The sequence below is a fragment of the Gordonia humi genome (assembly GCF_014197435.1).
Taxonomy (GTDB): domain Bacteria; phylum Actinomycetota; class Actinomycetes; order Mycobacteriales; family Mycobacteriaceae; genus Gordonia; species Gordonia humi.
This window is the reverse complement of record NZ_JACIFP010000002.1, coordinates 57,150-114,129: the sequence shown is the minus strand read 5'-3', so window position 1 is coordinate 114,129 and position 56,980 is coordinate 57,150. Positions and strand designations below refer to the sequence as shown.

Below are 56,980 nucleotides of genomic sequence, written 5' to 3'. Positions count from 1 at the left end.
GGAAGACCCGCCCCCGGAAGAAACCTCATGCCTGCCATCGGCAACAGCGGTCGCGAACGTCTCAACGGGTTCGGGGACCATGTCTGCGGCCGCCGACGAAGCGGTCAAGGCCGGTCAGCAGCAGGGCATCAGGGTCGCGGTCGCGATCTCCGATGCCGGGAAAACCGATGCCGCACTCACGGTCGGTGACAAGGGATTGTTGCCGTCGGCGTCGGTGATCAAGCTTGCTGTCGCGTTGGCCGCCGGTAAGAAGATCGACGCGGGCGCTCTCACGATGGACCAGGTCAGGCCGCTGTTGACGCCGATGATTCAGGTCTCGGACAACAACGCGACGAACCAGCTCGTGCAGCTGGTCGGCGGCGCGGAACAGGTCAATGCGCAGATCCGCACACTCGGTGTCACCGATGGTGAGGCCCGGTTGGGTCGGGCGTTGGGGTCGGAGTTCTCCGGCGCGGACCCGAACGTCCTCTCGATCGGCGGCGTGTCGAAAATGTTGCAGATCATCTACGACTCCGACCGCAACGTCGGTGGGGGACCGAAGATCTCGACCGCCTCGGCGGCACCGATCGTTGCGGCGATGAAAGCCCAGCAGGTCAACACCAAGTTCGGTGCGGTTCTGCCGCATGATCAGATCGCGCACAAGACCGGTGAGCTGACGGGGACCTCGCACGATGTCGGATGGTTCTTCGACGGCGACCGGTGGCTATCGGTAGCGATCCTGACCTCCAAACCCAGCGGCGGGGATCAGGCTGCGGGCAACGAGATCATCAAGAAGTTCGCCAAGAAGGTCTTCGACGCACGGAAAGAACCCGTGGTCGGCGGCACCGCTGACCGTGCACCACCGGCATCGTCGTCGGCGACGCCGTCGAGCCAGAGCGCCCCCGCCGATGGTGGAGCGGGCGACGGTACGACGATGCCGATCAAGACCGGGGACTACCAGCTGTCCTCACCGTTCGGCCCGCGTGGCGGGGAGAATCATCAGGGATCGGACTTCGCTGCGCCGTTGGGGACACCGATCTACGCCGCCCATGAGGGCAAGGTCGCCGCCTCGGGTCCGGCATCAGGGTTCGGCAACTGGATCATCGTCGATTTCAACGACGGTAAAGCCTCGAACGTGTACGGCCACATGCGCGCCGCCGACCTCAAGGTCACGACCGGCGACACTGTCAAGGCCGGTCAGCAGATCGCCGCCGTCGGTAACGAGGGCCAGTCGTCGGGGCCGCATCTGCATTTCGAGTTGTGGCAGGGCGGGACCCGCTTGCAGGGCGGGCACGCGGTCGACCCGATGCCGTGGCTGCGCGGAGCCTCGCAGCCCTCGGGGAGCGGCGCGAACGTCGAGCTGGTCGGCGCGGTCGATCGCGGGACCGGATGCGGCGACGTCGCGACCGGTTCCACCCTCAAACCCGGATCGGTCCCGGCCGAGTTCGAACCGTGGATCATCAAGGCGGGCACGGTGTGCCCGGAGATCTCCGCACCCTTGATCGCCGCCCAAACCCACCAGGAGTCCGGCGGCTTCCAAGTCCAAGCCACCAACCCCAAGTCGGGTGCGGCCGGTCCAGCCCAGTTCATGGCGGCCACGTGGGCAGCCAAGGGCGTCGACGGCGACGGCGACGGTAAGAAGGACATCTACTCGATCGCAGACTCGATGATGTCGATGGCCCACTACGACTGCGAACTGCTCGGCATCATGCGCGATGCGATGTCGGCGGGCAAAGTCCACGGTGACCTGGTCGAACTCACACTCTCGGCATACAACTGCGGTCCCGGTGCGACGTTGGCAGCAGGCAGCCCGTGCCAGAACGCCGAGACCCAGCACTACATCAAGATCATCCCGGCCCGTGCCCGCACGGTCTACGCCAACCCGGACGCTGACACCCCGGTGTCGGGGGAAGGGTTCGGTGGCCGGGTCGTCGCGGCGGCAATGAAATGGCGCGGCACGACTTATGCGTGGGGCGGCGGCACCGGCAGGGGCCCGTCGATGGGAATCCGCGATGGTGGTGTCGCCGACTCGTTCGGCGACTTCCAGAAGATCGGTTTCGACTGCTCAGGACTGGTCATCCACGGCGTGTTTCAGGCATCGGGCGGCACGATCGAGCTTCCGCACTACACGGTCTCCCAACTCAACGACAAGCGCGGCAAGCCCGTGACCGGCGGGCAAGCTAAGTGGCTGCCCGGCGACATTCTGTTCCCGGCGGGTGGCAACCCGCAGCACGTCGCGATCTATATCGGCGACGGAAAGGTCGTCGAGGCTCCCCAGTCCGGCGACGTCGTCAAAGTCTCGCCCGTGGCCTCAGCCGTCGGCGCGAACCCCGATGCAAGGAGATTCGGATGAACCACCCCACCACCGCTACCCGGGTGATCGCCACCGCCGTGGCCGCGGTCGCCACCGTGGCCCTGGCGACCGCATGCGTGAGCCCCGATGCGGACCAGAGCACGTCGTCGTCGACGCCTGCGCAAGCCCAGCAGTGGAATCCCGGTGACGAACCGTCTGAGTCGACGACGTTCTCGCCGCCGAACCTCACCACGCCGACTCCGAAGACGACGCTGCCCGGCGGGATGCGCGTGGACCGCTCGGATGCGAAAGCGGTCGCGGCCGCGGCGGTGACGATCTGGTTCACCTGGGACACCAGCACCGATCAGAGCCGTTCGGATGCCTCCGCTCGCACGGCGCCGCTGCTGAGTAGATCGCTCGCTGATGCGGTCCTGGCCGATGTGTCGTTGCGCCCGGACGGGCAGTGGCGTCAGTGGGCCGACCGTGAAGCCACGATCACGCCGAAGGTCACCAGTCAGGGCAACCAGGGTGCGCCGGACTCGCCGACACGCAAGTACTTCGTGTTCTCGGTGGTCCAGACCGCCCAGACCCCGGCAGGCCAGCAGATCGGTGACCCGACCTCGACCACGGCGTGGGTGATCACCGAGAAGACGGCGAACGGGTGGGAGGTGACCCAAATCCAGGAACAGCAATGACCACACCCCCTCATCGCACCGATCTCACCTCACTCGAAAGGACACCGATCAGATGACCGCACAGCACTCCGCCGGTGACGACGCCCTGGGCTTTCTGGCCCCGGCCGCGCCGACCGACTACAGCGCAGAACCCCCGGTGCAGCTGCGTAGCCAAGGGCTACGCCGCCGCGCCCCCGAACCGCAGGAGGAGCCCGTGACCGAACCCACCCCGACCAGCGACCCCGCCGCAGAGACGGCCGCCTCGACAGAACCGGTCGCCGAACCGCAGCCTCCAGTGGCACCGGTCGCCGATGATGTCGAGCCGTCGGCGCCGGCCGTGGCTTACAGCGATACCGCGGCCGAACCGGCCGCCGAACCCTACAACCCGAACCCGTACGGTGTTCCGACCGCTCCGCCGGACTACGAGTACACCGACAACGGCCAGTACCAGAACGCGGGTTTCATCCAGCAGCCGCAGGGTCGGGTGTTGGTGGACCCGGACCCGCAAGCACGCCGTCTCGACGGGATCGGGCAGGCCCGTCCGGGTCTGTTGGAGACTGCGGCCGGTATCGAGGACGATCCGGCCGAGTGGGGATGGCGCGGGCGGCTGAACGCTCTCGGGATGCATTTGCGGCCGCGTCCGGACTCCGAGGAGGTCCGTCACCGCCAGGACATCGAACGCATCCGCCAACCCCTCTCGGGTTTCTGGAAGGTCGCGGTGTTGAACGTCAAGGGCGGGATGGGTAAGACCCCGACGACGATCATGCTCGGGAACACCTTCGGCCAGTACCGGGGCGGCGGTGTGGTCCTGTGGGACTCCAACGAGTCCAAAGGCACCCTGTCTGAGCGTGCGGCGACCTCGGCGGCCCCCAACGGTGGACAGCCGAGTGTGTGGGACGTACTCGAGCACGCCAGCGAGCTCGCGGGCCCGAACGCCCAGTCCGGGGCGCTCTCCCATTTCCTGCGTAAGCAGCCGACGATGGACGAGATCCTGGCATCGGACCAGTCGTCCAAGCGGATGAAGGCGATCGGCGCGGCCGAGTGCGCGGCGATCGAAGCAGTCCTGCGCCGGCACCGGTCCGGGGCCATCATCGACACCGGTAACGATGACACCTCGCCGAACTGGCAGTGGGTCACCGAGAATGTCCACCAGGTCGTCATCCCCATGCCGTATCGCCGCGACGCCGCGGCGAAGGTCGTGCAGATGCTCGACGGAATGCACGCCCGCGACCTGTCCGCTCTGGTGTCCACGGCGATCGTCGCACTCGCGCCGGCACCCGGCGCGTCCGATGCCGATCGCGACGACATCATCGAGGAGCTGCGCGGGCAGGGCGTGCACCGGTTCATGGACATGCCGTACGAGCCTGCGTTCGAGGGCGCCGGGGCACGGATTGTCTACCAGCGCCTTCCGCTGACCACGCGCGTCGCCTACGCCGAGCTGGCCGCCGAGATCGCCGACTCCCTGGCCAAGTCCCGCTCGCGTGCAGTCGAGTTCGACGCCGGGATGGTCCCGCAGTCGATCGCCCGACCGGCCGAATACGACGTGCGCGGCACCCGCCGCGCCGCGCCGACACCGGGATATGCGCCGCCGATGGGCTACCCCGGTGGCCCGGTGACCGGGCAGATGCCGATGGGTGGCTACCCGCACCCGAGCGGGCAGTGGCCCGCACAGGCCCCCTACTACCAGGAAGGACACCAGTAATGACCAAGACAACCACACTCCTGCGACGGGCAGGGCTGACCCTGGCCACCCTCACGGTGGCACTACTCGCGACCGCCGTGGTGGCCGGTCACGCTTCGGCCGCTGAGGTCACCCAGCTCGCCGATACGTGGAACCCGATCGGGGACGTCACCCCGGACTTCTCTCTGTTCGGTCCGTCGGTCGGGCAGACCTGGCGTCGCTTCATCGCCGCGATCTGGGCCGCGTGCCTGGCCGCGTGCGCCATGTGGATGATCATCGCCGGCGCCAAGTGGTCGGCAGCGAACCGTCGCGGTTTCGCCGCTCAGCAGGTCGACGCCAAGTCCTCCTTCATGGACGCAGCAGTCGGTTTCGGCGTGTGCGCCGGAGCGTCCGTCGTCGTCGGCGGCGTCATCTTCGCTCTCGGCTTCTAAACCCCTGTCATCTCTGATCTGAAAGGCACCACATTATGTCTGCACACTCGCGTCCCTCCAACGTCCGCGGCCGCGGCTCCAAGAACACCTCTGTCGTGGTGGTCGACCACAAACGCCGCCGTATCCGCTGGGCGCTGGGCTTCTCGGCACTCCTGATCGTGTGCCTGATCATCATCCTCATCACCGCACTGATCTGACCAAGGGAGTACTCGTCATGGCGAAGAAGAAGAACTACAGCGGCATCGTCGCCGCACCCAACCCGGACGGTGCACCACCTGCCGCGACCGCCTCGCGTGGTGGCCGGTTCTGGCCGCGGTCACGCCCGGTCCTGATCACCGCGGCCGCGGTGATCGCCGTGGTGGTCATCCTGCTGATCGTCATCGCCTCGTGCAGCGGTTCCGACGACGGCGACGGTGTCTCCGAACCCGGTATCGGGTCCGCACACGGACCGACCTCGATCGAAGACGGTATCCCGACCGGGTTCACGCAGGACCGATCCGGCGCAGCGACCGCCGGTGTCGTGTTCACTCAAGCGGTCGATCAGGCCAGCGCCGGGCGTGTCTCGGGCGACAAGCTCGAGTCGAAGATGGTGGGTCCGGGCCCGTCAGCCGCGCTCACGGAGGTACTGAACAGTGCCTCCGATCGTGCCGAGCGCAAGAACGTCACGAATTCGGCTCCGGCGATGGTGACGGTCCCGTTGTTCACCAAGGACAAGGCCAAGGTGTCGATCTGGGCGGTGACGGTCGGGCAGAACGCATTGGGTGATTCCGGGAAGGTCGGCGTGGCCACGTTGTGGTCGACGACCACGGTCACCCTGTCATGGATCGATGACGACTGGAAAGCCATCGACTGGGAGTTCCAGTCCGGCCCCACACCCGAAGAGGCACAGTTCCCCGATGCCGGGTCCTCGCTCGCCGAGCAGGCCACCGCCGGGTACTACAGCTTCTTCATCAACTAGAAGGAACCTGGTATGAACCGGACACGTCTTGCACGCGGTGTGCTGATCTGCGTGGCGGTACTGGCCGTTCTCCTCTCCGGCCACGGCCTGGGCACCGCCCTGGCCGAACCAACCACCGACACACCGACCACGAGCACCGAAGAACCCGCCAGTGACGACAGCTCCTCCGACAGCTCCTCCGACGACTCGTCCGGCGAGTCCTCGGACGAGTCAGGGGAGTCGGGGGACAGCGGCGGGAAGAAGGAGCTTCCGAAGGGGTTCCCGAAGGATCTGCGCAAGCTGGTCGGGGGCACCGAGGAGTTCAAGACGGCGTCCTGGTTCACCGGCGCATGTTCATCCAAGGGCGGCGACGTCGCCGGTTACATCGGGCAGGCTCTCACCCACGAGCCCGAACTCATGTTCTGGCGGATGCCCGAGGAAGACCGGTGGAAGGTCCTCGAATGGCAGATCAAAAGCCAGGTGGGAGGTTTGACCGCTCCCTCACTCGACGGTGTGGGACCGGCGACGAAGGAGAACTTGAAGAAGGCAGTCGAGTCGGGCACGTTCCGCCCGACCGGTGCGATGTTGCCCGATGCCTATCCGACCGGTCGCAGCAGTGAGTGGCCGTCGACGTCACCGGTGTGTGCCGACGACATCAAGAAGTGGGCGACCCCGTCGATGACGACGTGGGGATTCAAGTGGGCCAGCCGCCCCGACGACGGGTCGGTGACGGCGATGAAAGCAGCCGCCGGGGAGCACGCCGAGGAGGTCGGCAAACGCATCGATTCCCCGTGCGAGGGCGATAAGAACTCGTTCCGGTTCTGCGAACACGCCTACTTCCTCAACTGCGACAAAGAGACGTTGCGTGATCAGAAGATGGTGTGCCAGCAGTGGAACACCAACATCGGTCGGATGTTCGCCGGGACTGTGAACTGGATCGATCAGAACAGGGACGTCGGCGACCGCTTGAACGACGCGGTCGAGGGCGTGTGGAAGATGTCTCCGGCCTACCAGTTCGGGCAGGGCGTGGCCAAGGCGTACAGCTTCTTGTGGGACAACACGATCGGGCCGCTGGTCGAGTTCGCGAAAGACGCCAAGGAACTGCCGGAGAAGTGGGCCAACTACTTTAAGTCCTCGGCGATGGACATGCTCGACAAAGTCCTTCCCGGGTTGGCCTCGGTCGGCGAGTTCGACCTCACGCAATCGTGGTTCCTCAAGTGGTACGCGATGAGCGTCGGCCTGGGGATCACGGTCATGATCGCGATGTTCCTGCTGGCCACAGCGTCGGCGGCCCGTAAGGGTGGCGCGGACACTCTGGCCCGCGACATCGTCGGCTATCTGCCATTGGGACTTGTCCTGATGATCTACACCCCGATGCTCGTCGGAATGCTCCAAGCGATGATGCACGCGTTGACCACCCAGATCATCGAACTCGGTGGCACCACGACTGACGAGCTCGTGGAGAACGTCTCGTCGACGTTAGGGGCGCTGACCGACAAGACGTTGGTCGGCGGTGTGATCGCGGGAATCATCGGGTTCGGGTTCATGGTGTTCGGCCTGTTCGCGGTGTATCTCGGGATGCTCATGCACCAGATCGGTATCCCGCTGGCGTGTGTGGGCGCGGCGATCGCCTACGGGATGCTCGTGTTTCCCAAGATGCGGCCCAAAGCGTTGAAGATCCCGCTGATGCTGATCTCACTGATGGCGTCAGTGCCGATCTTGTTCCTGATGTTGATCGTCGTGTTCGAGGTGATCAGCTCGGCACTGAACGATTCGACGACCGGCGAGGGCGATCTCGCCTCACTCGGCCAACTGATGCTCGCCGCGTTCGGGTTCTTCACGATCGGTGTGGCTCCGTTCGCGCTGCTCAAGTGGGCGCCGATGCTGCCCAGTGAGGAAGACGCCGATCGTATGGGTGACTCCGGCGGCGGGTCAGGACAAGTCGTCGGCGGCATGGGTATGGGCGGTGGCGGTGTGCAGCGCCGCATGAACTCCAACGCCACCAGCTCGCACACCTCCGGCGCGGGCAGTGCTCCGGCAGGAGGTGGCGGCAGCGACGCGGGCGGCGGCGGTGGTTCCGGCGGCGGGAAGCATGCCGCGCCCTCGGGTGGTCTGGCTAAATCCGGTGCCGGGAACCTCGGCAAGCTCGCTGCGATCGGCGGCGGCCCGGTCGGTGGTACCGCGGCGCGGTTGACCAAGGTCGCCGGGTCGGCGGCCGCACACAGTGCGGGCGGCGCGGTCAAGGCAGGAGCTGGGGCCGGGGTGCGGGCCGGTGCGATGAACGCCGCCAACCGTGCTCACGGCGTCGCCGCTGATTCGGCCCCCACCTCTCCCAACTAGATCCCAAGGAGCAGATCGTCATGAGTGAAGCACCCAGTGATGTGCGGTTCTCTGTCCTCGGCGGCGAGGTCGCCTCCCGCTATATCGGCGGTGTGTCCATGCCGGGGAAAATCCTGATCGGCGCGGCGCTGCTGCTGTGTGCAGGCGGTGTCCTGTTCGCAGGGAAGATCGGCGGCCTGCTCGGCGGCGGGCTGCTGCTGGGCGCGATCGGTGCGGTGGTGACCGGGTGGGGAGCGCGCAAGGTCCATCAGTTCCGTGAATGGCAACGCCGCCGCGGCGGTGAGCATGTGTTCATCGCCGAGGACGACGCGGACTACAACAACCCCGACCTCGACCCCGGATGGATTCGGCCGGTCCCGCTCGGGCACGTCGAACCCCTCGACCTGGACGGTACGGGCCTAGATGACATGTTCATCCTGTATCACCACAATCCGGGCGAGGCGAACTACTTCTCGATCATCCTGTCCGTGCAGGGCCTGGCCGAGGGGTTGCGCTCGGATGCCAAGTGGGCGCAGAACATGGATGCCTTCTCCGACCAGCTGCTGAATTCCTCGGCGCGCGAGTCCTCCCATATTCGCCGGATCAGCATGCTCTCGCGGGCGGTCCCCTCGGACATGACCCCGCACGAGCGGTGGGTCAGCGAGCAGGTTGCCGCGCTGCCTGCGGAGACTTTGGACATGCTCGGTGGACCGGACGGGTGGCCGATCGTCTCCTATGGCGATGTCATCGACGAGATCAGCCCCCACGCGGAAGATCACCGCTGCTACATGGTGGTGTGCATCGCCGAATCGGCCGAGCTGATGAAGCAGGCGCACCGGCTGGCGACCTCGAAGAACGCGCCCGTGGAGGGTGGTGTCGCGCAGATCATTCGCGACGAGGTCGCCCAAGTACAGCGGGCGTTGGAGAACTCCGGGTACGGGCGCGTCGACGTTCTCGGCGAACAGCGTGCGTGCGCAGCCATCCGCGGCATCATCAACCCGTCCTACCCGCTCGAACGCCACGAGGGTGTGCGGTGGGAGAACTGCTTTCCTTCCTACGTCGGCGAACCGGAATCGGTCGTGATGCGCCCGACCGGACTCGGCGCAGACACCACCGCCTGGCATACCCGCGTCGCGGTCGTCCCGCCGGGCAAAGTCGCACCGGTCGGGTTGGACCCGACCTGGCTCGCGCCCTTGCTGACCGGCGTCGACCCGGACGAGGGCGACGAAGCCGAAGGGGTGCCACGCTCACCGACCATCCGCACGATCGCCGTGAGCATGGATCTGGTGCCCGGACGTAAAGCGCGGACTGTGACCCGTAAGCACCGCACCACCGACCACGCGCGGGCGTTGGAGGAGCAGCGCCGTGGCCGGATCAGTGACGGTACCGGCGACACGATGGCCGAAGCGTCCGCGCGGCGGGCCGAAGATTTGAAAGAGGGCTCGGGCTATCACGGGGTGATCTGGTCGATGAGCGTGTCAGTCACCGGCCGCGACGGCGACGACTGCGACCGGGCGTGTGCTCGCGTGGCGACCGCCGCCGACGAATCAGCGATCACCGAACTCGAATGGCGTGACGGTGACCACGACGTCGCCTTGTTCTGGACTCTGCCCCTCGGGCGTGGTCTGGCCTCGACTCGTTTCACCCGCTGAGAAGGAGAGAACCAGCGATGACTACCACCAACGATCACGAACCCACCGCCGTCGCCCTCGACCCCGAGGAGCAGGGCCGGTCGATGAAACAGTGGATCCGCTACATCCTCGGCAAAGACGACCCCACCGCCGACGACATCAACGAACGCTACGTCACCGACACCGACACCGCCTACGAACACGATGATCACGATGAGGATCGGGAGCAGGTGGGGGAGAAGGTGTTTCGGCGCGAGCCGCCGACCCGTCAGCGGTGGTTGGACCGGTGGGGGTTCTACGAAGAGCGCCCGTCCGGGGCGTGGACGACCACGCGTCAGGCCGAAGCGCTCAACCTGGCGACGACTCGTCAGCCGGTGCAGCACTCGGGGTTGTTGGCCGGGCGGAACCTGATCGGCGGGGGCGCGGTCAGCCTGGACCCGTTCGAGTTGTACCGGCACAAGGTCATCAACGGTGTGAACGTGTGCGCCATCGGCGACATCGGTTCCTCGAAGTCCTCGGTCCTGAAAACCTGTGGAGTGACGCGGCAGTTGATCATGCGCCGCCAAGTCGCCGCGTTCGACAAGAAGCGTCAGGGCGATCGCGGCGAGTACGCGCCGATCGCCGAAGCCCTCGACTGCGAGTCGATCATCTTCCGCGCCGGGGGCGGCGGCGCATCGCTGAACCTGCTCGACCCGGAGATCTCCACCGATGGCCGCCACGGCAACGACGACGAATACGGAGTCGTCCCCGCCGGCCAGGAAATGCTGCTCGTGGCGGTGCTGCGTGATGCGATGGAACGGCCTCTGCCGCCGCAGGAGAAGGCCGCGGTGCGCCTGGCGCTCAAGATCGTCACCGAACGCGCCCGCGCCGCCGGCACCGAACCACTGCTGCGCGATGTCGCCCGCCAACTCCTCGACGGCGCGTCCGGAGCCTCCCACGAAGCACTCGACTACGTGCGCCGCGGCGCCGATCTCCCCCAGAGCATTCGGGATGATCTCGGTGACGGTGGCGGGTTCGGTGCCCGGTGGGCCTATGAGTCCCAGGCGTGGGGCCGCGACCCTGGTCTGGCGATCCTGGAACTGGTCGACGGCGCACTACGTGGCCTGGTCGACCAACCCACCTCGCCGCAGATCCGCGAAGCCCTCAAACGCCCGTTCGTGCACTTCGATCTGTCGGCCCTGCCCGAGCAGGGAGCAGGACTGCGAGTGGTGATGACCACGGCGCAGACGTGGTTGGCGAACCGGCTCGCCGCCCGTGCCCGTGATCGGCAGCAGACGATCGCGGTGTTCGAGGAAGGCTGGCACCTCGGCGAGGGATCGACCGGTTCGGTGATGCGCTCGAACATGAAACTGAGCCGTGGTCTGGGCCTGTCGACGTGGTCGGCGTTTCACCACCTGTCCGACCACTCCGCCGACTCCCCGTCACGCGCGTTGATGCAGGAATCCGATATCGCACTGCTCTATCGGCAGGGCCGCGAAGACGACGCGCAAGCGGTCGTCGACATGTATCACCTGCCACCGGAAACCAAAGACGTCCTCACCGGGTTGCACCGCGGTCAGTGCCTGGTGTGGATGAAAGGCCGCGACCCGATCCTCATGCAGCACATGCGATCACGCGCCGAAGTCCTCCTCACCGACACCGACAACGTCCTGGAAGGAACAGCATAATGAGTACTACACCCGTCGACGACACCCCCTCGGCCGATCAGCGGTCCAGACCTGCCGTGCACCGGCTGGCAGCAGCGACCGCCGTCATCGAGTATCTGCCGTGGCTGGCCCTCTACCTCGTGGTCGGCCTCGTGGTCGGCGACCTTCTCGCTCAGGCACAACTCGACGGCCTGTTTCCTGCCGACCGGGTCGCCGACTCCGACGTCGTCGCGGCCGCCGACTCGGTAGCCACAGGCAGCGCAGTCCTGGTCTCGGCCGTCATGGCCGGAGGGACCAGCGGATCGTTGTTGGCGGTGGTGTTCACAGTCATCGCGGTCCTAGCCATACTGGTCGCGGTCGTGCGACTGGCCGTTGCGCGCTGGCGCGGCACCGTTGCCACGTCCTCGATCGCGCGCAACTGTGTTCAGACCATTTCCCGCACCATCGCATCCAGAACGATCGTCTTGCTCATCGCGGCCGCTCAGCTGCACCAGCGCGGTGTCGGGCTTCCGGTACACACCGGGTGGATCATCACCGCAGTCATCGCATCGGCGGTCGCCATCATCACCGACTACCTCCGCCGCGCAGAGAACGCGCAGATCCTTCCCCGAGGCGCCAGCCTCCCCATAGGCCGCGCCATCGCCCGCCCCGCACCGGCAACCACCGAACTCGCGAAAGGAACATCGTCATGAGCACGCCCAGCAACCCCGACCGACCCCACGACACCGACGCCGACTACACGCAGGTGATGGGCCCACACACGCCGCCACCGCGGCCGCAGACCCTGGCCTACACCCACATCGACAACACCTACGACTCCACCCCGTACGAGTCTGCCGACCAGCTCTACCCGGGCCCGGTCGACCCCTCATACCCGACGTATCCACAGCAGGCCCCGCCCGCAGCACCGGCCGGCCTGGGTCCGCGACCCAGTTTCGATCCGGGCGTAGACCTACCGAAGTATGTGGGGAGCGCGGCCGTGACCGCCGCCATCGTCGGCATCCTCGCCTACGTCGGCGCGGTCATCATCGAGGCGATCGCGACCCGCTGGGTCGGCGTCGAGTACTGGACCGAGCACCAGCTCACCCAACCCGCGGCCGACGGCGTCCTGTGGGCGTGGGTCGCCGCCGGTGCGATCGTCGCCGCCGGACTGATGTGGCTGCTATTGAAGATCACGAACCTGGCCGGGAGCTTCTTCACCGCCCTGGCCGTTCTCGCGGTCCTCGCGTTCGGGCTCGTGGCACTACTGGCAGGTCCGTGGCAGTCCACGATCGGGCCCGCCGCCCTCGGTGTGATCGTCATCCTCACGATCACGACCCTGACGACCGGCTACACCCGACTGTCGGTCACCACACCCGAGCACTACTAAACCCCAGGCTGCGAGCATTCAGGAGAGACCGATGAGCTACCACGACTACCCGCCCCACCGCGGCACCGATCCCGCCACCACCCTGATCCTGACCCTCATGGGCGCAGTCCTGGGTGTTCTCCTGATCGGTGGCGGCGGACTCGCGGTCGCCGGAGCGATCTCCGGGCTCCTGTCCGGGCACGGGTGGGCCTGGCCGTCCGGCGGAGACGACCCGGCCCCGTTCGCCGCTGTCAAAGCCGCGTGGACCAGCCCCGGGACACCGGCCAACGGGTGGCCGGCGACCGCGCCGGCACCGGGCCCGGGCTGGCTGTTCTGGCTCGTGTTCATCGCGCTGCTGACCGCGATCGGGGTGTGCGCGTGGAAGATCTGGGCGTTCGTCGACGAGCGCAAAGCACGCCGCGAGATCGCAGAACGCGGGCTGGCCAGCGCGCAGGATCTACACCACGCGAATCTGACCGAGCACGCCGCCGTCGAACGGGCCCGGACCTCGCAGATGGCAGGTAGCGACGTCGTCGATCCGACGTTGGCAGCGATCTACGTCGGGGTGCACCGAGACTCGAAGCAGTCGGTGTTCGTCCAGCATCGTGACTGCACCCTCATCGAGGGGCCGACCGGCTCGGGTAAGACATGGCGGTCAGCAGTGCAACGGTGCTGGGACGCACCCGGCTTCTTGATGGTGACCACGACCAAGGCCGACCTGATCGCGGCGACCCTGGCCGAACGGCAAACCTATGGTGAGATCGCGGTGTTCGATCCCGAACGATTGACCGGCTGGCCGCATCCGTTGCGGTGGTCGGTCCTGGCTGGATGCCAGGACCCGACGATCGCGATCCGCCGCGCCGAGGCGATGGTCAAAGCGGCCCCGATGGACAACGTCAAGGATTCCTCGTTCTGGCAGACACGCGGCTCGGTGGTCCTGCGCTGCTGCCTGATGGCCGCCGCACTCGCCGATCTGCGGTTGAGAGACATTCGCGAGTGGGTCGGATCGATGGACGTCTCCCAGCCGTATCAGATCTTGTCGAAGCTCTACCCGGAGTGGGCAGGGGACATGCAGCAACTGATGACCTCGGAATCGTCGTCCGTGGGTGATGTGTTCGCGACTGCTGCCACGATGCTCGAACCCCTCGCCGATCCAGCCATCCGCGAGATGGTCGACGTCCCGGCCACCGAATCGATCGACCTGGCGGCCTTCGTCCTCCACGGAGCCAACACCCTCTACATTTCCTGCGAGGCCGATCAACCGAAGGTCGCACCGATCGTGGCCGCGATGGCCGCCGAGGTCTACCAGATCCTCAACCGACAATCCCAACTCGAACCCTCTGGCCGCCTTACGGTTCCCGCTCGCCTCGTCCTCGACGAGGTCAACAACATCGCCCCGATACCGGGTCTGCCGAACAAGATGACCGACTCCGGTGGCCGCGGAATCTGCATCTGGGCCTACGCCCACAACCGGCTACAGAGCATCAAACGATGGGGACGCGACGCCGGACAGGAATTCACGATCAACGCACCGAACCGCATCATCTTGCCCGGCCTTGGTGACATCGACGAACTCGAATCGATCTCACGACTGTTCGGCACCCGGCTAGAACAGCGGTCCGAACGCCCGGGCGATGTCCGGGAAGTACCCGTGCTCAGTGCCCAGGAGATCCGCGAACTACCCGAAGGACAGGCGTTGATGATCTACCGCAACGCTCGACCGATCATCGTCGAGCTGCCAACCGTGTGGGAACGCCCCGACCTCGACGCTGCGGTCACCGACTCGACCGCACTGTTCAACCACATCCGTCAGACGGGCAACGTCCACGCCCGCATCGAAGACCTGGGAAAGGTGGGCTAGCCCGATGGCCGCCGATGACGATGAGGGCACGCCCCGCGCCGGAGTGTTCCGGCCCTCGCGCTTTTGCTGGGACGGACTCGACAAGCACGCCGCCGAACGCCTGTGGGACGAGCTCGTGCGGTGGGTGCAGTGGTTCCGTCACCGCTACGAAGTCCTCGAAAAGGTCCCGCCCTGCTGGTACCGACACCCCCGGATGGTCGAAGAACTCACCGCGCTGATGACCGCGCACCGCGCGGCCTACACGCAACTGCACGCCGTTGGAAGAACCGGGCTACCGTACTGGTCGGACATGGCCGCCTGGCACGCCTACTACCTACGACCGTTCCTGGCCGCAACCGCCGATATGAGCACCCGATCGTGCTCGGCGCACCAATGCAAACTGATCGTCTTCGACGAACAACCCTTACCCGCCGATCTAGGGGAGTGGATAGACAACGACCTCGCAGCCCGCCGAGAACCCACACCCGAACCAGAACCCGATCCCGGCCCTGAATCAACGGGTGCAGCCGAACCAGCGATCGCACCCTCACAGATGTACGACCTCGTAGCAGCAGGCAAAGCCCGCACTGCCGACGTCGACGCCGGGGAACCCGAAGGCTGGTTCAACCTCGACGGCAGATGGTGGTCCCTCGACACCGACACCACGATGTTCGTGCCCGAAAGCTCGGCGTAACACCGAGCGCCCTAGAACTAGCGGCCTGTTCCGCCGGCCCGACTCCCGAGTCGGGTCGGGTGCCCCGGAACAAGCCGCTACCGGCGGCAGGAGAAGGCGTGCCTGGTCACTGTTGTTCCCCGCCCGGAACAGCGATCAGGCCCTTCTCCTGCCGCTCTTTGTGTCCTTGCGCGAGTGAGGCAAACGCGATTTGGGAACGTGCTACACTTGAACCGTAGCCATACCACTGCGGTGAGTATCGGAAGTGAACCCCAGGAGATCCTGCCGGACGACAGGGCCTGGGGTTTCGCGTTATCTCATGGTCTTTTTCTCACCCGTCAACGTCGATGAACGTGAGGGTAGGTCGCAGCTGGTCGAAGTGTGTCGAGTTGCCGCATCGGTACTGTGTGACGGCACCGCAGCACGCATCCGGTATCCACAAGAGTGGGTCGGCTGGACCGCCGACATGATCGATCCGAAGATCCCCGTCGATGAGGCGACGTCGCCGGATGAAGTTGAGCGCGTCGATGTCGCGCTGGTCGTCCTTACGGCCACGTGATTCGAGGATCGCACTCGTCACGCCGAGCGCGACCAGCTCGGGCAGCAGCCGGTCAAGGCAGAGCCTGCGTTGGCGTTCGGGTCGAGCGGCAGCTTCGGGAGCGCAGCGCACCGCGACAAGGTGTTCGACGTCGAGGCCCGCGATAGTAGTGACGATGAGCTCGTGGCGCCCCTCGTCGCGCCAGTGGACTTTACGCTGACCAGGCAGGAGCAGTGTGCGCATGGCTGCGCGGGCGACATCGACCGCCGAGTCCTCGATGATCGCCGCGCTGAGCATGTAGGTGCCGGGGTCCAGTCGTGCGTTGGACTGGGACTCGTCGATCCAGGCAGTAAACATCGAGGGCGGAACCTTCCATCGGCTGCGGAACGGGTACAACCCTACAAAGACCCTCCCCCGGGCTACTTCCCTGAGTCATTGCCGGTCAGGCAGCTACATGTGTCGGCCTTGCTGGTGGTGCGGTGCCGGTGGCGGCATGTGATGGACCTGCTCTTGGCGGCGTTGTTCGTCGAGCTGTTGTTGGCGGTGTTGTTCCAGTGCGGCGAGGCGGTCGAGTTGTTCTTGTCGACGTTTGCGGTCGAGTTCGGCGAGGCTGGCGCGGGCGTGTTCATGCGCGCGCATCTGTGCGGGGCGCGCGTCGCTGGGCAGGGCGGGGACTGCTTCGTCGCTGATCCCGTATTCGGCGTGGTAGGTGAGGAGTGTGTCACGGGCGGTGTCCCATGCGGCGGCGGTCTCTGGATGGCTGGGGCGGCTGCCGAGTTGGGTGATCCATGCCGGGGGAGTGCGCTCGAGTTCGCGGCGCGCAGCGGTGATGACGGTGTGGTAGCGCTCGTGCGCCTGCCGTGTCGCGTGGGCGGCGGTGGGGTCGTCGCCGGGTAGCGCGGCGGGCGGGGTGTGCGCGGTGGTGACGGCTCCAAGGTTCCGCAGGATTTCGGTGAGGTCGTCGATGTCGCGGTGGCATCCGGCGGCGGACACGAGGTGTTCGGGGGCGAGGCCGGTGTGGGCGTGGGCAACCGCCAGTGCTGCGATCAGGTCGTCGCGGTCGGCGTGTTGTGCCCACGTGCTCGTGGTGTCTGCGCCGATGGAGTCGGCCAGAGTTGCCAGTCGCTGGTCGGTCAGGTCCATGTTCGCGTGGTCGAGCGCGGTGCGGGCGGCGGTGACGGGGTTGGCGTCGAGGTCGTCGGCGGCGCGCCAGAACAGGGCTGCTGCGGGGATCTCGGTAGGCAGTGGGTGATGTGCTGCGGCGCGTTCGATGACCGGTTCGACGTCGATTCCTCGGGTGTGGGCGTCGTCGAGGGCGTGGGATAGTTCGGGCCAGAACGGGTCGGTGAGTAGGTGGGGGTCGATTGTTGTCGCGAGGTCGTTCCACCGCGAGGTATCGGGGTGGTGATCGATGCGTTCGGTTAGGCGTTCTTGTGCCTTGCGTGAGGCTGCTCCTGGTTGTGGCGGTCCCAGTGGTCGGGAGTCGTTGTCGGCGACGCGATGCTCTATGCGGAACACTGCGATGTCGGCGGCGAGCTCGTCGTCGATGTGCGGTAAACGCTGTCGCCAGGTCGCGGTGGCGTATGCGGCGGTGTCGGCGCGCACCTGGTCGGCGAGGTCGGTGACGTGCGTTCGGCGGCCGCGGAGGTAGTCACCATAGACGGGGTGATCGGCGAGTTCGGTGGGGATGCCGGTCAGCCAGGGCAGCGGACCAGGCGTGGCCGAGTGGTTGCCGCTGGCATCGAGGCGCCAGTCCAGGACGGCCGCTACGTCGATGGCGCTGTCGAGTTCGCGGCGGCCGATCGCAGCATGCAGACGGTCTGCGGCGTAGTCGGCACGGTCACTGTCGGCGGGTGCGGACAGCGCGAGGACGGCCAGGTGTGTGCGCAGTGTCGGCCACCCGTCGTAGTCGGTCAGGCCCGGGTGCAGGGTTTCGGCGTAGTTGTCGATCGCGGCCATGACGTCGGGGCCGAGGTGGTGTTCGGCGACGGCGGCCACGGCGGTGGCGTAGCTGTCGGCCGAGTGCGCCAGGTGCGTGGCGGCGGCGAGGTCGGTGCGGGCGATGGTCGACGCGGAGGTTTGGCGGCCATCGCGGCCCAGGATGGTGCGGAGCATGTCGACGGCGGTCGGTGGCTTCTGCGCACGGTCGAAAATGATCTTGTGCGGGTCGGATTCGCTGGTACCCAGGTACAGGTGGTTGGCGTCGACGCCGCGGGTCATCGCGACGTAAAGCATCTGCCGGTCGAGGGTGTCGGCGCCGACGATGTGGCAGGTTCCTTGCTGCTTCCCGCGTGATCCGACGGTCATTCCTTGCGCGGAGTGGATGGTGCCGGCGTAGCCGAGTTCGCAGTGTTCGGTGACGTAGTCGGCGGGCAGGATGATGCGTGCGTTCGAGCGTTCGTGGCGGGCGGTGATGGTGCCGTCTGTGCCGACTTTCTCGATGGTCCACCGGTAGCCGTTGCGGACGAAATCAGTCGAGGACAACCGCAGTCGTCGGTCGTTGCGGCGGGTGCGGATGGTGTCACCTGCCGATGCGGCCAGGCCGTCGGCGAGGATGACTTCGCGGGTGCGTCCGGTGAGTTTGTCGCGCAGTGTGGGCGGGGTGGCGGCGAGTCGGTCGGCGCGGGCGCGTTGGTTCAGGGCGCGGACGGTGTCGGCGGTCGGGGCGAGAAGGACCGATGCGTGTCCGGCGGCGATGTCGTGTCGCCACGCGGTGTAGGCGGTGTCGGCGGCGGCCAGGTCGGCGCTGACGTGCACGCGATGGTGATCGATGTAGTAGCCGATCGCCGAGTCATCGCCTTCGCGTAGTGCCAGGGATGCGCGACCTTCGACCGGGTCAGCGAACCGCATGACCTCGCGCAGAGTCAGGGTGTCGCCGAGTTCTGCGACATCACGCAGGACGCCTCCGGCCGCGACGGATGCGAGCTGCTGGTCATCGCCCACGGCTTTGATGTCGGCACCGGCAGCCAGGGCATGAGTGACGACCGCGTCGAGTGTGGAGGTCGAGGCCATACCGACCTCATCGATCAGAATGACTGTTCCTGGGCCGATCGAGGTGAACCATTCCGGTGCCGATTCGAGGATGCGAGCGCGGGCGTCGGGATCGTTTGCCGACGCGTGCAGTGCCTGGACGAGGTGCGCGTACTTGTCGAGGGTGTCGGTCTGTCGGCCGATGTCGGAGGCGAGGACTTGCGCGGCATCGGCGGTCGGCGCCAACCCGATAACCGTTCCACCCGCGGCGGTCCACGCGCCCGCGAACGCTGACATCGCGGAGGTTTTACCGGTACCGGCCGGAGCCAGAGCGAGGTGAAAACGTACACCGCTGGTGGCGAAGTGGCGGACGAGTTCGGCTTGTCCGGCATTGAGCGCGAACTTGTTGGCCTCCTGTTCCAGGAGCGCGATGTCCACGTGCAGCGAGTCGATCCGGTGCCCGGTGTGATCGGCGGCCGCGGCGATGATGCGTTGTTCGGCGGCGATCACCGCATGGCTGGTGTAGTCGTCCAGGCCGCGGTCGGCGAACACTGATTCGCCGCGATCATCACGCAAGAGAGCCGGTTCGCGAAGGTCGGAAAGTCGTCGGCTATCGGTCAGTTGCACGCTGTGATCATCGAGTGCCGCGGACGTGATGTGGGCGGCGACGGACTCGATGTGGTCGGGGTCGATACCGAGGATGCGGGCCTGGCGCATGGCTTCGGCGCGCACGTGGTTGGCTTTCCACACTGATCGCGTGGCGCTGATCTTCGTGATGGCGATGTGCCCGTAGTGTTCGGCCTCACCCGGGGTGAGTCCGGCCGGGTGTGGCCCGTGCTGGGCGATCTGCCCGATAGCGCGACGGCGAATCTCGGGGGTGTTGGTGCACAGTTGTGCGGCCTGTTCGGGCGGCATCGTGAGTGTGAGATGTCCACGGATGCGCCGCATTTCGGTAGCGAGTTCGACCGGTATCGGGCCCTCGGCAGAGTGTCCGATACCGGCGTGGATCATCGCGTTCAGTGCTGCGGGTGTGCCGAGTTCGGCGATGGCTTCGCTGTGCCACTGGGTGCGTTGTTCTGCCAGTGAGCGGGGTTCGTGTTTGGCTTCGCGGGTGTCGAGGTTGGCTTGCTGGCGTAGCGCGATGTGCTCGACGGCGGTCGGTTCACGACCGTGTTCGGCTTGAAACCTCGTGATGAGTTCGGCGGTGCGGTCCTCGATGGCGCGGGTACGCGCGGACCAGCGGCCCATCAGATCGGGGGAGACGCCAACGAGTTCGCGGACCGGGCGTTTGCCGCGCAGTCCGGGGTCGCGGTCGGCGAAACGCGCTTGCGGAAACGCGGCGATGATCTCCGATTCGAGGCGGCTGTTGTACTCCTCGGAGGCAGCCACGGCCAACCGGTGCAACGGCTTTCCATCCAGCGCGCCCCACCGCCAGATCCCGTCGCTGCCTTGGTAATGCACCTTGTTGGAGATGGGGACGTGGGTGTGCAGGTCGGGATCGCCCGCACGCGAATCGCGGTGGGTGAACGCTGCGGCGATCAGTCCCTGCGCGCGGACTCGGGCAGCTCCGTTAGAGCCAATACGGGTGTAGGGGATCTCGCGTTCGAGCGAGGCGAGAGTCTTGTCCACGGCCGCCTGATGCGCGGTCTCGATACGCTCCGCGACCTCGCGTGGGGCCACAGCCCACAACGTAGACACGGACTTCACGGGCGAAAAGGTGAGATCGTAGCCTGCGACTGCGTTGGTCTGTGACCGACTCTTCTGCGCGATCCACCCGGACAATTCGCGTTCGTCGAGGGCATTGCGCCCGAATTCTGCGGCGAACATGTTGTGGGCGACAGTGGTGCGGATCTGGGCGCGCGTATCGGGGTCGATAGCGTCGCGACTCTTGCGGCCATGCGCCTGATTGTGAGCCGCGAATGCTTCGGCGACAGCCTTGGTGAACTCCGGTGCGCCCTCGTAGATCTTGAACGGGGTGCCGAGTTTCGTGGCCGCGAGCGCGTATTGGGCGGAGTGTTCGTGCTCGATCAGCTGCTTCTCGATCTGGTCGGCATTGGGGTGCCGGCCTTCGCCCCACAGGGCTTTCATCTGCTCGCTGGTGACCAGGTCGCCACGGCTGATGTCGTCGAACGCGGCCAGTCCTTCACCGAGCCAGCGGCCGGGGGCTTCACCCTGGGCGGAGTAGTAGGACTCCAGTTTGTCCTGCCCAAGTTCAGTCGAGTCATTCGCCGCGACTTGGCGGGTCAGGTACTCGTAGCCGTCACCGGCGGAGAGCTTGTGCAAGCTCATCATCGCCGATCACCACCTCACCGAAATTTCGCGCTGGCCGCCCATGGCGGTGTGTCTACCGCGGGGCCGGGATACCCCGACGATAGCAGGCGTTATCGTTTCGTGACCTTAATGCAAGAGGTGTGTGGCTGTATTCGTGTTTCGATCTGTGATCAGTGCTGGTGTGTCTGTAGTCGGTTCGGTGGTGATGTTCTGGTGGTGGTGATGTGCTGGATTCTGGGTGGTTCCCCGGCTTAGGCTGAGGGTGCGTTCCACTGTTCGATATGGATCTATTGCCGTCGGCCCTGCCGGGGGATGCGAGCACAACGACATAGGTAGGTGAACTGGCATGTCCGAGACTGCCAAGAAAGTGTCCGCGCGCGAGATCGCGCGCCAGCGAGTGGCCGCCCAACGCGAGGCGCAGCGCCGCCGCGATGAAGCCAACGAAGCCGATCTGGTAGCGATCCTCAAAGCCGGAGCAGTCCGCGATACTGCGGCGACCAAACGCGACAAGATCATCGCTCGCGCCGAGCAGAGCTACCGTGATGCGGTCGCCGACGCAGAGTCGACGATCGATGCGCGGATCGCGGCGATGCGCGCACGCGACGAGACCGTCGCCGACATCGCGAATCTGACCCGACTCAGCGAAGCCGATGTGCGTAAACACATCAGCGCGCATAAGAAGGCGAGCCAGGAGACCGATCAGGGGACGGGCCCAGACGGGCACACCGGCGAGTCGGCGGAACCGGCCGCGCCGGTAGGCGAGCGCGGCGAGGGTGAGTCGGTGTCGGGGAAGCGGGAAGCGTTAGGGGAGTCGGGGGACGAACCGGTGGGGGATCGTGTACCGGTTTCTGTCGGTGGCGACTGATAGAGCTAGGCCATGTGGGCTCAGGAGTTGATCGTCGATCCGATCGCGCACGCGCATGAGATTGCGCGGTTCGCGACCTACTGTGTTCCGGGGCCGCGCGAGGGCTCGTGCACGATTTACACCGGAGCGATCGGCGACGACGGCTACGGCCGGTTCTGGGTCGGCCGCGCAGGTGGACCGTCGGTGGTGCGGGCGCAACGGTTCGCGTACGCGGCCGTCTACGGGTGGATCGACGGCGGCGTCGTGGCGATGCACGAATGCGATAACCCGATCTGTGTGCGCGCCGGCGCCGGGCACGTCGTACCGGGTACTCAAGCCGACAACCTCGCCCACATGGCACACCGCGGCCGGGGCGGCGGTAGCGGCTACGGGCGCGGGGGAACGGGTCTGGATCGACAAGCTCGACGGGCGCGGGCGCTCGCGTTGCGTGATGCGGTCGCGGCCGGGTGGGACGATCGCGCGGTGCAGGCAGCGTTAGGTGTGGCGATGCCTGGACAACTGGGCCTTTTCGACTGGGACGAAACCAGCCCAGATGCGCGCGAGGTCGCAGACGAATCGAACAGAGTGAGCCCATGAATTTCTCTCATCGGTCTGGCGATCCTCGCCGTGATTGCGCTGTGGACATTCGGGTCGGGCATCGGCCGGGTGATCGGTCTCGTGCTCATCCTCGACGGCGTCGGCGGGATGGCCATTCACAACAGCGTGACCGCGACTCCGCGGTTCCCGATCGAGGCCGCTATCGGCCTCGGGTTGTGGCTTGCCGGGCATTGGATCTTCGCGGCCAAGCACGGCCAGTACCGCTCGCGCGTAGCGCAGCGGGTGTGGCGTCTGCCGGTGTTGGGATGGGTGGCACCGATACGCCGGGCCTCCTGACACCGGCGTAGGCCAACTCGCGGCCGTCGACCTCTTTAGAGTCGGCGGCCGTGCTGGTGTTCGTGGTGCGGTGGCTGCTGGTGTTCGTGGATCTGTCGCTGCCGCTCGTGCTCGTGAGCCTCCTCGACGGTGGCCGCGTGCTCGGCGGCGTGGCGTTCGTGGTCGAGTCATTGTTGTTCGAGCTGTTGGAGGCGAGCGAGCGTTGCGGCGGTCTCGTTGATCTTCTCGGTGTGGTCGTCGCGGAAGTAGGTGTGGGGGTCGATGCCGTGTTCTTTGGCTTCGAGCATGGTGATGAAAATGGCGACGGGCCGGTTGCCGTCGACGGGGTAGGCGGGGTAGTTCAGGGCGCTGCCGTGCCCGTACGGGACCAGCCCTGGTTCCAGGGCCGCGGACAGCCATACGTGATCGCGCAGCTGCTCGTTGTGGGGGTCGTCGGTGACGGCGATGTGGCGGGCGGCGTGGATGAGTTCGGGGTCGAGCTGTGACCAGTCCAGGTCCCAGTCGCCAGAGCGCAAGTAGAGCTGGATGAACGCGCGTTGGGTCCGGGAGTTGCCGTCAGCGAAGGCGTGCAGGTAGGTCAGGTTCGCCCAGTGCTCGGCGGCCAGGTCCAGGGCGGCATGCCCGTCGTGCACGGGTGGGGGTGTGGCGGCCATGTGGTCGGTGACCGCGGCGGCGTAATCGGCGACATGTTCGGGCGGGCAGTGCTCGATGCCCATCGCCTCGGTACGCACGTCGGTGCGCAGGGTCCCCGACCACGGATAGCAATCCTGCAGGATCTGGTGATGCAGATTCTGTAGGTGGCCAAGGTCGAAGGTGTGGCCGTGCTGCCACGGGTCGCGTTCGATCTGCGCGAGGCGGATCGCGGTCATGCGTCGCTCGAACGCTTCGACCTTGGCCGGGTCGGGGTCGGGCCCGAAGTGGTGCGGTAGGTCGAGGTTGATCATCGACGGTAGTCGAGGCCGAGTTCTGCGATCAGCTGGTCGCGTTCGTCGTCGACGGTGCTTGCACCGGAGTCGACGCGGCGCACGGCGGCTTTGTCGTCGTCGGTCAGGGCCATGCCGGCCATACGGTGTCCGGCATCGATACTGGTAAGGATGACCTCGATGTCGGCGGCGGCCGCGAGCGCGGTCTGCTCGCCACGCGTGAGGGGCGTGTAGTCGGCGGGCCGGTCGGTGGTGCCCATCATGGTCTCCTCGTCGGCGTGGGTGATGGTTGCCATGCGTGAAGTCCATTCTATGGGTGTGTGCGGCCTCGACGGCGGTCGCGGCGGGGTCGGCTAGAAGAGTGTTTGTTGGTTCCTGTGGGCGCGTTCGTGGGCGCGGGTGTCGCTGGCGGCCGCGAGGAGTTTCGCGGTATCGATGGTGACGCCGAGTTCTTGGGCCACGAGGGACCAGGACCGTCCCTCGTGGCGCAGGCGCGCGGCATCGTCCTCGTCCTGACGTTGCTGGGCGGGAATGTCCATCAGACGGCCTGATCTAGCTTGTCGGAGAGTTCATCGGCCGGGTGCAGCACGAGGGTCTCGCCGCGGTAGTGGCCGACGTCGAGGTGCGTGGCCAGGTACAGACTGGCGTCGATGGCGGCGTTGTAGTACTCGGTGCCGAGTTGCTGCCACACGTCGATGCACTCTTGGCAGGATCGGTGTGCGATCCACCGATCACTAATCCAGCAGGGCGCGCCGTCGAGGAGTACTCGCAGGATCGTCCGGTCGTCGCGGTAGGGGTGGCTGGTGGTGATCAGCTGTCCGTGCCGGTCGGTGTCGAGGGTGATGGCGGGGGACCGGTCGGGTGCGGTGTGGCTGTCGGCGAACAGCAGCGGGACGCGTAGCCCGTCGCGGTGGGTGTTCAGGTGGGCCAGGTGTGGACGGCGGTACATGACGGTTCCCTTTTCTCCGTGGTCGTGGTTTACAGGGCGGCGAGATCGTCGGTGGTGGTGCGGCGTCGGTGGTCGGCGGTGTGACTGATGGCGATGAGGTGGTCGCGGTGGGCGGCGAGCTCGTGGTTGTCGCGGGCCTCGCGTGCGGCGTGGGCGAGGCGGTCGATGAAGGCGATGAATCCTGCCCGGTACCACTTGTCGACGAGGTCGATCGCCAGGTGCGGTGCTTCGGGGCTCCCGGGTAGCGGCGGCCGCCCGGACGGCGAGGTCAGCTCAAGAAGCAGATGACGAACCGCACGTGTGTGGCCATCCTGCCCGAGGTGAGCGGTGATGGTGGCTGGGGTGACGGGTCGTCCGGTGTCGACGAGTTCGACGATGGCGGCGAACACGGTCGCTGCGGCGTGGTCGCAGAACAGGGGGTGTGTGGCCGGGATGCGGTCGGGCGGGTTGCCGGCGGTCGCGACGCGGTGCGCGAGGTCGCCGAGCAGGGCGTGCACGATGGCGGCCACCATGTCTGCGGGCGCCCACGACAGGGCTACGAGGAGGTCGGTTTCGAGTTGCCGGCGTTGTTCGTAAGCGGTGTCGGTGTCGGTGTCGGGGAATCCCGCGATCGACCCCATATCGGGGTGCACTGTTTCAGCGAGGGGTTCATGCCCAGCGATGGCCGCTGGTGGGGCGGTGAGTGCGCTCATGGTGTTCTCCTCGGTGATCGGGTGCCCGGCCATGCGGTTCAGGCGATGGCGGCGGTGGCGAGTGCTCGGATCTGCTCGGGGCGGAACCCGGACCAGTGGGTGGTCTCGTCGACGACAACGACAGGGGCTTGCAGGTACCCCAGCCCCATCACGTAGTCGCGGGCATTCTCGTCGGTGGTGATGTCGATAACGGTGTAGTCGATTCCGGCTTTGTCGAGTGCTTTATAGGTGGCGTTGCACTGGACGCATGCGGGCTTGGTGTAGACGGTGATTGCGGGTGTCTGTGCGCTCATTGTTTCGTATCCTGTCAGTGAGAGTCGAGCATTTCTATCCGTGTCCTCTATTGTATTCGAATAGGGGGGTATAGGCAATAGGTAAACCGATATTCTAGGCCCGTTATGCGTGCCCTTTTCCTGATATATGCCGCCGTCACGGGTGGCGGTTACTGTCAAATGAGTGGAGAGAAAGAATTGCCGCGAAATAAGGGAGCGAAGCGACCGCGTGGTGATTGTTTCTCGGAGCAGTTTGACAGTAACCGGCAGCCGCTTGTGACAATTCGGCGGTCAGGGAATGGGCGGTGTAGTCCCGCCTATTCGTGTGAGGGTGAGTACCGGCGGTAGCCGGTTCGTGGCCTGAGCGTATGCGAGCCTCGATATTTCATGAGGTGCTGATCCCGGCCTGAAGGGTTCGGATTGGTTGGGCTGGCCCGGATTCTATGTTCGGGGTATGACGAGGTGACCGTTGTCGCTGGTGGTGGCCGGTTTTCACGGTTCCGGCGGGGTGTTCCTCAGGTCGGCTGGTCAGGACGTGGTTGCTGGGGGTCAGGCGGAGGATCGGTAGGTGTCGAGGCGGTGGAGTCCGGCGAGCAGGACGGGGGTCCACCGGCTGGCGCGGTCGTAGCGCAGGTGCTGGGTGCGGGCGTGGCGGGCTGAGCGGGCGGCGATCGCCCAGAGTCGTAGCCGCAAGCGTTTGAGTTCACAAGTGCGGGCGTCGCTGCTGGTCAGGGCGAGCATTTGGGTCCACGCGGTCAGGTCCGCGGCGAGCTGTATGAGGGCGAGCCAGATCTTGTTCTTGTCGTATTCTTTGAACGGGAAGTTCCGCAGGCCGGCGTCTTTGGCCTGCCGGATCCGGTCCTCACAGCGGGCGCGTCGGCGGTGCCGCATCTCCAACTCGGCCAGCTGCCCGACCTTGCTGTTGGTGGCGAATGCGGTGAGCCGCCATCCGTCGCGGTCGGTGATCCGGCCCTGAGCTCCGGGGTGGATGCGTTCACGGCGCACAATGACCCGCATATCTTTCGGATAGCCCGACAGCGAAAGCAGCCCGGTGAGTTCGGCGACCTGGGCGCCCTCGCGGGGCTGGCCGTCGCTGTTGTAGGCCTGGGTCCAGGTGGCCTTGCGGACTTTGTCGACCGCTGCGGTCAGGGCGTTGGTCATGGTGAACCCGACCGAGTAGGACAAGCCCCGTTTGTGCAGGTAGTTCAGGACTTCTCTGGTGCCTCCGGCAGTGTCGGCGCGGATCAGGATCTTCTTCCCGGCACGCCACGGCAGGCCGGGGATCTGGCCCAGAGCGTCCCGGATGACGGTGATGTGATCGGCCGCGGTGTTCGATCCGGCGTTTCCCGGCCGCAGCATCGCCACGGCAGCTTCGCCGGTCCCGCCGGGGCCGTGGTCGATGAACGAAGCCAAGGTGTGGAACCCGAAGGTCTTCTTGAATGTCGGGGCCGCGTTCTCCTTCTCATCGGAGTGGGAGATCGTGATCGTCGCATCCAGGTCCAGAACCAGCGGGTTGGTGGCGCTGATCTGGTGATTCGGGGCCGCCGGGCCCGCTAACGCCCACACCCGTTCCCGCGTGGCGGCACGTACCTTGTCGATCGCTGCCAGCACTTTCGGTGCGTCAGCGGCCAGCAGGGCGAACAGGCGAGACGCGGTCGGGTCCGAGGCGACCGACCCAAACACCGTATCGCTGCCGCGCACCACGGCCAGGTCGGCCGGGCAGTCGCCACCAGCGACCAGAGAGATCGCCAGGTCCGAGATGATTTTGCCCGGATCATGGGTGGCGTGGTCTTTGCGCCACGGCGCGAGCGCCTCACGCAGGAGTTCGGGAAGCCCGACGAGCTCGGCAGTCCGGGTGACCAGCATCAGGCCGGCGTGGGACACGATCCCGGCACCATCGCCGGACACCTGAGCCCGGCCGTTTCGTCTGCGGCTTCTTCTTGCAGCATGGGCCCGGGGCGGGTTAACGCGGTGGCGGGCTCGGCGGGTTGTGCGCTGCGCCTGTGAGGAGGCCGTTGAGGAACAAGTCAACGATGAGTTCCGGGCTTGTTGTGGTGGCGGGTTCGTCCGGGGTGATGATCCCGCCCAGCATCGTATTGCTGATGACTCGAATCAGTGTCTCGGCGTCGACGTCGTTTCGTATCGTGCCGTTGTCGATGTGTGTTTGCAGGGCTGCGGCGAGAGCCGCCCGGCGAGGGTTGAGGTACTTGTCGCGGTAGATGGACATGGCGTCGGCATATTCCCCTTGGGAGCCGAGTATTTTTCGCCATGCACGTCCGTGTCGGGTGTCTGTCAGTCGTGCGTGGAACTCGGTCAGTGCGGTGATGAGGATATCCCTCAGGCTTGCCTGTGGCCCGGAGGGTAGGGGGTCGGCGAGGTTCCCGAAGGCGTACGCCACGAGCTCGGATTTGGTGGACCATCGTCGGTAGATCGTGGGTTTCCCGACTTGTGCCCGGTTGGCGATCTTGTCGACCGTCAGGCCACTGGCATCGTCCTGGTCGAGCAGATCGAGGACTGCGTCGACGATCGCCTTCTCGGCCCGCTGCCCCCGTGCAGAAGCGGCGGGCCGAGAGCGTGATGCGGGCAGCGACATGGCTATCAGCCTACTGTGATCGCAACAGTCTCCTCGGCGGCTCGAGTCGGACCTTGAGATGGATCCCGTCGACCCAGCCAGTAGACGAAGTCGGTCCCGGCCAGGGACCGGGCGTTGAACGCGCGTGCTTCGTCCTGCCAGTCCTTGGTGAGCCGCGTGATCACCGAGGCCGACAACCCGTGGCTGGTGCCGAGGAACTGGGCCAGCGCGGGCCCGAAGTCCGAGGAAGATAGGCCGTGCAGATACAGCAGCGGCAGCACCTCCGCGACCCGCGGCGACTTCCGCGCCCACGCTGGCAAGATCGCCGAGGCGAACCGGCGCCGCTGCCCGGTCGCCGGGTCAACCCGCTTGTCGTTGACCCGCGGCGCGCGAACTGGAATCGCTCCGGCCGCGGTGGTCACCTCCCGCGGCTCGTGGAACCCGTTGCGGACCACCAGCCGCCGGCCCGCCTCGTCGAACTCGTCGGCGAACGCCTCGACATAGGCCGCGACCTCGGCCCGCAACGCCGCCGCGAGCATCTGCCGCGCACCGTCACGGACGATTTCATCGAGCAGCGAACCACTCGCCGACGCCGCCGCGGCCGCCGTGTTCTCGTTGGACGCCGAGGCGTCGTGGACTACCTTGAGCATTGGACGTACCTTCCCGAGCCGGCGCGCCAACGCCGACCCCGATTCGAACTTGAGCATGGGCTTCGATCTTGCTCGGGAGGTGCGCCCGCTTCACGTCACCTCGCCGAGAGCCATCCACAGGTTCTGATCATTGCTCACCGACCCAGACATCCCCAAGTCGTTCATCACCTTTGCCGGCTACTGGAAACACGGCAAAGCAGCTTCGGATAGAAAGAGGCGATCAGCACCCGCATTGCCTCCGCGAACGCACGCCAGAACCGATCTCCGATGCCATCACGAGCGGTGCGTCTCGATCGAGTTGAGGTGCGCCGGCTCGCTGCGGCCGATGAGCACCGCGACGATGACGGCGCCCACGGCGAGGGCGATCCCACCGGCCAGGAAGGCGGCTCGGAATCCCTGTACGGTGGCGGCGGAGATGTCGCCAGGATGCGTCGCGAGGTGGCCGGTGGTGATGCTCGCAGCGATAGCCCCGAGAACAGCGATACCGAGTGAGCCGCCGATCTGCTGGGCAGTGTTGACCAGCGCGCTTGCCGCCCCCGAGTCCGTCTCGGCGATGTCGGTCATCGCCGCGCTCGGAGCGGTGACGAAGACGAGGCCACAACCGACGGCAGTGACCACTTCACCAGGTAGGAGATGGACGACGTATCCGCTGGAGAGGTCCAACCCAGTCAGGAGGAACATCCCGGCAGCAGTGGTGACCAGACCGGCGACGGCCACCGCACGAGGCGTGAGACGGCCCATCAGGCGCCCAGCGATCCCCGAGCCGATGCCGACGCCGAGAGCAGAGGGCAGGAATGCGAGACCCGTGCGCACCGGGCTGTATCCGCTGACTCCCTGCATGTAGTAGGAGAGGAACAGGAAGATGCTGAACAGCGCTGCGCCGGAAAGCAAGCTGGCGAGGTAGGCACCGCTGCGAGAACGGTGGAGCAGGATCCGCAGTGGTAGCAGCGGGCGGGTGCTGCGTGCCTCGATCGCGACGAAGGCGACGAGCAGTACGGCGGCGGTGGCGAGCGCACCCAACGTCGAACTGTCCGTCCATCCCTTCTCCTGGCCCTTGGTGATGCCGAAGATCAGGCTCATCAGGCCGAACGTCGCCGTGACCGCTCCCGGTACGTCGTAGCGGGCCCTGCCGGCGGCTTTGCTCTCAGTGAGTACGACGAAACAGATCATCGCGGCGATGACACCGACCGGCACGTTGATCAGCAGGCACCAACGCCACGAGGTGTACTGGGTCAGCAGCCCGCCGACAGTGAGGCCGATCGCCACGCCAGCACCGGAGACCGCGCCGTAGACGCCGAAGGCGGTGCCGCGTTCCCTCGCCCGAGTGAAGGTGACCGAGAGGATCGCCAGGCCCGCAGGAGCCATCAGCGCGGCGAACGCCCCCTGAAGGCCACGCGCGGCGAAGAGCACCGACGCGGTCGTGGCCAGCCCGCCCAGCGCGGAGGCTGCGACGAATCCGACCAGACCGACCAGCAGGACGCGCTTGCGACCGGCGAAGTCGGCGATCCGGCCACCGAGCAGGAGCAGCCCTCCGAAGGTGAGCGCATACGCGGTCACAGCCCACTGGCGCGACGCGTCCGAGATGCTCAGCGTCTCCTGGACCTTCGGCAACGCCACGTTCACCACCGACGCGTCCAGCGCCAGCATCAACTGCACCAGAGCGATCAAGCCGAGCACCCACCAGCGCCGTCGGGCCGGCTTCGGCTCAGTGATCACGTTCGCCGGGCTCCCGGCATGCAGTTCCGCCATCGCTCGCACTCCTTCTCCTGCCATGCCAGCGGCGGCCCCGCAGACAAGACTCTAACAACGCTTGACTTGAGCGATGTTAGAGTCATGCCGTGTTAGAGTCAAACATTGTTAGAGTCTCTCGCGATGAGGAGTCGTCATGGTTCAGGTTCGGCGCGGCGATGTGGTGGCAGGTGGCTTGGAGCTGTTGGACGCCGATGGCCTGGAGGCGCTGACGACACGCAAGCTCGCCGCGCATCTCGGTCTGCAGGCCGGGAGCCTCTATTGGCACTTCCCAAGCAAGCAGGCGTTGCTGGAGGCGATGGCCGACGAGCTCATCGCAGGCGTGGGCGCGCCGTCGCCTGGGGGTACGTGGGACGAGAAGCTGGCCGAGTTCGCCCGCCGACTTCGGGGAGCTCTGTCCTCGCGTCGGGATGGCGCACGTGTCGTCGCCGGGTCCTATGTCACCGAGCAGAACACCGTGGCGGTCAGCCTCGCCTGGGTCCAGGCCGTTCGCGTTCGCGGGCTCGACTTGGAGGATGCGGCGCGAAGCGGCTTCGCGGTGTTCAGCTTCGTCCTCGGCCACGTCATCGAAGAGCAGGGGATGGCCGAGCTGACTGCCGCGCAGCGGACCGCGAAGTCACAAAGCGCGCTGTCGGAGACCGAGCGCCCCGGCCAACCCGACGAGGTCACCGCCGCGCTTGTCGATGCCGCGCTGGCCGATGCGAATGACCGCTTCGAGTTCGGCTTGGGCCTCTTCCTCGATGGTCTGCGCCGGAGACAGGCGAGCACCACGGCCCGGTCGGCCGATGATCGAAGGGCACCCTGAGATGGCGTTGCTGCCCGACGTTCGCCGCCCGCGCGAGCGGGCCATGATCAACCTGCACGTCGCTGCTGCCGAGCGCCTGAGCCCGAGCTTCGTCAAGGTGACGCTCACCGGCGAAGCCCTGACCCGATTCCGGCCGAGCGGCCCGGACCAGGCGTTCCGCATGTTCTTCCGACGTCCCGGACAGCAGCGGTTGACCATGCCCACCTTCGCCAACGAGGCATGGATGGCACAACTGATCGTGCAGCCGACCAGCCGCCGGCCATGGGTCCGCATGTACACCGTCCGCGCGATCCGCCCCCACCTCGACGAACTCGACGTCGAGATCGCCCTCCACGACGGAGCACACGGGCCGAGCCCCGCAACGGCGTGGGCTCTGAGCACCGGCCCCGGCGACCCGGTCGGCATCTTCGACGAGGGCTACACCTACCAGCCCCCTCCAGCGACACGCCGACAGCTTCTCGTCGCAGACGAGAGCGCACTACCCGCCGTACTGGCCATCCTCGAGCGTGCCTCGCCCGATCTGCATGCGGAGGTCTTTCTCGAGGTCCCCGACGAGGCGGACATCCGACCTGACGTCACGAAGCCCGCGAACACCACGGTGCATTGGCTGCCCCGCAACGATCCGACACTGAGGCCGGGGACCCTTGCTCTGGGGACGGTACGGGGCGCCAGGCTGTCGGCTCCGCCCGAGTATGCATGGGTCGCTGGAGAGTCAGCGCTCGCCACCGGCATCCGCCGCCATCTCGTCAACGACCGCCGACTCCCCAAGTCCGCGGTCACCTTCACCGGCTACTGGCGCCACGGCCACTCCGCGCCCGGCTGACCGAGCTCCAAAGAGGTTCGTCGCTCAAGTGGCGGCGCGCTCTGCTGAAGGACGACGGCGCAGTACCGGGGCCAGGAGGGGTGGGGTGCGGTAGGCCATGTCGAGGGGTGAGACGTCGGTGCCGGGTGGGACGATCTCGTCGATCCGGTCGAGGAGTCGTCCGTGAGCGAGATCTCGGCTCCGGCGAGGAGGTCGTCGAGCTGGTCCATGGTGCGCGGTCCGATGATTACCGCGGTGACGCCGGGGTGCCTGATCGCGAACGCCATCGCCAGGTGCGTGAGCTTGATGCCGGCCTCCTCGGCGAGCGGGATGAGCTGCTCGACGACGTCGAGCCGTCGTTCGTCGCTGAGGTAGGAGAAGTGCACCGCAGGTCGGTAGGACGGCCCTTGCGTACCCGTCCGGTCAGCATGCCGCCGGTGAGCGGGCTCCAGACGAGGGTGCCCATCCCGTACCTCTGGGCGACGGGTCGTCGAGCATCGGCTACATCAGCATCTGGCCAGCGAGCGCCGGCCCGCCCCTATCGCGGGCCAGCAGGACCGTGCCCTGCGGCGAGGCCGCCGCCAGCGCTGCTGCCGACGATGACCAGCCGGTCGGGGTCGATGCCGAGCTCGTCGGCGTGATCCCTGGTCCAGACGAGTCCGGCGTAGCAGTCCTCGACGGGAATCGGGTCCTGGTGTTCGGGTGCGAGGCGATAGTCGACGCTGACGGCGATGGCGTCGTATCGCAGGAGCCACTCGGCGAGGATCTCCACACCGCCGAGCCGGTCGCCGAGCATCATGCCGCCGCCGTGGAGGTAGTACAAGCCGGGTCTTGCGCCGACACCGCTGCGACGCTGAGCGTGATGACGACTCCATCGAAGGAGGGAACGGTGACGTCGTACGTCTCCAAGCCGCGCTGTGGGAGCCACTGTGCCGGCCCGGAGTCGGAGGCCATCGCCTCCCTCATGGGCTCGATCATCTCTGGCGTGATCGTCGACGGCAGCTGAGCGGTCAGCATCGCTAAGACAGCGTCGAGCTGCTGAAGTTGGCGGAACAACCGGATTCCGAAGTGGATCAGCTGGTCGGTCTCGGCACTGAACTCCAACACTATTTCGCTCTCACGGCTTCCCAGTTCGACTGGTACGGGCGTGTAATCGAACGCAACTGACTCGAGCGCGATGCCGAGGTCAAGTGAGTCGACCAGGCCCACTGACGGCGCCGGCGACAACGCCGCGATGGAATCGTTGGGTCTGCTGCAGGGGCTGGTGCACGAGTTGGTGACATCTGATCTGGCTTGCCCTGCCGGGGCGGCCTGGAAGGATGTTGTTGTGCCCAAGCCCTATCCCCAGGAGTTCCGCGACGACGTTGTTCGCGTCGCTCAGAATCGTGAAGACGGTGTGACGCTCGAGCAGATCGCCGCCGACTTCGGTATCCATCCCATGACGTTGCAGAAGTGGATTCGCAAGGCCGACGTGGAGGCCGGGATCAAGCCCGGCACGACCGCCGCGGCATCCCAGGAGCTCCGGGAGGCCAAGCGGCGTGTGCGACTGCTGGAGCAGGAGAACGAGGTCCTGCGCCGCGCTGCTGCCTACCTGTCCCAGGCGAATCTGCCGGGAAAAGGTGGTACCCGCTCGTGAGCGAGCTCGCCGCTGACGGCATCCCCGTCACGGTGGCGTGCCGGGTACTCAAGATCGCTCGTCAGCCCTACTACCGATGGCTCAAGAACCCGGTCACCGATGCCGAACTCGCCGAGGCGTACCGGGCCAACGCCCTGTTCGACGCGCACCGAGAGGATCCGGAATTCGGCTACCGCTACCTGGCCGATGAAGCTGAGACCGCGGGCGAGAAGATGTGCCGGCGCACCGCCTGGCGAATCTGCTCAACCGGTGGCTGGACCAGTGCCATCAGCAAGAAGGGCCGCGGCAAGCATCGCAAGGCCGGCCCACCCGTGCACGACGATCTCGTCGAGCGAGACTTCGCCGCCGTGGGCCCGAACGAGCTGTGGCTCACCGACATCACCGAGCACTGGACGGCGGCGGGAAAGCTGTACCTGTGCGCGATCAAGGACGTCTATTCGGGCCGCATCGTCGGGTATTCGATCGACTCCAGGATGAAGTCCTGCCTGGCCGTGGCCGCACTGAACAGCGCCGTCGCCAGGCGGGGCGACGTCACAGGCTGCGTCCTACACAGCGATAGAGGATCTCAATTTCGCTCGAAGAAGATGCAGAAGGCTATCACCCGGCACGGCATGCTCGGGTCGATGGGAAGGGTCGGCGCTGCCGGGGACAACGCGGCCATGGAGAGCTTCTTTTCACTGCTACAGAACAACGTCCTCGACCGCCGATCCTGGGCCACCAGAGACGAGCTCCGGGCCGCCATCGTGCACTGGATCGAACGCACCTACCACCGCCGCAGACGACAAGACCGCCTCGGCAGATTGACCCCCATCGAATTCGAGACAATCATCAACCACGAGGCCCCTCAGGCCGCGTGACTAACCGTGTCACCTAACCGTGCATCAGCCCCGAGCACTTCTCGGGGTCAAGTGCCAGATAGTGGTGTAGGGCTGCGTGCTCCTTGCTGGTGGGTCAGGCGGTCAGTGCGGGCAGGTCGTCAGCTCCTATCTCGGGTTCGGTGGGGGCGCGAGGCTCATGCGGGAGCGGGCCAGGACGTCGAGTCCGAGGTAGCGGCGGCCTTCGGCCCATTCGTCGGTCTGCTCGGCCAGCACGGCCCCGACCAGTCGCACGATCGACTCACGGGTCGGGAAGATGCCGACGGCGTCGGTGCGTCGCCGGATCTCCTTGTGGAGTCGCTCGGTGGGGTTGTTGGACCAGATCTGGGTCCAGAGGTCCTTGGGGGTACTTGGTGAAGGCGAGGATGTCTTCGCGAGCGGCGTCGAGGTGGGTGAAGACGGCTGGCAGCTTCTCCTCGACGTAGTCGAGTAGCCGGTCGAACTGGGCCTGCACGGCGTCGGCGTCGGGCTGGTCGTAGACCGAGTGCAGCATCGAGCTGTCGTCGCAAAATGTTGACTCTCCTCGTTGGGCGGCTCCGATATGGTCCGCTCCCGCGAGGAGGTCGCCGCATGAGGCTGATCGAGCACTTCGAGCTGGGGCTGGACGCGCCCATCTGCCTGACGTGGGAGCTGACCTATGCCTGCAACCTTGAGTGCGCGCACTGCCTGTCGTCGTCGGGCCGGCGTGACCCGCGCGAGCTGACCACCGAGCAGTGCGAGGCGGTGATCGACGAGCTGCAGCGGATGCAGGTCTTCTACGTCAACATCGGCGGCGGCGAGCCGACGATCCGCCCGGACTTCTGGCACCTGCTGGAGTACGCCGTGAACCACCAGGTCGGCGTGAAGTTCTCGACCAACGGCGTCCGGCTGACGCCCGATCGCGCGGCGTTCCTGGCCTCGCCGGCCTGCGGGGGGTACGTCGACGTGCAGATCTCGCTCGACGGGGCGACGGCCGAGGTCAACGACTACGTGCGCGGCCCGGGCTCCTTCGACACCGCGATCACCGCGCTGCAGAACCTGAGGGACGCCGGCTTCGCCGACGCCAAGATCAGCGTCGTGTGCACGCGGCAGAACATCGGCCAGCTCGAGGAGTTCCAGGCGCTCGCCGACGAGTACGGCGCGACGCTGCGGCTGACCCGGCTGCGTCCGTCGGGCCGCGGTGCCGATGTCTGGGACGAGCTGCACCCGCTGCCGGAGCAGCAGCGCGAGCTCTATGACTGGCTGATGGCGAAGGGGGAGGAGGTGCTGACGGGCGATTCCTTCTTCCACCTCGCCGCCTTCGGCCCCGCCGATGGGAGCGGGGCGCTGCCCGGCCTCAACCTCTGTGGCGCCGGGCGCGTGGTCTGCCTGATCGACCCGATCGGCGACGTCTACGCGTGTCCCTTCGCGATCCACGAGGAGTTCCACGCCGGCAACCTGCTCACCGACGGTGGCTTCGGCCAGGTCTGGCGGACCTCCCCGCTCTTCGCCGACCTGCGCTCGCCGCAGACCGGCGGTGCCTGCACGAAGTGCGCGCACTACGACTCCTGCCGGGGCGGGTGCATGGCCGCCAAGTTCTTCACCGGGCTGCCGCTCGACGGCCCCGACCCCGAGTGCGTGCAGGGGTACGGCGAGGTAGCGCTCGGCCAGCTGATCGAGCAGGGTGCGCGGACCATCCCGGCCGCGTCGCATGACCACTCCAAGGCCGCGCCGACCCGCAACCAGCCGGTGATGCTCCAGCTCATGACCCGTCCTCCGGTGAGTGACTGCGCGGAGAGCCCGCTCGCGGGGTTCGTCCCGTGAGCCGCTTCGAGAATCCCTGGAAGCAGAACCCCTGGTTCGAGTCGGTCGCCGTCGCCCAGCGGCGCGCGCAGAAGCGCCTGCCGGCTCCGGTGTACGGCGCGCTCGTGGCCGGGTCGGAGCGCGGCCAGACGGTCGCCGACAACCAGACGGCCTTCGCCGAGATCGGGCTGCTGCCCCACGTCGCGGGCCACCACGCCGACCGCGACCTGACGCGCATCGTGCTCGGGCACGAGGTGTCCCTGCCCGTGCTGATCAGCCCGACCGGCGTACAGGCGGTGCACCCCGACGGCGAGGTCGCCGTCGCCCGCGCCGCGAACAACCGCGGCACGCTGATGGGGCTGTCGAACTTCGCGTCGAAGCCGGTCGAGGAGGTCGTCGAGGCCTGCCCGCGCACGCTCTTCCAGATGTACTGGACCGGCGACCGCGACGTGATGGTGCAGCGCATGGAGCGCGCCCACAAGGCCGGCGCGATCGGCCTGATCGCCACGCTGGACTGGTCGTTCTCGATGGGGCGTGACTGGGGCTCGCCCGAGATCCCCGAGAAGGTCGACCTCAAGACGATGGTGCGGATGGCGCCCAAGGTCGCCACCAAGCCGCGCTGGCTCTACCAGTTCGGCCAAGAATTTCGCAGGACCGGGCAGATCCCCGACCTGACCGCTCCCAACCTCGCGCCGCCCGGCGCGACCACCGGCCCGACCTTCTTCGGCGCCTACTACGAGTGGATGACCACGCCGCCGCCGTCGTGGGACGACGTCGCCTGGATGCGCCAGCAGTGGGCCGACATCAGCGGCACGCCCTTCGTCCTCAAGGGCGTCTCGCGCGTCGACGACGCGAAGCGTGCCGTCGACGCCGGCGTCGCGGCCATCTCGGTCTCCAACCACGGCGGCAACAACCTCGACGGCACCCCGGCCGCGATCCGCCTCCTGCACCCGATCGCCTCGGCGGTCGGTGACCAGGTCGAGGTGCTGATGGACGGCGGCGTACGACGTGGCTCCGACGTCGTCAAGGCGCTCGCCCTGGGCGCCCGTGCGGTGCTGATCGGGCGTGCCTACCTGTGGGGCCTGGCGGCCAACGGCCAGGCGGGCGTGGAGAACGTGCTCGACGTGCTCCGCGGCGGCATCGACTCCGCCCTGCTCGGCCTGGGGCTCTCGTCGGTCGACGAGCTCACGCCCGAGACCCTGCTGGTGCCCGAGGGCTTCCACCGGTCATGAGGATCCGTGTGGCGGTGAGCAGGCAACCATCATGCGTCGCGACTCGGTTGCTGGCTCACCGCTGCCCGGGGCCGATGCCGTGTGGCGGTGAGCAGGCAACCTTCCTGCGTTGCGATTCGGTTGCTGGCTCACCGCTGCCCGGGATCGCACCATGACCCGACTGGCCGACGCCACGTCGCCGGAGACGGCCGGTGCCGGGCTGGTGCTGGTGCCGCTCGGCAGCACCGAGCAGCACGGGCCGCACCTGCCTCTCGACACCGACACGGCGATCGCGGTCGCGGTGGCCGAGGGAGTCGCTGCGGAGGTGGGCGACACCTGGGTGGCGCCGGCGATCAGCTACGGGTCGAGCGGCGAGCACCAGTCCTTCGCCGGCACGGCGTCGATCGGCACCGAGGCGTTGACCCACCAGGTGGTCGAGCTCGTCCGGTCGCTGCGCACCTGGGCCGGCCGGGTCGTCGTGGTCAATGCCCACGGCGGCAACGTCACCGCGCTCAACGCCTCCGACGAGATCGAGTGGGTCCCCTGCGCGACCGAGGAGGTGGACCTCCACGCCGGCCTCACCGAGACCAGCCTGATGCTCCACCTGCGCCCGCAGTCGGTCCGACTCGACCGGGCCGAGGCCGGCAACACCCAGCCGTTGAGCGAGATCCTGCCCGCGATGATGACCGGCGGCGTCGAGGCCGTGTCAGCCAACGGCGTGCTCGGCGATCCGACCGGGGCATCCGCCGCCGAGGGCGCACGGGTGCTGAAGGCGATGGTCGCCGACGTCCTCCGGAGGCTGGGGTGAGGACGGGGTGAGGGTCGCTCTCGTCACCGGCGCGGCCGGCGGCATCGGTACGGCGACGGTCCGGCGCCTCGCCGGTCAGGGGTACGCCGTCGTGGGCGTCGATCTCCGCGACGCAACGCCCCCGGAGGGCAGTGCCCATCTGGTCGCCGACGTGCGCGACCGGGGCGGACTCCAGGAGGCGGTCGACCTGGCGCTCGAGCGCTGGGGTCGCCTCGACGTGGCGGTCGCCGCGGCCGCGGTCATCCGTGGTGGGCAGCCGTTGTGGGAGGCGCCCGACGACGAGACCCAGGAGATGTGGGACGTCGACGTGCGCGGGGTCTGGCACACCGCGGCCGTCGCCGTGCCGGCGATGCTCGCGGGACCGGACCCGAGCGGGTGCCGCTTCGTGGCCGTCGCGTCCGCGGCCGCGTCGTACGGTCTCTTCCACCTGGCCGGCTACAACGCCGCCAAGCACGCGGTGGTCGGGGTCGTGAAGGGGCTTGCGGCCGACCTCGTCGGCACCGGCGTCACCGCCGTCGCCGTCTCGCCGGGCTCGACCAACACTCCGATGCTCGACGCGACCGCTGAGCTCTACGGCATCTCCGACCCGGTCTCCTTCGCCAGCAACCAGCTGCTGCGCCGCGTGCTCGACCCCGACGAGGTCGCCGCCACCATCGCCTTCTGCTGCTCGCCCGACGCGGCCGCGCTCAACGGCAGCGTGGTCAGCGCCGACGGCGGCTTCCGGCCATGACGGGACTGCCGGCGGGCTTCCGGGTGCGCGTCGGCGAGGGCGTCCGGGTCCACGACGGTGGCCGCACCCTGGTCGGCGGCTCGCCGCTGCGGGTGCTGCGCCTCAAGGAGCCGGCGCCCGCGCTCGCCCGCGGCGATGTCCGCGACAGCTTCGCCCGAGGCTCGGCGGCCTTGGTGGTGTCCTGTCGCCACACGTGGCCGCAGCCGCTGCACCGGTAGCGGCGCTCCGGGAGGCTCTTCGTCTTGCTCCTGCGTGGGTTCGGTGACCAGGTCCGGACCGGCGCCACCGCGTTCGCCGAGGCATTTGCCGTGCAGTGCGACGTGGCTACTGGGGCTGACCAGCAATGCAGCGACGCGTCCGCGCCGCATACGGCAGACTTCGAGCGAGCTTCGGCGACTCTTCGTCGGCGCATGGCGGCTCGCAGCGCCACGTCCGTAAACAGGACGTGGAGTTCGCCCTGAGAATCCTCTACGCCGACCGCGTTCCCGGATAGACCCGATACAGTTGGAACGCTCTACCGGCGAGTCCGATCGATGATCGGTAGTATGAGCCGACTGGGGCGACCGGGTCCGTGCAAGACCGCATTGCGAGCGACGAGCGCTTCGTTGAGTTTCTCCGCGGCGCCGACTCGACCCGTGTTGGTGTTGCGGTCGTAGCGGGGGAAGTTGCTGCTGGATACTTCCAGCCGGAGCTGGTGGCCAGGCAGGAAGACGTTCGAGGTCACGCCCAGATCAAGGGCTAACTCGTAGGTGCGCCCGGGCTCTAGATGCTGTGGCTCGGACAACGAGTCTCGGTACTTGGCCCGCAGTACGCCGTCGGTGAGGTAGAGCGCTCGACCGTCGGGATAGACATCGACCAGCTTTCCGGTGAAGTCGGTGTCGAGGGCCGAAGACGTTGCATGGAGGATCAGCCGCACGTGTCCGGTTACCTCGACTGCCTCTTCCAGCGGGCCAGTGGAGTAGCACAGGACGTCGGGACGCTCCTCGATCGGACGTTGGTCGACCGGGCCGGCTCCGTGAGCGGCGGCCGGCAGGAGGAGGCGACCTCCCATGCTCGGAACCGGGTCACGTGGGTCGTATTCGTAGTTGTCGACGCCAGCGATCGGCGATGCCGCACGGCTCAACGTGCCGCCGCCGGTCTCTGGGTGAGCGCGACCATCCCCGCCGAGGAAATAGTCGGTGTACGTCGTGTCGGGGAGGGGCCAATCTTGCTCGTCGCGCCATTGATCGATCCCCATCACGAAGATCCGCACCGGCGCGGTGCCGTCGAGCGCTCCGACATCGCCGCGAAGCCATCGGTCGAAGAATTTCAAATACGTGCTGGTCAAGTCCAAGGCCTCCGCGTTGCCGAGGAGTCCGAACTGTCGGTCGGGGTAGACGCCGCTGAAGTTGAGATGGTCCCACGGCCCCATGATCAGTCGCTGCCCGTCCCTGGCCTCGGCGCCGGCGGCCCGAGAGCGCATCTGGCTGAACGTGGCGGTGGTGTCGTGGGCAAAAATGTCAAACCATCCCCCCACGTGCAAGGCCGGCACACTGATCTCGTCGAGGTGCTCGACGACGGCCAGATGCCGCCAGTAGTCATCCCGGTCGGCGTGGCCGACCATGTCCGGCCACCAGGGCAGCTGCCGGACGAGCGCCTCCTGGTCATAGGCTGGGCTGTGCTGCAGGTGCGGCTCGGGATCGGCCAGCATCCCCAGCACAGTGCTCAGTAGTTCGGAGTTCTGGCCACCGCGTGCCATTGCGCGAGCGCCGTCGGCCAGCGCCATTGTCGTCGCCCACCACCAGACGGTCTGCCACGACAAGGCGCCCCCAGGGGAGTACCAAGGTGCGTTGTAGTAGTCGGTGCTGGTCACCATCGGCACCATGGCGTTGAGCCCGGGGGGCGTTGGGAGGCCGTCGCCCATTGCGTGAACCCCAGGTACGACGGCCCGAAAGTGCCGACCGTTCCGTTGCACCACGGCTGTTCTCGGATCCACTCGACAGCGTCTGTGCCATCGGAAGGCTCGTCGACCATGGGTGTGAAGATCCCGGAGGATCCGAAGGTCCCTCGGCAGTCTTGCCAGACTAGCGCGTATCCGGCCTCCAGCGCCGCGAAGAAGCTCGGGAGGAGGGGGTGGCCAAGGACCGGCACGGTGTGCTTGCCGTACGGGGTACGCACGAGCAGCACAGGGGCCGGGGCATCGTCGGGGATCCAGATGTCGGTGCTCAGCTTCGTGCCATCCCGCATCGCGACCTGGACGTCGAGTTCGAGGCGAACCATCACTGATTCCTCCTGCCGCTCGCAACGAGCAGCTGACGTTCCTGCGGGCGTCGTGGACACCCGGGCAGCACCGGGATGCATCTCATACGTCCAGATACATAGAGCGCCGTATGTGAGTCGTGGCCGGAGTAGGTCATCACAGGTCTCCGAAAATAGCTGAGGGACTTCCTGAACGATCTCCCTGTTGGCCTGTTCCTGGTCGCTTCACGTAAGCCGCTTTTCTCTGTGTCAGGAATATGAACCGCCACCGGAAGGGCGGCCTGTCTAGAGTGACGGAGATCAGGCTGACTCCATCTTCCACCGGGCCTGCACCCGCGTTTTCGGGAGAGAGCCTCATTGCGGGGAGAGAGATTCAGCGGCGAAGGTCGAAGTCCTCGTCCCGATATTCGCCAGCAGGTCGGCGGTCGGTGATGTGCTGCTCACGCTGGCGCAGTTCCACCCGCCGGATCTTGCCGGAGATGGTCTTGGGCAGGTCGTAGAACTCGATCCGCCGGATGCGCAGGTAGGGAGGCAGCCGCTCGCGGGCAAAGGCGAGGATCTCGCGCGCGGTCTCCGGCCCGGGCTCGTGTCCGGGCGCCAGGGAGACGTAGGCCTTCGGGATCGCGAGCCGAACCGCGTCGGGGGCGGGCACGATGGCCGCTTCGGCGACCGCCGGATGCTCGATGAGCACCGACTCCAACTCGAAGGGACTGACCTTGTAGTCGCTGGCCTTGAAGACGTCGTCGGTGCGGCCGACGTAGGTGATGTAGCCGTCTTCGTCACGAGAGGCGACGTCGCCGGTGTGGTAGTAGCCGCCCTCCATGGCAAGGGCGTTGCGGGTCTCATCGCCCTGGTAGCCGGTCATCAGGGTGAGCGGGTGATGGGCGAGGTCGAGGCAGATCTCGCCCTCGCCGACGCCCTCGACGAGAGTGCGGTCGGTGGGGTCGACCAGGACGACGGGCACGCCGGGCAGCGGGCGGCCCATCGAGCCGGCCTTGACGATCTGGCCCGGGGTGTTGGCGATCGTGGCGGTGCACTCCGTCTGGCCGAAGCCGTCGCGGATGGTAAGGCCCCAGTTCTTCTCGACCTGATGGATGACCTCCGGGTTGAGCGGCTCGCCCGCGCCGATCGCCTCGCGCAGGGCGCGGGGGCGGCCCGCGGACAGGTCGGCGTTGATCAGCATGCGCCACACCGTCGGCGGGGCGCAGAAGGTCGTGACCGCCTCGGCGTCGAGCTGGTGCAGGAGTGCTCCGGCGTCGAAGCGGGCGTAGTTGTAGACGAGGGTCGTCGCCTCGGCGAGCCAGGGAGCGAAGAAGTTCGACCAGGCGTGCTTGGCCCAGCCCGGCGAGGAGATGTTTAGGTGGACGTCGCCAGGCTCGAGCCCCAGCCAGTACATCGTGGACAGATGCCCGACCGGATAGGAGAGGTGAGTGTGCTCGACCAGCTTCGGCCGCGACGTGGTGCCTGAGGTGAAGTACAACAGCAGCCGGTCGGTGGAGGCGTTCCCCGGGTGCTCGATCGGCGTCGCGGGCCGGTCGTGGGCCGCGGCGTACCGCTCCCAGCCCTTGGCCTCGCCGACCGCGATCCTCAGGTAGTCCCCGGGCAACTCGGCGAACTTGTTGGTGTCGGCGGCGTTGCAGATCACCGCCTTGGCTGCGCCGCGCTCGAGCCGGTCGACGAGGTCGGCGGGACCGACGGCGGTGGTCGTGGGCATGACCACCGCGCCCAGCCGGATCACCGCCAGCATCGACTCCCACAGCTCGACCTGGTTGCCCAGCATCACCACCACGCTGTCGCCCCGGCCGACGCCGAGCCCGCGCAGGTGGGCGGCCACCTGGGTGGACCGCGTGGCCATTTCGTCGAAGGTGTACGACGCCCGCGAGCCGTCCTCCTCGACGATCACGAGAGCCGGGCCGGTGTTCCCGATGGCGTAGGCGTCGAACCAATCGTGGGCGAAGTTGAACCTCTCGCCCACGGCCGGCCAGGAGAACTGGCTCACAGCGTCGTCGTAGGACGAGCGCAAGGTGACCAGCAGGTCGCGCGCAGCGTGCAGTGCGGTCGTGGCCGCGTTGCCGGACTCGGTGTTGAACATGCATCGCCTCTCGTCGTTCGAGCGCCCGCGGGCGCCCCACAAAGACAGTGTGACGGCCGGCACAGAGACACGGCACCCTCCAAGGAGGGGGTGGGCGGCGAGCGACCCGGCTCACACGAAACTTCGAGGGTCTGTAGTTGTAGGATCGACGCCAGGTCCAGGGGAGGATGCGAGGTAGCGGTGAAGGGAGGATGTCGTGGGCGCCGGTGAGTCGTCGCAGCTTCTGGGCGGCGCCCTTGCGCGGCTTCGGCGGCGGTCGGGCGTCTCGGTGGCTTTCGGAGGTCCGGTCGGGCCTGGAGGGGATCTGATCCTGGAGCGCTTCGACGGCCCGACCGTCGGCGCACTCGCCGGCCTGGCGGTGAGCCTTGGCGAAGGCCTGGGCGGGAAGGTGGTAGCCCTGCGCCGTACGGCGGCGGTCAAGAACTACTTCGATACCGACGCGATCACCCACCGCTACGACCGACTGATTCGTGCCGAGGGGTTCCGATCGGTGGTGGCGAGCCCGGTGATCGTTCATCGGCGAACGATCGCGGTGATCTACGGCGCCTACCGTAGTGACGAGGTCGCCGGAGGTCGGGTCCAGGACGCGATCACTCAGGAGACTCGTGCGCTGGAGCAGCAGCTCGTCGTGCACGAGGCGCTGGCCGGAGCGACGCGAGGCCGCTCGACGGCCGAGGCGGAGAGCGCGGGCCTGCGCGAGCAGCTCCGTGCGGCCGATGCCGGGCTTCGCCGACTGGCGGCGTCGGCCGACGATCCGGCTCTGCGGGGCGAGATCGACCGCATCATCCGAGGCCTCGCCGCAGCCCCTGCAGGTGACGCCGTCGCAGCGCGAGTGACCACGCGTGAGGCCGACGTGCTAAGCCTCGCGGGCCAGGGCCTGACGAACGCCCGGATCGCCGAGGCGCTCGGGCTCACTGTGTACACCGTCAAGAGTTACATGAAGTCGGCGATGTCGAAGCTCGGCGCCGTCTCGCGCCTGGAGGCGATCGTGATCGCGCGTCGCGCCGGTGTCATCGCCTGACCCGGCCTGCGGCTCTGGTGCCGGGCACTCGGATGATCAAGGCGTCGCCCTGCCCGCCGCCTCCACAAAGCGCGGCCCCACCGATACCGCCGCCCCGGCGGCGGAGCTCGTGGGCGAGAGTCAGCACGATTCGAGCGCCGGACATGCCCACGGGGTGCCCCAGCGCGATGGCCCCGCCGTTGACGTTGACCTTCTCGGGGTCGATGCCCAGCTCCTTCGTGGATTGGACGCCGACGGCGGCGAACGCCTCGTTGAGCTCGACGAGGTCGAGGTCGGCCACCTCGAGCCCCTCGAGGGTAAGGGCGCGCCGCAGCGCGTTGGCGGGCTGGGGCTGCAGCGAGGAGTCGGGCCCGGCGACCTGGCCGGAAGCGCCGATCTCGGCGATCCAGGTCAGGCCCAGCCCCTCGGCATTGGCCCTGCTCATCACCACCACGGCGGCGGCGCCGTCGGAGATCTGCGAGGAGGAGCCCGCGGTCACGGTGCCGCGCGGGTCGAAGGCCGGCCGCAGCGCAGCGAGGGTCTCGACAGTCGTCTCAGGACGGACGCCTTCGTCGGCGGTGATCTCGACGCTACCCGCGCGCCCCGGCACGCTGACAGGGATGATCTCCTCCTCGAAGAGCCCGTTCGTGATCGCCCGCGCCGCGCGCTGGTGGCTGCGCGCAGCGAACGCGTCCTGCTCCTCGCGGGTCAGGCCGTCGGAGAGGCGGTTGCGCTCCTCGGTGAGCAGTCCCATGGACTGGCTGGTGAACTGGTCGAAGAGTGCGTCGTGCGGCATCGAGTCGACCAGCTTGGCATCGCCGTACTTCACTCCGGTGCGTCCGGTGGGGAGTAGGTGGGGGGAGCGGCTCATCGACTCCATTCCACCGGCTACGACAATCTCGTGGACGCCGAGGCGGATCAGCTGGTCGGCCAAGGCGATGGCGTTCAATCCGGAGAGGCATACCTTGTTGATGGTGAGCGCGGGGACGCTCATGGGTACGCCGCCCTTGACGGCGGCTAGTCGGGCGGTGATCTGTCCGGTCCCTGCCTGGATGACGTGTCCCATGATGACGTAGTCGACCTGTTTCGCCGGAGATTCCCGCTTTGGCCAGGGCGCCGCGGATGGCGACCCCGCCCAGGTCGACAGCGGGGACGTCCCTGAGTGCGCCGAGGAGTCGTCTGATGGGGGTGCGGGCTCCGGCGACAATGACCGAGCCGCGGGCGGCGCCGGTGCTGGGGGTGGTGGTGGAGGTGCTTTCGGTCATGGCTGTCTCTCTTCCGGTGACGGCTCAGCGACGGGTGCTCCGGCGACGCCGGAGACGATGAGGTGGGCCAGTGCGCGATAGGCCGCGGCGTCGTCGAGGCCGGTGAGCCCGCGCATGCGGCCCTGCTGGATGGAGGACATGACGTGTGCCGCGACAGCGCCGACGAAGGCGGCGTCGACGGGGCGTCCCGGCCGCTCGGCGTCGCGGACCAGCTCCTGGACCCGGCGGGCGGCGATCTCGACGTTGCGTGAATAGATCTCACGGGTGGGTGCGAAGGCGTCGACATCGGCGTAGAACAGCGCGGAGGCTGGGGCCAGCTCTGCCGCGATGGCGTCGAGGTAGGCCGATATCCGGTCGGTGGGCTCGTCGGCGGCTGCCAGGCTGGTCTCGACACGCTCGGTCGAGCGGCGGAAGAAGGCGCGCGTCACTACGGTGATGAGCTGTTCCTTGCTCGGCGCGATCGCGTACAGCGTCGACTTCGAGCATTGCAGTCTGCCCGCGAGGTCCTCGAGGCTGGAGCTGCTGAAGCCCTCGGCGAGGAAGATCTCGATCAGGCCGTACAGCAGCTCGTCGCGACGAGTGGAGCGGCGGGGGCCAAGGGTGGTCTCCATGCCTGGCCGACAGTACTGTAATCCGTACTGTAGTGTGAGCTATAGTACTGATGTCGACTATGGAGAAGGAGAAGTTCTGCCCGTTACCCGCCTGATGCCGACGCCGGAGTCGGCGGAGCTGATGGAACTGACCCGGAGCATCGTCGACAAGGAACTCCAGCCGCTCGTGAACGAGGCCGAGCGGAGCCACACCTTTCCCCGAGAGGTCTTCCGGACCCTGGGCCGAGCGGGCCTGCTGGGGCTGCCCTATCCGGATGAGTATGGCGGGGGCGAGCAGCCTTACGAGCTCTATCTTCAAGTGGTCGAGGAGATTGCCTCGGCGTGGGCGGCGATCGGCGTCGGCACCAGCGTGCACGCGCTGAGTTGCTTCGGGCTCTTCCACGCCGGGACCGAGGAGCAGAGGCGGCGGTGGCTGCCCGACATGCTCGGTGGGGAGCTGCTCGGCGCCTACTGCTTTCCGAGGCCCATGCCGGCTCGGACCCGGCGGCGATAAGGACGCGCGCGGTCCGCGACGGCGACGAATACGTCATCACCGGGGCGAAGGCATGGACAACCCACGGCGGCGAAGCCCGTGCGACCCCCAATCTCCCACACGCACGATCATCCACGGAAATCTGGCGGTCATCGGTGGGGATCTCCTACATTCCACCCGGCACACCGTGGAACAACGGGTTCATCGAGTCGTTCAACAACCGGCTGCGCGACGAGTGCCTGAACCGCAACTGCTGGCCCACTCTGCTCGAGGCCCGCGTGGTCATCGACGACTTCAAGGACGACCACAACCACCGACACCGACACTCAGCGCTGGGCTACCAAACCCCCGCCGGGTACGCTGCCGGATGCACCCACAGACACCTGCCAGTCTACTTCCCGGTACGCAAGATCTTTGAACGCTACTTGGCTCGACTGCCTATGATTATCGCCCAGATCATCCAGGGCAAGGATAAGCCAAATCGAAGGTGGATCTGCGAGCTACGACTGTCGCATGGTTTGGCAGACCTAGCCCTGGATGATCTGGGCGGTGAGAAGATTTCCAGTTAGGCGAGACTAGTGGAGGCCTTTCCGCCACTTCCCTGGTGATGAAGGAAGTTAATCCATTCATACGCTGATGAAGAGTCGAGTGTCAAATTAATCTGTTCCGCAACTCTGCGTTTGACGACACGTTTTGTCATCGCGAGCGCATACGCGGATTTAGACAGCAGTTGCTGCACCATCTCGTCAACAATATCGTCGAGTTGGTCCTGAGGAACGGCATAGTTGATGCATCCCATTCTTTCCAGCTCTTTAGCGGTGTAGGGTTTGGCGAGTAGTAAGTATTCCATCGCTTTGGCGGGGAACATGTGCATGGGGACTAGGCTAGCTCCGCCGTCTCCGGGGACCGTATCGAATCCAAGAGAATCTTTGAGATCCATGTGAACATCAATTACGACTGCGTCCTCCCGCGCGACAATCAAGTCGCAGCCAAACATTATGGTTTGCGGGAGGCCGCTAACATCGCCATTCACTTTTGCGATTACAGGCTTCTCGATCTCGGCGAGTGCATTGTGAAGAATGCGGACACCGTGAAATGGCTTCCAGAGATAGTCTGGAAGAGTGACGCCCTCACTGTCGTCTGCGACGGCATCTTCTTTCCGGAAGTCTTCAATGACGGATTCGCTAAATGGCGGCGCGGGTAGATGCCAAGGCTTTCCATCCTCTATTCCTGTTATTACGACCACCCGAACTGAGTGGTCTTCGCGAAGTCGCGAGAGTGCCCGTCCAAGATCGAAGTGGATTTCTGCGGGAGACCCCGAATCGTTTAGTTGGATAATGCGGTCAAGCCCGATAAGGCGGATTGTTGCAACGGAGTTTTCAATCTGGACATTGACTGCCTCGAAATCCGCATATTGAGGATGTGTCTTCTGCATGGTTACCCTTCCCGTAAACTTCATTGATTGGCAGGCTCTGGGTCGTAAGCCCTCGACAAACTGTGTTGTCCGTTACATGGTGTTACAACCTTGGTGCGATCGGTACCCTCTAAAGAGGGGGGTGTAGCCGGGCCATCAGCAGCCCGTCGTCGAGATCGACTGATCGACTGCAAGAAGGAACTGGCTCCAGAACGGCCTGGCCCGGCTATCGGGGACCTGCCAGGGGTCGTGCCGACGTATGCGTCTCGGAACCGAGGTCCGCCTACCTTGGCAATCACGGGATTCGCCACGGACGCGACCGGCCAGCCACTGTCCGGCACAGACGCTGACAGAAGCAGCCGCTGGCGAGCCCGCACCTACCCCTGACGCCACCCGCATCTACCTGACTCGTCCTCGACCGCACCAACCCGCTCGATGCGAGCTCAGGAGAATGTCCGCGCGACCAACGTTTGTTCACCCGCCCGACAGAGAAAGAGACCGCGACATATGCCCGCAGTGGAAAAAGCCTGTGTGCGGCTTCTGCCTCCATCACTGTCTCGTCGAGCGAATACTCGTTACGTCACATGTGACGTAACGAGTGGACTGTCGGCGGCGAGGTTCGACACCCGTCGAGCCGGGCTATGGGCGGCCGCCCAGGCAGGGTCCAACGGACGGTCAGCCGTGACGGCGACGGTCACTCTCATGTCTTCTCGGAATCGATGCCGAGTTCGGACAACTCTCAGTTTGTCCTGGATTACTCTCAACTAGTCCTGAATCGGACAGGACAGCAGCGTTACGTCACTGGTGACGAAATAAGTTGCAGGCCAACCGGGCTCCGGAGTGTTCGACGATGAAGCTGATCTCATCAGGTCGGAGCCGGAAGTTGATCGGCACCAGCACCCGATCCCACCCGCTGACGCCGTAGAACGATGTGAGCAGTCGGGTCGAGTTGTGGCTGACGATCGCGACACGCTCACCGGCTGCGATGTCTAGTTCGTCTAGTATGGCCGCCTGGCGCCGCGCGAGGTCGGCGATGTCGGCGTAGGTCAACTCGCCCTGACTGCCGGCGGGCTGGACAGGCTCATCGACCGCGCCTACCCGGCGCGGGTACACGGCTGCGGCCCGCTCTAGGAAGTCGGTCACGCTGAACGGCACAACATACCTCGGGTTATCGAAGCGTTCTTCTCGCCCGCTAAGTATCCTGGTCACCAAAAGTCTTCTGTCGGGGTTGTCAAGGAAGGACCGAGAGTCATGCAGCGCAAGGTGAGTGACGAAATTATCGAGAGTCTTCGACGGGACATCAGCACCGGAAAACTCGCCGCGGGGACGCGTTTGCCCACCGAGAAAGAGCTCGCCCGCCAGTTCGACGTCAGCCAACCGACGATGCGCGAGGTGGTCCGGGTCCTAGACGCGATGGGGCTGATTGAGGTCCGCCACGGCAGCGGTGCCTGGGTTCGCGGAGACGGTGGTCGCTTCTTGCGTGCGAGCCTGGAGACAATGCTTCAACTCGAAAACGTTAGTATTCTGCAGGTTTTGGACGTGCGAGGCGTTCTCGGGAGCGATTCAGCAGAGCGCGCAGCGACCACCGCGACGCAGACCGATCTCGATGCCATTGCAGCCGCGTATGAGCGGCTGGACGCGATCGGCACACTCGACTCCATCGACGCGTTAATTGACGCGATCGGTGGGTTCCAGGTGGCGGTGGCCCAAGCCGCACACAATCCCTTGCAATCCCAACTTGAACACTTCTTGATCGACATCCTTCTGCATCTGCAGCTCAAAGTGATGCGGGAGCGAGGTGTAAGTTCATGGCAGAAGCGAGCGCGTAAGTTTCAATCCGATCGCAAGGCGATCGCCAAGGCTATAGCTGCGCACGATCCCGTTGCGGCGCGCACCGCCATGGCTGCCTACCTCACTCATCAGCGGACGACCTTCCTCGACGACCAGGAACTGGCCCAGCTGCGTCTGGCCGACCCGCTTGCCGTGGCTATCGCCAGCGAGCTTCGCTACTCCAACCACACCCGCACCAATGGTCGGTCGAACGCACCGGTAGATCGGGCGTCGGCGATGTAATGAGTGCATCGCCCGGCGGGTATCTAGTGAGCTGACTGCTACCGAGCGGACGTGCCGATCGAGCGTTTACTACGTTGCGGGTGCCACCTCGGTGAGTTCAGACGACCATGCGCGGGTGGCTGCGAAACCAGTCAGGCGATAGGTCACCCACCCGTCAATAACCAGCGGATCGCCGTCAATGATCGCCCTGGCAGCTTCTGGCGTTGGGGCGCGCACGACGAGGATGCCGCCGGTGCGATCGTGTTGAGGACCTGAGCACACCAGTTGGCCTTGCTCGTAGCACGAGTCGAGGTAGGGGCTGGTGCACGAGTTGGTGACATCTGATCTGGCTTGCCCTGCCGGGGCGGCCTGGAAGGATGTTGTTGTGCCCAAGCCCTATCCCCAGGAGTTCCGCGACGACGTTGTTCGCGTCGCTCAGAATCGTGAAGACGGTGTGACGCTCGAGCAGATCGCCGCCGACTTCGGTATCCATCCCATGACGTTGCAGAAGTGGATTCGCAAGGCCGACGTGGAGGCCGGGATCAAGCCCGGCACGACCGCCGCGGCATCCCAGGAGCTCCGGGAGGCCAAGCGGCGTGTGCGACTGCTGGAGCAGGAGAACGAGGTCCTGCGCCGCGCTGCTGCCTACCTGTCCCAGGCGAATCTGCCGGGAAAAGGTGGTACCCGCTCGTGAGCGAGCTCGCCGCTGACGGCATCCCCGTCACGGTGGCGTGCCGGGTACTCAAGATCGCTCGTCAGCCCTACTACCGATGGCTCAAGAACCCGGTCACCGATGCCGAACTCGCCGAGGCGTACCGGGCCAACGCCCTGTTCGACGCGCACCGAGAGGATCCGGAATTCGGCTACCGCTACCTGGCCGATGAAGCTGAGACCGCGGGCGAGAAGATGTGCCGGCGCACCGCCTGGCGAATCTGCTCAACCGGTGGCTGGACCAGTGCCATCAGCAAGAAGGGCCGCGGCAAGCATCGCAAGGCCGGCCCACCCGTGCACGACGATCTCGTCGAGCGAGACTTCGCCGCCGTGGGCCCGAACGAGCTGTGGCTCACCGACATCACCGAGCACTGGACGGCGGCGGGAAAGCTGTACCTGTGCGCGATCAAGGACGTCTATTCGGGCCGCATCGTCGGGTATTCGATCGACTCCAGGATGAAGTCCTGCCTGGCCGTGGCCGCACTGAACAGCGCCGTCGCCAGGCGGGGCGACGTCACAGGCTGCGTCCTACACAGCGATAGAGGATCTCAATTTCGCTCGAAGAAGATGCAGAAGGCTATCACCCGGCACGGCATGCTCGGGTCGATGGGAAGGGTCGGCGCTGCCGGGGACAACGCGGCCATGGAGAGCTTCTTTTCACTGCTACAGAACAACGTCCTCGACCGCCGATCCTGGGCCACCAGAGACGAGCTCCGGGCCGCCATCGTGCACTGGATCGAACGCACCTACCACCGCCGCAGACGACAAGACCGCCTCGGCAGATTGACCCCCATCGAATTCGAGACAATCATCAACCACGAGGCCCCTCAGGCCGCGTGACTAACCGTGTCACCTAACCGTGCATCAGCCCCCTGCAACGATCGAACCGGGTCAACGATCCGAATATTGGTGTGGTGCAGCCGAGTCATTTCGAGTCACCCTTAAGGTTTTCGATGTCGTAGTTCTCCTCTGCCATGCCCCAGTAGCCGTGGGTGCCCCAGCATTCATTGGCCATTCCCGACGGCAGTTCGCGGACCAGAAGTTCGCGCCAGGGCTGCACGAAGAGGGCGCGCGCCATGACCCGAGTTGACCGCGCGCGCGGCTTAAAGATGGTGCGAGCGATCTCCCACGCTCGATCGAGCAGCTCGCTGTCGGGGACCACCTCACCGATCAGGCCCAGATCGAGCAGTTCCTTGGCGGACATCTCCTGGCCAGTCAGCAAGAAGTGCTTGGCCCGGTTGATACCCATGAGCTCACGGAAGACGGTCTGAACACCGTCGCCGGGCACGATGCCCATCCCCGTGTAGTGGCCGTCGGCCATCGTCGTGCTCTCCGAGGCGATGACGATGTCGTTGAGTAGAGCCAATTCCTGGTGGATGAAGAACGGCCCGTTGATCGCCGCAATGACCGGAATCTCCAGGTTCAGGAACGCGAACGGCTCGTGTACCTGGTCCTTGTACCAGAAGTCATAACCTTTGTCGAAGGTCATCGGCTCGCGAAAGCCGTAACGCTCCCAGCCCTCGGGATCCATCGAGTCCAGGAACTTCGCCCCTGTGCCCGAGAAGATGAGGATCTCGTTGTCGGGGTCGTGGCCCACGTCAGCCAGAGCTGGGATGAACGCCCGGTGCAGCTCCAGGCTCCACTTCGCCGAATCATGCTCAGTGTGCATCCGCATCTCGAGGATGCCGTCCTCGCGCTTGAAGGTGAAGTACTCCGACCACTTTTCCTGATATTCCTCAAGGAATGTGCGGTACATCGTCTTTCGTGACCAGGGCTTGGGCGCAGGCATCAGATGCCCTCCGTTTCAAGAGAAGGTTCGCGGGGATGGCAGGACTGCCGGGTCGGGTTGTCCGGGGCTGACCCGGCACTGCGACCACTTGACTTCCAAGTGACTTGGTGACTTGGATAATTTTACGGTAGGTCCGTACTCGCCGACCTGTCAACCACTCCAACAATGAAGGGTCCGCAAATGTCGTCACTCGCGCCGCTGTCCGAGCTATTCGCTCAGTTGCCTTCGGGGGTGGTCATCGACAATCCCGACCGCACCGTGCGCTACATGTCCGATTGGGCTCGGGACCCTAGTGCGCGGCCGCCGTTGGCGGTGGTGCGGGTTGAGTCCACCGAGCACGTCAGCACCACGTTGGCGTGGGCGCACCGCCATCGGGTGGGTGTGGTTCCGCGTGGGGCGGGTACAGGCCTGTCTGGAGGCGCCACGGCAGACGCAGGCGTGGTGGTGGTCAGCCTCGAACGCATGGCGGCGGTCGACATCGATACCCAGGCCCATGTCGCAAAGGCCCAAGCCGGTGCACTCAACATCGAGGTCAAGCGTGCAGCTGAGGAAGTCGGGCTGTGGTACCCGCCGGACCCTTCGTCGTATGAGATCTGCACTATCGGCGGGAACGTAGCAACCAATGCCGGCGGCCTGTGCTGCGTGAAGTACGGGGTGACGCGAGATTTTGTGCTCGGAATGCAGGTGGTTCTCAGCGATGGGACTGCTGTCGACCTCGGTGGCACACGGCTGAAGGACGCCGCCGGATACTCGTTGATCAACCTGTTCGTTGGTTCAGAGGGAACACTGGGAATCGTCACCGAGGTCACATTACGACTGCTTCCACAGCCCGCTCCGAGTTCAACGCTGGTGGCGAGCTTTCCGACCACCGTCGCAGCGACCCAAGCGGTTCTGGACATCACCGGTGTCTGCCGGCCGTCGGTACTGGAGTTGATGGACCACACGACCATTGACGCCGTGGAGTCGATGACCTCTATGGGCCTAGACCGCTCGGCCGGAGCACTTCTACTCGCGCGCTCAGATGGGCCCGACCCAGCCTCGGCCGCCGAGATCGCAGCCGTCGAGGAAATCTGCCGGCGGTGGGGAGCGACCGAGATCTACTCGACTGACGATCTCGAGGAAGGCGAAGCTTTTACCCAAGTCCGCCGACTTGCGCTGCCTGCGATCGAACGACTGGGGTCGATCCTCCTCGAAGATGTGGGCGTCCCAGTGCCTGCACTGCCAGACCTGGTCGAGGGTATCGAGGAGATCGCCCGCGCGAACAACGTGACTATTGCTGTCATCGCTCACGCCGGCGACGGCAATACCCATCCGGTTGTCGTGTACGACCCCCAACAACCAGCACAGCTCGCCGCCGCCGAAACCGCATTCGCAGCGGTGATGGACCTGGCGCTACAGCTCAAGGGCACGATCACCGGCGAGCACGGGGTCGGACGACTCAAACGCGACTGGCTGCCCCAACAACTCGGAGCCGCTGGCTTGGCCTTACAGCACACCATCAAGCGCGCATTCGACCCACACAATCTCCTGAACCCGGGGGCGGTCCTGCTCCCTGAAAACGTCTAGGCCGACACCGCGTGCGGGATTCTTGATCACCACCGCGCACGCTGTGCAAAGTCCTTGACACAAGCCAGACACGACACATAGATTAAATTGACCTGGTGACTTGATGTGTTGGCTTAGGCGTTGCACACTGCGAGTCATCCTGACTGACAAAGGAGAACCGCCTGTGACCCGCATCGCCGACAGTCTGAACAGTTCAACTGACACTCTGGGAGTGCCAGTCCACTCACCCGACAAGGTCGGCCTCGACACCGATACTCTTCAACGACTTGCTCACGCTGTCAGCGACGACATTGATTCCGGACTGCATCACGGTGCGGTGCTCTTGGTGGCGCGAGGTGGCGAGGTTGGTTACACCGCTGCGATCGGTCACTCTGAGTTGTCGACCGAACGCCTCGCTGCGTACGACGACATCTTTCTGCTGATGTCCACAGCGAAGTCGTATACCGCGGCGCTCGTTCTCAACCTGATCGATAGAGGCCAGTTGGCGTTCGACACGAAAGTCGTCGACATCGTCCCGGAGTTCGGTGTGCGTGGTAAACAGCGCGCCACCGTCGCCCATCTATTGACTCACACCGCCGGAACCTGGGCTGGATTCGTTCCGCCGCCGCCTGGGCAGTGGGGTGCGCAGTGGGGCGATATGGACGCGATGACCGCTCTCGTGTGCGCCCAGCAGCTCGCCTACGTCCCCGGGGAGCGAGTGGTCTACAACCCGTTCGCGAGCTTTGGGCTCCTCGGAGAGATCGTGCGGCGGCTCGACCCCGCCGGTCGTAGCTTCCGTCAGATCGCTCGCGAGGACCTGTTCGAGCCCCTGGCGATGACCGACAGTTCTTTCGGGCTGAGGGTCGACGATCCGCGCCGGGTACCGGTTCGGATGGCTGAGACAACTCCTGGTGCCGCGGAAGTTTCGGTCATGGAGTCGCTCAATGAGCTCGTTGATGAGAACTTTGAGCTACCCGCTGGAATGGCCTTCGGAACCGTGCGCGACGTGTTTACATTCGCCGACACCCTGCGTAATCGTGGTCGCGCTCCGCAGCCAGCGAACACCCGCTACCTCTCACCTGCCATGATCGACTATGCGTTCCAGAACCACACTGGCGACAAGACCAATGAGTTTTGGGATTTCAACAAGCAGGCCCGGGACCTCGCCGAGTTCCCCGCTAATTTCACCTACGGCGGCGGTTACGTCCGCGGTACGGGCGACTACCTCACACCTTTCGGTGCCACGGCATCGCCGCGCACCTTCGGCGCGGTCGGCAGTGGCTCGACGATGTGGATGGTCGATCCGGTACGCGACTTGACCTTCGTCTTCCTTTCCAGCGGCCTTCTCGAAGGACTCAACCACTTCTTGAGACTGCATCGTTTGGCCGATCTCGCACTCGCCGCGGTGGACTGAAGTGGCGCAACAGGCGCGACCCCGCGCCGACCACAGCAACCGCTGAACGATCACCTAACGGCCTTCGCCCCGTTTCCCCTACCCAAGCAGGGAAACGGGGCGAACGGCTTGTTCCACAACGGTATCGCGGATTGACGGTGTCGTGGAGTGGGGTCAAGCAGCGTCAGCACCGAGTTGCGGTGCTGACGCCCACAAGCACCGACTGCGGACTGCGTCCACGGCGCGGGTACCGCAGTCGGTGCAGATTGGATACCTTCCTCAGGAGACGGTAGGTCGACGTGCTGCGCTGACGGCCGCAGTACAGATCGTGACGACATAGCCCACCACCATCAAGATCGCACCCATTCGGATATTGCCCGCCTGGTCGGCGTAGGCAGCCCAACTCAACGGGCCTTTCGTTCCGAAGATGAGAAAGACGAGGCCGACAGCACTCAATACCGCCGTCGCGATTGCAATCGCTCTGCCCGACAGCATGATTGCCGCTGTCGCCATGATCACCGTCACGATCGCAGTGGTCCACGCAAGCCAGCTGAAGTAAGCTTGCTGAAACGCTGTCGTGGGGGCGGCGCCGGACTGGACCATCTCTCCGAGATCGGTGTAGCTGAGAGTCATTTCGGGCGAGGGGCCGGCGGCGTTGGCAGGCATGAACAGCCACCCAAGTCCCGTTAAAGAAATGACGAAGAGCGCCGCGGCAACAGCGACAGCGCCGCCAAGAGTAGCCCTGGAAGTCAGGGCTGACGCTCTTATAGAAGAGGATGCGAAGGTCACGGCGATACCCTTTCATAGTGTCGTCCGGTGTCGGAGTCAGGGACGAACGAAGCAAACATCGAACACAGGTGATTTGCTGACCTGTTTGGCGCCGATACGGATGGCGAACGTCAGTAGATAGAACATGTCATCGCAGCAGCGTCTTGCGAGTCCCCCTGGCTGGCGTTGTTAACACCACTGTCCCGCGGAGATCCTTCGGTGATGA

The 56,980-nt window shown here is 66.0% G+C and carries 49 protein-coding genes and 7 pseudogenes (1 of these 56 running past the window's edge); 31 read left to right on the top strand and 25 right to left on the bottom strand.

What is annotated here, in order from left to right:
- The 13 genes in view from BKA16_RS24125 to BKA16_RS23020 are tightly spaced (at most 52 nt apart) and all read left to right on the top strand, a layout consistent with a single transcriptional unit that may run on beyond the window.
- A protein-coding gene (locus tag BKA16_RS24125; protein WP_183373334.1) for a peptidoglycan DD-metalloendopeptidase family protein crosses the window boundary here: on the top strand, positions 1-2,332 show its 3' portion. Its footprint begins 104 nt before the window's first position; only the last 2,332 of its 2,436 coding nucleotides appear in the window; the start codon falls outside the window, past its left edge; the stop codon is at positions 2,330-2,332.
- Complete coding sequence (locus tag BKA16_RS23075; RefSeq protein ID WP_183373333.1) at positions 2,329-2,967, top strand: hypothetical protein; 639 nt, start codon at positions 2,329-2,331, stop codon at positions 2,965-2,967. The genes BKA16_RS24125 and BKA16_RS23075 overlap by 4 nt, the downstream gene beginning before the upstream one ends.
- Positions 2,968-3,019: 52 nt before the next feature.
- Positions 3,020-4,648 (top strand): MinD/ParA family ATP-binding protein, encoded by a 1,629-nt coding sequence (locus tag BKA16_RS23070; RefSeq protein WP_183373332.1) that lies wholly within the window; start codon positions 3,020-3,022, stop codon positions 4,646-4,648.
- Positions 4,648-5,058 carry a hypothetical protein gene (locus tag BKA16_RS23065; protein ID WP_183373331.1) on the top strand — a complete coding sequence of 137 codons (411 nt, stop codon included), beginning with the start codon at positions 4,648-4,650 and terminating at the stop codon, positions 5,056-5,058. Before BKA16_RS23070 ends, BKA16_RS23065 begins: the two co-directional genes overlap by 1 nt.
- A gap of 35 nt (positions 5,059-5,093) precedes the next feature.
- Positions 5,094-5,255: a hypothetical protein gene (locus BKA16_RS23060; RefSeq protein ID WP_183373330.1), complete on the top strand. Its 162-nt coding sequence runs from the start codon at positions 5,094-5,096 to the stop codon at positions 5,253-5,255.
- A gap of 17 nt (positions 5,256-5,272) precedes the next feature.
- Positions 5,273-6,016, top strand: coding sequence for a DUF8175 domain-containg protein (locus BKA16_RS23055; RefSeq protein ID WP_183373329.1), 744 nt, complete (start codon positions 5,273-5,275; stop codon positions 6,014-6,016).
- 12 nt (positions 6,017-6,028) lie between these two features.
- Positions 6,029-8,335 carry an AI-2E family transporter gene (locus tag BKA16_RS23050; protein WP_183373328.1) on the top strand — a complete coding sequence of 769 codons (2,307 nt, stop codon included), beginning with the start codon at positions 6,029-6,031 and terminating at the stop codon, positions 8,333-8,335.
- 20 nt (positions 8,336-8,355) lie between these two features.
- Positions 8,356-9,966: a hypothetical protein gene (locus tag BKA16_RS23045; RefSeq protein ID WP_183373327.1), complete on the top strand. Its 1,611-nt coding sequence runs from the start codon at positions 8,356-8,358 to the stop codon at positions 9,964-9,966.
- A gap of 17 nt (positions 9,967-9,983) precedes the next feature.
- Complete coding sequence (locus BKA16_RS23040) at positions 9,984-11,612, top strand: ATP/GTP-binding protein (protein WP_183373326.1); 1,629 nt, start codon at positions 9,984-9,986, stop codon at positions 11,610-11,612.
- Positions 11,612-12,283: a hypothetical protein gene (locus BKA16_RS23035; protein WP_183373325.1), complete on the top strand. Its 672-nt coding sequence runs from the start codon at positions 11,612-11,614 to the stop codon at positions 12,281-12,283. The genes BKA16_RS23040 and BKA16_RS23035 overlap by 1 nt, the downstream gene beginning before the upstream one ends.
- Positions 12,280-12,960, top strand: coding sequence for a hypothetical protein (locus tag BKA16_RS23030; RefSeq protein ID WP_183373324.1), 681 nt, complete (start codon positions 12,280-12,282; stop codon positions 12,958-12,960). The genes BKA16_RS23035 and BKA16_RS23030 overlap by 4 nt, the downstream gene beginning before the upstream one ends.
- A gap of 31 nt (positions 12,961-12,991) precedes the next feature.
- Positions 12,992-14,800, top strand: coding sequence for a type IV secretory system conjugative DNA transfer family protein (locus BKA16_RS23025; RefSeq protein WP_183373323.1), 1,809 nt, complete (start codon positions 12,992-12,994; stop codon positions 14,798-14,800).
- A gap of 4 nt (positions 14,801-14,804) precedes the next feature.
- A complete protein-coding gene (locus BKA16_RS23020; protein WP_183373322.1) occupies positions 14,805-15,473 on the top strand; it encodes a hypothetical protein in 669 nt (222 codons plus the stop codon).
- Between the two features lie 310 nt (positions 15,474-15,783).
- Here the strand turns inward: BKA16_RS23020 and BKA16_RS23015 are convergent, their stop codons facing one another.
- Together BKA16_RS23015 and mobF are read right to left on the bottom strand one after the other, a co-directional pair.
- Entirely contained in the window at positions 15,784-16,347 is a 564-nt protein-coding gene (locus tag BKA16_RS23015) for a hypothetical protein (protein WP_183373321.1), read from the bottom strand.
- Between the two features lie 93 nt (positions 16,348-16,440).
- The gene (gene mobF / locus BKA16_RS23010) at positions 16,441-21,252 is read right to left on the bottom strand and encodes a MobF family relaxase (RefSeq protein ID WP_183373320.1); all 4,812 of its coding nucleotides are present in this window, start codon (positions 21,250-21,252) and stop codon (positions 16,441-16,443) included.
- A gap of 325 nt (positions 21,253-21,577) precedes the next feature.
- Here mobF and BKA16_RS23005 point away from each other — a divergent pair, with 325 nt between their 5' ends.
- The 3 genes from BKA16_RS23005 to BKA16_RS22995 are packed head-to-tail and all read left to right on the top strand — an operon-like array spanning position 21,578 to position 22,969.
- Positions 21,578-22,096 (top strand): hypothetical protein, encoded by a 519-nt coding sequence (locus BKA16_RS23005; protein WP_183373319.1) that lies wholly within the window; start codon positions 21,578-21,580, stop codon positions 22,094-22,096.
- 12 nt (positions 22,097-22,108) lie between these two features.
- Positions 22,109-22,672, top strand: coding sequence for a hypothetical protein (locus tag BKA16_RS23000; protein WP_246372611.1), 564 nt, complete (start codon positions 22,109-22,111; stop codon positions 22,670-22,672).
- A 30-nt stretch (positions 22,673-22,702) separates the two neighbouring features.
- Positions 22,703-22,969, top strand: coding sequence for a hypothetical protein (locus tag BKA16_RS22995; RefSeq protein WP_183373318.1), 267 nt, complete (start codon positions 22,703-22,705; stop codon positions 22,967-22,969).
- 167 nt (positions 22,970-23,136) lie between these two features.
- On the opposite strand, the gene BKA16_RS22990 is transcribed toward BKA16_RS22995, so the two are convergent.
- The 10 genes and pseudogenes from BKA16_RS22990 to BKA16_RS22945 all read right to left on the bottom strand — a co-directional run bounded on the left by BKA16_RS22990 (position 23,137) and on the right by BKA16_RS22945 (position 30,776).
- Positions 23,137-23,913, bottom strand: coding sequence for a Fic/DOC family protein (locus BKA16_RS22990; protein WP_183373317.1), 777 nt, complete (start codon positions 23,911-23,913; stop codon positions 23,137-23,139).
- A complete protein-coding gene (locus BKA16_RS22985; protein WP_183373345.1) occupies positions 23,910-24,188 on the bottom strand; it encodes a hypothetical protein in 279 nt (92 codons plus the stop codon). Before BKA16_RS22985 ends, BKA16_RS22990 begins: the two co-directional genes overlap by 4 nt.
- Before the next feature lie 57 nt (positions 24,189-24,245).
- A complete protein-coding gene (locus BKA16_RS22980) occupies positions 24,246-24,431 on the bottom strand; it encodes a hypothetical protein (RefSeq protein ID WP_183373316.1) in 186 nt (61 codons plus the stop codon).
- Positions 24,431-24,841: a hypothetical protein gene (locus BKA16_RS22975; protein ID WP_183373315.1), complete on the bottom strand. Its 411-nt coding sequence runs from the start codon at positions 24,839-24,841 to the stop codon at positions 24,431-24,433. Before BKA16_RS22975 ends, BKA16_RS22980 begins: the two co-directional genes overlap by 1 nt.
- A 29-nt stretch (positions 24,842-24,870) precedes the next feature.
- Entirely contained in the window at positions 24,871-25,533 is a 663-nt protein-coding gene (locus BKA16_RS22970) for a hypothetical protein (RefSeq protein WP_183373314.1), read from the bottom strand.
- Positions 25,534-25,571: 38 nt separating this feature from the next.
- Positions 25,572-25,826, bottom strand: a complete 255-nt coding sequence (gene nrdH / locus BKA16_RS22965) for a glutaredoxin-like protein NrdH (protein ID WP_183373313.1) — start codon at positions 25,824-25,826, stop codon at positions 25,572-25,574.
- Positions 25,827-26,354: 528 nt separating this feature from the next.
- Positions 26,355-27,713, bottom strand: a complete 1,359-nt coding sequence (locus BKA16_RS22960) for an IS1380 family transposase (protein WP_183373312.1) — start codon at positions 27,711-27,713, stop codon at positions 26,355-26,357.
- A gap of 55 nt (positions 27,714-27,768) precedes the next feature.
- A complete protein-coding gene (locus BKA16_RS22955; RefSeq protein ID WP_183373264.1) occupies positions 27,769-28,398 on the bottom strand; it encodes a TetR/AcrR family transcriptional regulator in 630 nt (209 codons plus the stop codon).
- A 22-nt stretch (positions 28,399-28,420) separates the two neighbouring features.
- A pseudogene (locus BKA16_RS22950) lies at positions 28,421-29,027 on the bottom strand (transposase); the annotation flags it as partial.
- 273 nt (positions 29,028-29,300) lie between these two features.
- Positions 29,301-30,776, bottom strand: a complete 1,476-nt coding sequence (locus BKA16_RS22945; RefSeq protein WP_183373311.1) for an MFS transporter — start codon at positions 30,774-30,776, stop codon at positions 29,301-29,303.
- Positions 30,777-30,912: 136 nt separating this feature from the next.
- On the opposite strand from BKA16_RS22945, the gene BKA16_RS22940 reads away from it, so the two are divergent.
- Positions 30,913-31,581 carry a TetR/AcrR family transcriptional regulator C-terminal domain-containing protein gene (locus BKA16_RS22940; RefSeq protein WP_183373310.1) on the top strand — a complete coding sequence of 223 codons (669 nt, stop codon included), beginning with the start codon at positions 30,913-30,915 and terminating at the stop codon, positions 31,579-31,581.
- Positions 31,562-32,404, top strand: a complete 843-nt coding sequence (locus BKA16_RS22935) for a siderophore-interacting protein (protein WP_246372609.1) — start codon at positions 31,562-31,564, stop codon at positions 32,402-32,404. The genes BKA16_RS22940 and BKA16_RS22935 overlap by 20 nt, the downstream gene beginning before the upstream one ends.
- On the opposite strand, the gene BKA16_RS22930 is transcribed toward BKA16_RS22935, so the two are convergent.
- The 3 genes from BKA16_RS22930 to BKA16_RS23710 form a co-directional block, all read right to left on the bottom strand.
- On the bottom strand, positions 32,371-32,769 hold the full coding sequence (locus BKA16_RS22930) for an aldo/keto reductase (RefSeq protein ID WP_343067635.1): 399 nt from the start codon (positions 32,767-32,769) through the stop codon (positions 32,371-32,373). The genes BKA16_RS22935 and BKA16_RS22930 overlap by 34 nt on opposite strands.
- Positions 32,770-32,921: 152 nt before the next feature.
- Positions 32,922-33,206: an alpha/beta hydrolase gene (locus BKA16_RS23715; protein WP_221247661.1), complete on the bottom strand. Its 285-nt coding sequence runs from the start codon at positions 33,204-33,206 to the stop codon at positions 32,922-32,924.
- On the bottom strand, positions 33,179-33,592 hold the full coding sequence (locus tag BKA16_RS23710) for a hypothetical protein (RefSeq protein ID WP_221247660.1): 414 nt from the start codon (positions 33,590-33,592) through the stop codon (positions 33,179-33,181). The genes BKA16_RS23715 and BKA16_RS23710 overlap by 28 nt, the downstream gene beginning before the upstream one ends.
- A gap of 118 nt (positions 33,593-33,710) precedes the next feature.
- On the opposite strand from BKA16_RS23710, the gene BKA16_RS22920 reads away from it, so the two are divergent.
- A protein-coding gene (locus BKA16_RS22920) for an IS3 family transposase (RefSeq protein ID WP_183369779.1) occupies positions 33,711-34,876 on the top strand; the annotation gives its coding sequence in 2 pieces (ribosomal slippage) (positions 33,711-33,995 and positions 33,998-34,876; 1,164 coding nt in all).
- A 94-nt stretch (positions 34,877-34,970) separates the two neighbouring features.
- On the opposite strand, the pseudogene BKA16_RS22915 reads toward BKA16_RS22920, so the two are convergent.
- Positions 34,971-35,390 (bottom strand): annotated as a pseudogene (locus tag BKA16_RS22915) (transposase); the annotation flags it as partial.
- A 74-nt stretch (positions 35,391-35,464) separates the two neighbouring features.
- On the opposite strand from BKA16_RS22915, the gene mftC reads away from it, so the two are divergent.
- From mftC to BKA16_RS22890, 5 genes are all read left to right on the top strand, one after another.
- Positions 35,465-36,676, top strand: a complete 1,212-nt coding sequence (gene mftC, locus BKA16_RS22910) for a mycofactocin radical SAM maturase (RefSeq protein ID WP_221247659.1) — start codon at positions 35,465-35,467, stop codon at positions 36,674-36,676.
- Positions 36,673-37,887, top strand: a complete 1,215-nt coding sequence (gene mftD, locus BKA16_RS22905; protein WP_183373308.1) for a pre-mycofactocin synthase MftD — start codon at positions 36,673-36,675, stop codon at positions 37,885-37,887. The genes mftC and mftD overlap by 4 nt, the downstream gene beginning before the upstream one ends.
- A gap of 151 nt (positions 37,888-38,038) precedes the next feature.
- Positions 38,039-38,674 (top strand): mycofactocin biosynthesis peptidyl-dipeptidase MftE, encoded by a 636-nt coding sequence (gene mftE / locus BKA16_RS22900; RefSeq protein ID WP_183373307.1) that lies wholly within the window; start codon positions 38,039-38,041, stop codon positions 38,672-38,674.
- A gap of 7 nt (positions 38,675-38,681) precedes the next feature.
- Entirely contained in the window at positions 38,682-39,404 is a 723-nt protein-coding gene (locus BKA16_RS22895; protein WP_183373306.1) for a mycofactocin-coupled SDR family oxidoreductase, read from the top strand.
- Positions 39,401-39,622, top strand: coding sequence for a hypothetical protein (locus BKA16_RS22890; protein ID WP_183373344.1), 222 nt, complete (start codon positions 39,401-39,403; stop codon positions 39,620-39,622). Before BKA16_RS22895 ends, BKA16_RS22890 begins: the two co-directional genes overlap by 4 nt.
- Before the next feature lie 296 nt (positions 39,623-39,918).
- Here the strand turns inward: BKA16_RS22890 and BKA16_RS22885 are convergent.
- Both BKA16_RS22885 and BKA16_RS22880 read right to left on the bottom strand, forming a co-directional pair.
- Positions 39,919-41,630: pseudogene (locus BKA16_RS22885) on the bottom strand (CocE/NonD family hydrolase).
- A gap of 385 nt (positions 41,631-42,015) precedes the next feature.
- On the bottom strand, positions 42,016-43,734 hold the full coding sequence (locus tag BKA16_RS22880) for an AMP-binding protein (RefSeq protein ID WP_183373305.1): 1,719 nt from the start codon (positions 43,732-43,734) through the stop codon (positions 42,016-42,018).
- A gap of 196 nt (positions 43,735-43,930) precedes the next feature.
- On the opposite strand from BKA16_RS22880, the gene BKA16_RS22875 reads away from it, so the two are divergent.
- Positions 43,931-44,755 (top strand): LuxR C-terminal-related transcriptional regulator, encoded by an 825-nt coding sequence (locus BKA16_RS22875; RefSeq protein WP_183373304.1) that lies wholly within the window; start codon positions 43,931-43,933, stop codon positions 44,753-44,755.
- Here the strand turns inward: BKA16_RS22875 and BKA16_RS22870 are convergent.
- Both BKA16_RS22870 and BKA16_RS22865 read right to left on the bottom strand, forming a co-directional pair.
- Positions 44,745-45,999, bottom strand: a pseudogene (locus BKA16_RS22870) (acetyl-CoA C-acetyltransferase). The gene BKA16_RS22875 and the pseudogene BKA16_RS22870 overlap by 11 nt on opposite strands.
- Positions 45,996-46,610, bottom strand: coding sequence for a TetR/AcrR family transcriptional regulator (locus BKA16_RS22865; protein WP_183373303.1), 615 nt, complete (start codon positions 46,608-46,610; stop codon positions 45,996-45,998). The pseudogene BKA16_RS22870 and the gene BKA16_RS22865 overlap by 4 nt, the downstream one beginning before the upstream one ends.
- 76 nt (positions 46,611-46,686) lie before the next feature.
- On the opposite strand from BKA16_RS22865, the pseudogene BKA16_RS23700 reads away from it, so the two are divergent.
- Positions 46,687-47,180, top strand: a pseudogene (locus tag BKA16_RS23700) (acyl-CoA dehydrogenase family protein); the annotation flags it as partial.
- 60 nt (positions 47,181-47,240) lie between these two features.
- Positions 47,241-47,462, top strand: a pseudogene (locus BKA16_RS24005) (integrase core domain-containing protein); the annotation flags it as partial.
- Between the two features lie 185 nt (positions 47,463-47,647).
- Here the strand turns inward: BKA16_RS24005 and BKA16_RS22855 are convergent.
- Both BKA16_RS22855 and BKA16_RS22850 read right to left on the bottom strand, forming a co-directional pair.
- Positions 47,648-48,517: an enoyl-CoA hydratase/isomerase family protein gene (locus BKA16_RS22855; RefSeq protein ID WP_183373302.1), complete on the bottom strand. Its 870-nt coding sequence runs from the start codon at positions 48,515-48,517 to the stop codon at positions 47,648-47,650.
- A gap of 810 nt (positions 48,518-49,327) precedes the next feature.
- Positions 49,328-49,651, bottom strand: a pseudogene (locus tag BKA16_RS22850) (AMP-binding protein); the annotation flags it as partial.
- 96 nt (positions 49,652-49,747) lie between these two features.
- On the opposite strand from BKA16_RS22850, the gene BKA16_RS22845 reads away from it, so the two are divergent.
- The gene (locus tag BKA16_RS22845; protein WP_183373301.1) at positions 49,748-50,569 is read left to right on the top strand and encodes a FadR/GntR family transcriptional regulator; all 822 of its coding nucleotides are present in this window, start codon (positions 49,748-49,750) and stop codon (positions 50,567-50,569) included.
- A 69-nt stretch (positions 50,570-50,638) separates the two neighbouring features.
- Here the strand turns inward: BKA16_RS22845 and BKA16_RS24375 are convergent, their stop codons facing one another.
- Positions 50,639-50,941 (bottom strand): YciI family protein, encoded by a 303-nt coding sequence (locus BKA16_RS24375; RefSeq protein ID WP_183373300.1) that lies wholly within the window; start codon positions 50,939-50,941, stop codon positions 50,639-50,641.
- On the opposite strand from BKA16_RS24375, the gene BKA16_RS22835 reads away from it, so the two are divergent.
- Positions 50,934-52,099, top strand: a protein-coding gene (locus tag BKA16_RS22835) for an IS3 family transposase (protein WP_183369779.1) whose coding sequence is annotated in 2 segments (ribosomal slippage) — positions 50,934-51,218 and positions 51,221-52,099 — 1,164 coding nt in all. Because the reading frame shifts where the segments join, the coding sequence is not laid out codon by codon here. The genes BKA16_RS24375 and BKA16_RS22835 overlap by 8 nt on opposite strands.
- A gap of 85 nt (positions 52,100-52,184) precedes the next feature.
- Here the strand turns inward: BKA16_RS22835 and BKA16_RS22830 are convergent.
- Positions 52,185-53,048, bottom strand: coding sequence for an enoyl-CoA hydratase/isomerase family protein (locus tag BKA16_RS22830; protein ID WP_183373299.1), 864 nt, complete (start codon positions 53,046-53,048; stop codon positions 52,185-52,187).
- A gap of 180 nt (positions 53,049-53,228) precedes the next feature.
- Here BKA16_RS22830 and BKA16_RS22825 point away from each other — a divergent pair, with 180 nt between their 5' ends.
- Together BKA16_RS22825 and BKA16_RS22820 are read left to right on the top strand one after the other, a co-directional pair.
- Positions 53,229-54,614: an FAD-binding oxidoreductase gene (locus tag BKA16_RS22825; protein WP_183373298.1), complete on the top strand. Its 1,386-nt coding sequence runs from the start codon at positions 53,229-53,231 to the stop codon at positions 54,612-54,614.
- A gap of 163 nt (positions 54,615-54,777) precedes the next feature.
- On the top strand, positions 54,778-56,007 hold the full coding sequence (locus tag BKA16_RS22820; RefSeq protein ID WP_183373297.1) for a serine hydrolase: 1,230 nt from the start codon (positions 54,778-54,780) through the stop codon (positions 56,005-56,007).
- A gap of 258 nt (positions 56,008-56,265) precedes the next feature.
- Here the strand turns inward: BKA16_RS22820 and BKA16_RS22815 are convergent, their stop codons facing one another.
- On the bottom strand, positions 56,266-56,775 hold the full coding sequence (locus BKA16_RS22815; protein ID WP_183373296.1) for a hypothetical protein: 510 nt from the start codon (positions 56,773-56,775) through the stop codon (positions 56,266-56,268).
- Positions 56,776-56,980 lie beyond the last annotated feature (205 nt).

Bases quoted from the DNA above. Each gene is read 5' to 3' on its own strand.
- BKA16_RS22855 (WP_183373302.1), bottom strand. From the start codon at position 48,517: ATGCAGAAGACACATCCTCAATATGCGGATTTCGAGGCAGTCAATGTC.
- BKA16_RS23075 (WP_183373333.1), top strand. From the start codon at position 2,329: ATGAACCACCCCACCACCGCTACCCGGGTGATCGCCACCGCCGTGGCC.
- BKA16_RS22985 (WP_183373345.1), bottom strand. From the start codon at position 24,188: ATGGCAACCATCACCCACGCCGACGAGGAGACCATGATGGGCACCACC.
- BKA16_RS22990 (WP_183373317.1), bottom strand. From the start codon at position 23,913: ATGATCAACCTCGACCTACCGCACCACTTCGGGCCCGACCCCGACCCG.
- BKA16_RS22935 (WP_246372609.1), top strand. From the start codon at position 31,562: ATGATCGAAGGGCACCCTGAGATGGCGTTGCTGCCCGACGTTCGCCGC.
- BKA16_RS23020 (WP_183373322.1), top strand. From the start codon at position 14,805: ATGGCCGCCGATGACGATGAGGGCACGCCCCGCGCCGGAGTGTTCCGG.
- mftE (WP_183373307.1), top strand. From the start codon at position 38,039: ATGACCCGACTGGCCGACGCCACGTCGCCGGAGACGGCCGGTGCCGGG.
- BKA16_RS23070 (WP_183373332.1), top strand. From the start codon at position 3,020: ATGACCGCACAGCACTCCGCCGGTGACGACGCCCTGGGCTTTCTGGCC.
- BKA16_RS23045 (WP_183373327.1), top strand. From the start codon at position 8,356: ATGAGTGAAGCACCCAGTGATGTGCGGTTCTCTGTCCTCGGCGGCGAG.
- BKA16_RS22825 (WP_183373298.1), top strand. From the start codon at position 53,229: ATGTCGTCACTCGCGCCGCTGTCCGAGCTATTCGCTCAGTTGCCTTCG.
- BKA16_RS22890 (WP_183373344.1), top strand. From the start codon at position 39,401: ATGACGGGACTGCCGGCGGGCTTCCGGGTGCGCGTCGGCGAGGGCGTC.
- mobF (WP_183373320.1), bottom strand. From the start codon at position 21,252: ATGATGAGCTTGCACAAGCTCTCCGCCGGTGACGGCTACGAGTACCTG.
- BKA16_RS23005 (WP_183373319.1), top strand. From the start codon at position 21,578: ATGTCCGAGACTGCCAAGAAAGTGTCCGCGCGCGAGATCGCGCGCCAG.
- BKA16_RS22975 (WP_183373315.1), bottom strand. From the start codon at position 24,841: ATGTACCGCCGTCCACACCTGGCCCACCTGAACACCCACCGCGACGGG.
- mftC (WP_221247659.1), top strand. From the start codon at position 35,465: ATGAGGCTGATCGAGCACTTCGAGCTGGGGCTGGACGCGCCCATCTGC.
- BKA16_RS22980 (WP_183373316.1), bottom strand. From the start codon at position 24,431: ATGGACATTCCCGCCCAGCAACGTCAGGACGAGGACGATGCCGCGCGC.
- nrdH (WP_183373313.1), bottom strand. From the start codon at position 25,826: ATGAGCGCACAGACACCCGCAATCACCGTCTACACCAAGCCCGCATGC.
- BKA16_RS23015 (WP_183373321.1), bottom strand. From the start codon at position 16,347: ATGTTTACTGCCTGGATCGACGAGTCCCAGTCCAACGCACGACTGGAC.
- BKA16_RS23035 (WP_183373325.1), top strand. From the start codon at position 11,612: ATGAGTACTACACCCGTCGACGACACCCCCTCGGCCGATCAGCGGTCC.
- BKA16_RS23060 (WP_183373330.1), top strand. From the start codon at position 5,094: ATGTCTGCACACTCGCGTCCCTCCAACGTCCGCGGCCGCGGCTCCAAG.
- BKA16_RS22940 (WP_183373310.1), top strand. From the start codon at position 30,913: ATGGTTCAGGTTCGGCGCGGCGATGTGGTGGCAGGTGGCTTGGAGCTG.
- BKA16_RS23030 (WP_183373324.1), top strand. From the start codon at position 12,280: ATGAGCACGCCCAGCAACCCCGACCGACCCCACGACACCGACGCCGAC.
- BKA16_RS23065 (WP_183373331.1), top strand. From the start codon at position 4,648: ATGACCAAGACAACCACACTCCTGCGACGGGCAGGGCTGACCCTGGCC.
- BKA16_RS23050 (WP_183373328.1), top strand. From the start codon at position 6,029: ATGAACCGGACACGTCTTGCACGCGGTGTGCTGATCTGCGTGGCGGTA.
- BKA16_RS22830 (WP_183373299.1), bottom strand. From the start codon at position 53,048: ATGCCTGCGCCCAAGCCCTGGTCACGAAAGACGATGTACCGCACATTC.
- BKA16_RS23025 (WP_183373323.1), top strand. From the start codon at position 12,992: ATGAGCTACCACGACTACCCGCCCCACCGCGGCACCGATCCCGCCACC.
- BKA16_RS22880 (WP_183373305.1), bottom strand. From the start codon at position 43,734: ATGTTCAACACCGAGTCCGGCAACGCGGCCACGACCGCACTGCACGCT.
- BKA16_RS23000 (WP_246372611.1), top strand. From the start codon at position 22,109: ATGTGGGCTCAGGAGTTGATCGTCGATCCGATCGCGCACGCGCATGAG.
- BKA16_RS22845 (WP_183373301.1), top strand. From the start codon at position 49,748: ATGCAGCGCAAGGTGAGTGACGAAATTATCGAGAGTCTTCGACGGGAC.
- BKA16_RS23055 (WP_183373329.1), top strand. From the start codon at position 5,273: ATGGCGAAGAAGAAGAACTACAGCGGCATCGTCGCCGCACCCAACCCG.
- BKA16_RS22955 (WP_183373264.1), bottom strand. From the start codon at position 28,398: ATGTCGCTGCCCGCATCACGCTCTCGGCCCGCCGCTTCTGCACGGGGG.
- BKA16_RS23040 (WP_183373326.1), top strand. From the start codon at position 9,984: ATGACTACCACCAACGATCACGAACCCACCGCCGTCGCCCTCGACCCC.
- BKA16_RS22945 (WP_183373311.1), bottom strand. From the start codon at position 30,776: ATGGCGGAACTGCATGCCGGGAGCCCGGCGAACGTGATCACTGAGCCG.
- BKA16_RS22865 (WP_183373303.1), bottom strand. From the start codon at position 46,610: ATGGAGACCACCCTTGGCCCCCGCCGCTCCACTCGTCGCGACGAGCTG.
- BKA16_RS22970 (WP_183373314.1), bottom strand. From the start codon at position 25,533: ATGAGCGCACTCACCGCCCCACCAGCGGCCATCGCTGGGCATGAACCC.